Here is a 56592-nt window from a genome sequence, read left to right as displayed (position 1 = left end):
GGCCGAGAAGACGACATGCGGGAACCTCACCCGGACCCTGGCGATCAGGGTGCGGAACAGGTCGCCGATCTCGGTCGGCGTCGCATAGCCGACGGTGTCGGGGATGTTCAGGGTCGTGGCCCCGGCGGCCGCGGCGACTTCGCAGATTTCGGCCAGGAACTCCGGCTCGGTGCGGATCGCGTCCTCGGGGCTGAACTCCACATCGTCGAAGCGGGTGCGGGCATAGCGGACGGCCCGATCGGCGGTCTCCAGCACCTGGTCCGTCGTCATCTTCAGCTTGGCGGCGCGATGGATCGGGCTGGATCCCAGGAAGATATGGACCCGGCGCTCTTGCGTCGCGCGCAGCCCTCGCCAGGCGGCATCGATGTCGGCCTCACTGGCGCGCGCCAGGGAGCAGAAGACCGGCCCTTCGTCACCGCGCCCGACCTCGCCGACCACGCGGCGCACGCCTTCTTCGTCGCCGGGCGAGGCGGCGGCGAAGCCGGCCTCGATGACATCGACGCGCAGATCGGCCAGCACACGGGCCATTCGCACTTTGTCGTCGGGCGACATGGAAAAGCCGGGGGCCTGTTCCCCGTCTCTCAGAGTGGTGTCGAAAACGATGACCCGGTTCGGATCGGCGGCGACGGCTTTCGCGATCCGGCTCATACAACCCTCTCCGGTACAAAGGCTGCTGAATGAGAGGGAACGGGCATGCGGGTGACGCCGAACAGTTTGTCGATCTGGCGGCCCAGGGTCTGGGTGCAGCGGGCGGCGTCGCGGCCACGCACGGCCATCTCGACCCGGCGCCCCGACCCGTCCTCGCTCAGCGACAGGCCGTCGATGTGAAAGCCGCGACGCTCCACCAGGCCGATCAGGCGCTGGAGCGAGCCGTCGGCACGGTCGATATGCAGGTGCAGGGTATCAGCGGTCATGTCAGGCGCCTTCCATCATTTCGGCGTTGTTCTTTCCGGGTGGGACCAGCGGCCACACATTCTCCCGGGGGTCGATGATCACATGCGCGAGGCAGGGGCCGTCGGCGGCCAGCAGGCGGGCGATCCCGGCCTGGACCTCCTCGCGCCGGCTAATTCGGAAGGCCTCGACGCCGAAGGCCTCGGCGACCTTCACGAAGTCCGGATTGTCCGACAGGTCGACCTCGGAATAGTTCTGCTCGAAGAACAGCTCCTGCCACTGGCGGACCAGACCCAGCGAGCTGTTGTCCAGCAGCAGCACCTTCACCGGGATGCCGTAGCGGCGCAGGGTGGCCAGTTCCTGGATGTTCATCATGAAGCCACCGTCGCCGGCGACCACGACCACGGTCGCATTCGGATCGGCCAGCTTGGCTCCGATGCCTGCGGGCAGGCCGAAGCCCATGGCCCCCAGGCCGCCAGACGTCAGATGCGCCTCGGGCTTGGCAAAGCGACAATGCTGGGCGGCCCACATCTGATGCTGGCCCACGTCGCAGGCGGCGACGAAGTCGTCACCGGCGGCCTCGGAAATGGCCTTCAGCAGGGCAGGGGCATAGACGCCGTCGCCCGGAGCATCATAGCGGAAGGCGGTCCGGGCGGCGCGTGCCGTGCACCGCATCATCCACGGGTCAATCTTCAACGGTGTCGGAGTGAGATGGTCCGTCAGGGCGGCGATGCCGGCGGGCAGTTCACCCGCGACGGCGACCTCGGTCCGGCGCAGCTTGCCGATCTCCGAGGGATCGATGTCGAAGTGGACGACGCGAGCATGGGGCGCGAACTCGGCCAGCTTGCCGGTCGCGCGGTCGTCGAACCGTGCGCCGAAGACGATCAGCAGATCAGCCTCCTGCACCGCCTCATTGGCTCCGCGCGTGCCGTGCATGCCCAGCATACCCAGGGCTCCGGGCGCATCGGTCGGGATGGTGCCCAGGGCGTTCAGTGTCGAGACGGACGGAATGCCCGTCGCGTCGGCAAAGGCGCGCAGTTCGTCAACGGCCCGACCGATCTTGACCCCGCCGCCGACGTAGATCAGCGGTCGCTCGGCCTGGCGGATCGCCTCGGCGGCACGGGCGATGGCGTCGTGATCCGTCGCGGCGACCGTATTGGGATAGGGGAAGCCGAAGTCCTGGGTCGTCGTCCCGACCTGAACGTCCTTGGGCAGGTCGACCAGCACGGGGCCCGGGCGGCCCGAGGCGGCGATGTGGAAGGCTTCCTCAATGGCGGCGGGCACGTCGGCCGGGTCGCGGACCAGGATGGAGTGTTTCACGATCGGCAGGGTGACGCCCAGGATGTCGATCTCCTGAAACGCATCCGTGCCCATGACGCCCTGGGGCACATTGCCGGTAATGCAGACGACCGGGATGGAATCCATCATCGCATTGGCGATGCCGGTGATCAGATTGGTCGCCCCGGGGCCGGAGGTCGCCAGACAGACCCCGACCCGTCCGCTGCGCCGCGCATAGGCATCGGCGGCAAAGGCAGCGGCCTGTTCGTGCCGCACCAGGATGTGGCGCAGGGAAGACCCGGTCAGGGCGTCATAGACCGGCATGATCGCTCCGCCTGGATAGCCGAACACGACCTCCACCCCCAGCCGCTCCAGGGTGGAGATCAGCAGGCGGGCACCGCTGCGCGGGGCGGCGGCGTCGGGGGCGATGGTCATGGCGGCAGCAGCGGTCATGGTCTCAGGCGGCCTCGGATTTGGGCGTATGCAGCCAGGCCATCCGCTCGCGCAGCTTGGCCCCGGTGATCTCGATGGCTTGTTCGCCATCGGCCTTGACCCAGGCGTCGTAGCGGGGCTTGCCGGCGTCGTTTTCGGCGATCCATTCGCGGGCGAACTGGCCCGACTGGATCTCGTCCAGCACCGTTTTCATGCGGGCGCGGGTCTCGTCTGTGATGACGCGCGGACCTGACTTGACCGAGCCCCATTTGGCCGTTTCGGAGATGAACTCGTTCATCTTTGTGATGCCGCCCTCGTAGAACAGGTCCACGATCAGCTTCAGCTCGTGCATGCATTCGAAATAGGCGATCTCGGGCTGGTAACCGGCCTCGACCAGGGTGTTGAACCCGCTCATGACCAGCTCTTTCGCGCCACCGCACAGCACCGCCTGTTCGCCGAACAGATCGGTCTCGGTCTCTTCGCGGAAGGTGGTTTCCAGCAGGCCGCCGGTGGCCCCACCGTTCCCTTTTGCGTAGCCCATGGCGCGATCACGGGCCTTGCCGGTCGCGTCCTTCTCGATGGCGAACAGGCTGGGGACGCCGCGTCCGCGCTGATACTCGCGGCGGACCAGATCGCCCGGTCCCTTTGGCGCGACCAGGATGACGTCCATGTCCTCGCGCGGCGTGATCCGGCCATAGATGATCGAAAAGCCGTGGGCGAACAGGATGGCCGCGCCCTGTTTGGCGTTCGGCTCGATGACCTCGCGATAGACCTCGGCCTGGGCCATGTCGGGCGTCAGGATAGCGATGATGTCCGCGCCCCTGACCGCCTCGGCGGGTTCGGCGGTGGCGATGCCGTCGGCGGTGGCGTTCTTCCAGCCCTTGCCGCCATGACGGACGCCCGCGACTACGTCGTGGCCGCTGTCCTTCAGGTTCTGGGCATGGGCACGGCCCTGCGAGCCATAGCCGATGATGGCGATGCGCTGGCCCGCGATGGCTCCGGGGCGAATGTCGTCGTCTGTGTAGATGGTGATGGCCATGTCAGGCGTCCTCGTGAGCTTTGAAGTCGGCCCTGACCTGTCCATCTCTGGACTGAATGGGGGGCGGGGTGGGAATGGTGACGGCCCCCTGAGCGGCGGAGGCCACGCTGGCGCGGTATTTGGCGAAGACACCGCGGGCCGGGCGGAGCGGCGGGGGGGCGAAGTCCGCCCGGCGCGCCACCAGATCGGCGTCGACGTCGATCCGGCGATTGGTGACGTCGATGGCGATACGGTCGCCGTCGCGGATCAGGGCGATGGGGCCACCGACCGCCGCTTCGGGCGACACATGGCCTGCGACGAAGCCATAGCTGGCACCGGAAAAGCGTCCGTCGGTGATCAGGGCGACGTCGTGGATGCCCCGACCCTTCAGCGCCGCCGTGACCTGCAGCATCTCGCGCATGCCGGGTCCGCCGCGCGGGCCTTCGTAACGGATGACGATGACGTCGCCTTCGCCGATCGCGCCGTCCTGGACCGCGTGGAAGGCGTCTTCTTCCGAGTCGAAGACGCAGGCCGGACCTTCGAACCGATCGACCTTGTGGCCGGTCAGCTTGATGACAGCACCTTCGGGGGCGATGTCGCCATAGATGACGGCATAGCTGCCCCGCGCCATGACCGGGGCGTCGAAGGTCGTGACGACCTGCTGGCCGGGCGCTTCCTCGGCCTCGGCGGCTTCGGCGAACAGGCTGCGCCCGCTGACAGTGGGGGTGTTCACGATCTTGCCGGCAGTGGCCATGCGCTGCGTGACCAGGCGCGTGCCGCCCGCCGCAAACAGGTGCGAGGCCAGGAAGCGCCCGCCCGGCTTCAGGTCGCAGATGACCGGGGCCTCGACGCAGGCCTGATGGCAATCCTCGATGCCGAAATCGATCCCCGCCTCGGCGGCGATGGCCGTCAGGTGCATGACCGCATTGGTCGATCCGCCCGAGGCCGAGACCGCGACGGCGGCGTTCTTCAGGCTGGCGCGGGTGATGTATTTGCGGGCCGTGTCCCCGGCAAAGACGCGCTCGACGATCAGGCGACCGCAACGCATCCCTTCGGCACCTTTGGCCGGATCGACGGCGGGCACGTCATTGGCCCCCATGGGCGACAGACCCATGACCGACAGGGCCATGGCCATGGTGTTGGCGGTGAACTGACCGCCACAGGCCCCCGCGCCGGGACAGGCGGCGGTCTCGACCGTCTTCAGTTGATCGTCGTCGATCGTGCCTGCGCCATGGGCTCCGATCGCTTCGAAGACTTGCTGAATCGAGATATCACCGCCGCCCATCCGGCCCGGCAGGATGGTGCCGCCGTAATAGACCAGGCCAGAGATATCCATCCGCGCCAGGGCCATGGCTGCTGCCGGAATGGTCTTGTCGCAGCCGACGATGCAGATGACCCCGTCCAGCTGATGGCCCTCGACGGCCAGTTCGATGCTGTCGGCGACGACCTCTCTGGAGATCAGCGAGGCCTTCATCCCCTCGGTGCCCATGGAGATGCCGTCGGTCACCACGATGGTGTTGAAGTCGACCGGGTAACCACCCGCCGCGATGATCCCCGCGCGCACGTCCTTCGCCAGCCGGTCCAGGTGCATGTTGCAGGGCGTGACCGACGACCAGGTGTTGACGATGGCGATCATCGGCTTGTCGAAATCGGCATCCTGCATCCCAGCCGCACGCAGATAGCTGCGGGCGGCAGCGCGGCTGGGGCCAGCCGTAACCGCGCGACTTCTCGCGTTCGGGGGTCGGCTGTCTGAGGTAAAATCTTGCGTCATGGGCGGGGTCGGTTCCGGAGGTGTCCGGACCGCGCGCAACAAAAAACCCGCTTCCTTTCGGGAGCGGGTGGCTGCGGGCGATCCTGAGTTTGGTTTAAGTCAGGTTGCGTGCATCCACACCGCTCCGAGGAGCAGGACGAGCGATACAATGAAAATAAGGGTGTTCAGGGCCATCTGAGCCTCATGCGCATGCGACAGCGCGACCGCCTTGGCGGCGCTCCTGCGGTCAGCGATGCGAATGGTGTGAGGCACGTGTGAAATCCTGTTCTGCCGCATAGTAATCACGGCTCGCTGCGCCGCACAATCCACAAAAGCAATAATCGTGCAGAAAGTCCGCTGACGACGCCTCGCCGGGCAAATTCTGACCAAGCCGACTGTTTCAGACAGAGCGGTCGAATTTGTCCTTCCGACGGCGACCCATCAGCAGCCCCTGCTCCATCCGGCCGCGCACCGCGTGGTAGTAGGCCCGCAGGAATTCGATGTCGGTGGCGTCGCGTCGGTCATAGACGATCTTGCGCGCGATCCGGTCGGCAACGGCCCGAACGGTGGTGCGGTCGCCGGTGCGCAGCACCTCTTCCAGAACGTGCAACTCCTTGACGCCATAGGCATCCAGCTGGGCCGGCGTGAAGCTGTGGTCCGCCTGATGCCGGGCCCCCGCATCGGCCATGTCGCGCATCAGCTTCTGGCGGGGTGCGCGCAGCACCCAGGTTCCAGCCACCATGTCTCCGGCCCGCAGCTTGTCGGCGTTGAAGAAGGGCAGCAGCACGAAGATCAGGCACCAGATCGTGGCCAGCAGATAGATCCACCCGCCCATGTCGCTCTGCAGCGCCATGATCGGACCGGCGATCATCAGGCTGAGCGGCAGAAAGAGCTCGAGTTCCCGCAGGGCATTACGGGTGAAGATCGCCTCGAATGTCAGCCGACCGCCGTTTCGCGCTGCCACTCGCAGACCCATGACACGCTTGCCCGGCGTCGCCGCCCGGGCCGACATCTCGAAGCCCAGGAAATAGGCATTGCGCAGCAGGAACATGCCCAGCAGCCAGACGATGCCGATGATCTCGGCCGAGCCGCCGCGCGTTCTGGAAAACACGATGGCCAGGGCGATGGTGACGGCGACGACGGTGCCGACGATGATCAGCAGGTCAAGCGCCAGCGCCCCGAACCGCTGGCCCACCGTGGCCAGTTCCAGGTTCAGCGGCACCCCCTCGGGCGTGACCAGGACGCGCATCCGCTTGCGTTCGGCCGGGGTCGGCGCGGCCATCGTCATCGGCCGATCCTCGCCAGGACCCGGTCGGGGCGGGGCGCGTAGAAGTACAGACCCCACAGGATCGCGCTGCCGCCCGCGATGGCGTAGCGCACGGTGTCGCTGGTGATCAGCTGGCGCCCGAACCCTTCCAGCACGCCGGCCAGCATCAACATGATGACCACCCCCATCATCACGGCACCTGCCGCCTTGCCGGCACCGGACATGGCCTCCAGACGGCTCTGGCGACCGGGGAAGGCGACAGCCCACCCGATCCGTAGGCCTGCGGCCCCCGCCAGGACGATGGCGAACAGTTCGGTCACCCCGTGGATCAGCAGCCAGCCCCCAAACTCATAGCCCAGCCCCTTGGACACGAAGACATGAACCATGGCGCCCAGCATGGCTCCATTGCTGAGCAGCACCACGATGGTCGGCACCCCGAAGGCAAAGCCGAGCGCAAAGGCCAGCAGGGCGACCTCGGCATTGTGGGTGAACAGATAGGTGGCGAAGAACGACAGACCGTCTGCATCCGCGCCATCATAAAGCGTGGCTCGTAATGCGGCCTGCGTCGCCGTTGGATCGCGTCCCTGGGCCAGGCCCGGATCGACGAAGGTGAAGAACCAGTCGCTGTCGGCGCCGACCAGCACATAGGCGACCACCGCTCCCAGCGCCGTCACGAACAGGGCGACCAGCGTCTCGCGCCAGATCGACTGAACCCCCCGGGGCCAGTCGCGCGAGAAGAAGGCGTTGAGCTGCTCCAGCGGCGTGGATCGGGCCCCGTAGACGAAGAAATACGCCCGCGCCGACAGATTCTCGAGGTAGCCGATCAACCCTTGGTCCAGCGAGGTCTCGCGCGCCACCGACAGGGCCGACAGGGTGGAGCGGTACAGCACCGGCATGGCCAGGATTTCGGCATTGCTCAGGGCACCGGCCGAGCGTTTCTCGGCCTTGGTGACGAGCGCTTCGAGCTGGCGCCAGTCGCGCTCGCGTTCGGTGCGGAACCGCTGGCTCTTGAGTTGAAGCTCGCTCACAGCAGGTCCCGCCGTTTGAGGTCCAGATAGGCGTTCAGGATGGCGGGGCCGACATGCTGGGCCTCGGCCTCGACGATATGGGCCCCCAGACGACGCAGCCGGGCCAGGACCAGATCGCGCTCGCGCAACAGGCTGGCGGCGACCACGGCACGAGACACGTCCTCCGGCGTTTCCGGGACGGTCGAGACCAGGGTCTCCAGCTCCTCGTCACGCATCACGACGAACAGGACCAGATGCCGTTTGATCAGGCGCGACACCGTCTCGATCATCAGTTCGGCCGCGGTGATGTCGGCGAATTCGGTGAAGACCACGACCATCGACCGACGCTTCAGACTGGCCGACAGGGTGGTCAGACCCAGGGCATAGTTGGTCTCCGTGGTCCCATAGTCGATGGTCGCGGCCTGGCGTACCAGCAGGGGGAAGGAGGCGACGCTGGCGACCGCGCCGGTGGTCAGCTTCGGTCGCTCGGCGAAGGCGAACAGCCCCGCCCGGTCGCCTTCGCGCAGGCAGGCATAGGCCAAGATCAGGGCTCCATGGATGGCCCGGTCGATGCGCGGGGCCCCGCCGACCGGCTCGCTCATCACCCGACCGCAGTCCAGGGCCATGATGATCTGGTGGTTGCGCTCGACCCGGAACTCCTTGGCCAGCAGGTGGTGGTGCCGGGCTGACTGTTTCCAGTCGATGGTGCGCCGGTCCATGCCAGAGTGGAAGTCGCGCAGGGCGTGGAACTCGGCCCCTTCGCCGATGTCGATCTGGGCCTTGGCCCCATGCAGGGCGTCGCGCAAGACAAAGCGCACGGCCTCGTCCTCGATTCGGCGGACATCGGCCCCGATGGGAATGGCCTCGGTCAGCGGTCGCCGGGTCTGACGCCAGATCAGGCCCAGCGGTCCCTGCCAGCGCAGGGTCGCCTGGGTGAAGACGGCCAGCCCTCGACGCACGGGCGTCATGTCGAACAGGACGGCATCGCGCCGGGCCGGGTCGGTCCGTCCGATGGCGCTGTCCAGGCCCGTGCGCGCCTCCGCATCGAGAGCGATCTCGAGACGTCGCCGCGTGCCGCCGCGGCTGAAATCGGCTTGCAGCAGGGCGGTCGCGGGGGCCGCGACGGCCAGATAGCCGGGCGGATCGAAGGTGATGCCGACACTGCGCGGGGCCGCCGCGCACAGCGCGTCGATCAACATCAGCACCCCCAGACCCATCAGCCAGGCGGGTGCCGCCAGCCACAGGCCCGGCTGCACCAGGCCAAGCAGCAGCGCGATGGGCGCTCCCGCCAGGGCCGCCAGGATGCTGAGCCGGGTCGGATAGATCATCGCGGAGCGGGAACCTGATCGATCAGGCTGGCGATCACCTGATCGACGCGGCGACCCTCGATCTCGGCGGCGGCCGACAGGACCACCTTGTGCCTCAGCGCGGGCAGGGCCAGGCCCTTGACGTCGTCGGGGATGACATAGTCGCGCCCATCCAGAACCGCCCGCGCCCGCGCGGCCACGGCCAACGTGGACCCCGCCCGCGGCGAGGCCCCCGTCTGCAGATCGGCATTCTCGCGCGTTGACCGGATCAGGTCGACGACATAGGCCGCGATCTCGTCGCTGAGCCGCACCCGCGACACGGTCTTGACGGCCGCTGCGACCGTTGCCTGATCGGCGATCGGGGTGACGCCCAGGCCTTCGGGATCGGGCATGCCGGCCTGGGAGCCGTGCGCCTTGACCACCATCAGCTCGTCCTCGCGCGACAGATAATCCAGTGTCTGTTTGAACAGGAAGCGGTCCAGCTGCGCCTCGGGCAGGGGATAGACGCCCTGCTGTTCGATCGGGTTCTGGGTGGCGATGACGGTGAAGCGATCGCTCAGCGCATGGGTCTCGCCGTCGATGGTGACCGATCGTTCCTGCATGGCTTCCAGAAGCGCCGCCTGGGTCTTGGGCGGGGTCCGGTTGATCTCGTCGGCCAGCAGCAGGTCGCAAAAGACCGGCCCGCGCGTCAGGCTGAAGGTCGAGGTCTGGAAGTTGAACAGATTGGACCCCAGGATGTCGCCCGGCATCAGGTCCGGCGTGAACTGGATGCGCCCGAACGCCAGAGACAGCGTCCGTGCGAAGCTCTGGGCCAGCAGGGTCTTGGCCGTGCCCGGCGGCCCTTCCAGCAGGATATGCCCGCCACTGAAAAGGGCGGTCAGCATCAGGTCAACGGTGTCGGTCTGGCCGATCACGGCCTTGGCGACCTCGTTGCGGATTCGGGCGGCGATCGCCCCGACTTCAACCACGTCCACGGGTCATCTCCGATTTCCAGTTCAACAGTTTGCGCACGACGACCATCAGGTCACCGGCGTTGCGAGCCTGATCCGCCTCGGTGGACAGGGTCTCGAAATCCGTCTGCACGCCCTGGCGCGTGGCCAGTCGATCCAGCAACTGGGTCAGGCCGTCGCGCGACAGATTGGGCGGTGCGGCCACGGCCTTGGCCGCCTGCTGACGCATCAGGTCGGCATAGGGCCGGGCCATGCTGCGTTCGCGCCGGGCCAGCCGGACCAGGGCGGCGGTATTGTCGGCAAGGGCCTTCTTGCCAAGGGCCACGGCGCGGTCGCCCTTGCGATGGTGCGCGAACCGGTTCGCCGCCTGCCAGAACACCAGTCCCGCCGCGAACAGCAGGCAAAGGGTGAAACCCAGCAATGGCGGCTCCAGCAACAGTCGCAGGATGCTGCGCGGTCGCCCGAAGCCATGCAGGGTCAGGTCGAAGACTACCGCCTGTCCCGGCTCCGCAACGGCATTTATGATGCCGAGCGCCGTCTGCGCCTTGGCCTCGCCATTCATGCCCAGGGTGTTGAGCAGATCAGGGTCGGACACGACCATGACGCCCGTGTCTTCGTGCATCAGGACGACCGCGCCGCCTTGTGCATCGGTCACGAGCGGGTACCAGCCGGGACCGCTCAAGGTACGCAGGCCTTCGATCGCGACCGGCCGACCCAGCGGCTCCTCATCCGGCCCGTAGAGTTGAACCTGGCCTGTCAACGGTCTCGAGCCCATGACCAGATCGGGCCGCAGATCGTCCGGCAGAGCCGACAGGGATTCCGTCGCATCCAGCAGGCCGGCCTTCTCGACCCATCCTTTTTTGAAGGGCTTTCCGATCGTCTGCCATTTCGGCAAAACCAGCAGTGTGGCTTGAGACGACCATCGCAGCTCGTCCAGCGCCTCGGTCTCCTGCCCGACGGACGGCGTGAGGACCAGCAAGTTCTCGTCGCTGATGGCCCCCAGTGCACCGCGGCTGAGCACGACCGGTCGATCGGTTTCACGCATCAGTCTGACGATACCGGCATAGCCCACGGCCGATTTCGAGAGAGCATGCTCGCCGCCGTCGTTGCCGCTGCTCAGCTCAGGCGAAAAGGCGTCCAGTGCCGCCATGGCCGACAGGGCAAAGACCGCCGCCAGGATCAGGGCGATGATGACGATCGGCCGGAACGGGCTGTGGCTCGCGCCCGCGTCGTTGACGGCGGTGGCCTGACCGGGGCTGGCGACGGTGTCGGTCATCGGGCCCAGGTCCCCTGGAAGGCAAAGGCCTCATAGGCAGCGCGGCAGTCGTCCCAAGTGGCGCGATCGACGCTGCCGCCGCCGAAAAGACTGGTTTCCACGGCCCGAGCGATCCGCAAGAAGGTCGGGCGGGCCGCATCGGGCAGCCGCTCCAGCCGGGCGATGTCCCGCGACGTCAGGGCCGGGCGCACCGCATTGGGCAGACGCCCCTCGATGTCATTGATACTGCGCAAAAGCAGCAGGTGCACGGCCTCGGCAAACTGTCCCTGCGCGGCGAGGGCGTCGGCGTCGGACAGCAGGGCCAGTGCCGCCGCCGCCTCCGGACGCCAGGCTTCGGGCGCAGGCTTGGCGGTCTTGCCGCGCTTCTCCGGTGCCCGGATGCGCATCAGTTCGCGGATGATGAACCAGGCTATCCCGGCCACGACAAGGCCGATCAGTATCCAGAAGAGGACCTGGAACAGCGGACCAAGGGCATTCAGAAACTCGAACAGTCCGCGCAGCCAGTTCGGCGGCGGATCGGGCGGCGGCGGAACCTCGCGCGGCTCCATGCTGAACTGCAGCGACCGGTCCTTGGCGATGGCCTCATGCGCGGCGTCAAAGCCCTCGCCGGTGGCGGCGGGGGCCGGGTCAGCTCTGACAGCTGGCTGTATGCCCGCGAAACGCCCCATGCCGCCTCACGTTGCCAAGCCAGATCGGCCCTGTCGAGAGGCTGAACACAATCAGATGTTTAATGACCAACCGGTGACATGTCAGAGTTGGTGCTCAAACGGTCCTTCATGACCGGGCTCCAGGCGCTCGCCATTGAACAACCGCGACACGCGGGCCCCCAGCAGGTCGCCGGGGCCTTGCAGGAAACGGGGGGCACCGAAGCGCTCGATATTGTCCAACTGCTGCGCCAAGGCATGTCGGTCCTGGCGCACGACCGGATCAAGAAACACTCGGATGGCCCGCTCCTTCAACCAGCCGGGGCCGCGCCCCTTCGGCGTGGTGAAACAGGCGAACGGCATCAGGCTGGCTTCGGTCACCGGGGTGAAGAAGACAGTGACGCACAGGGTCAGGCCCTTTGGCCCCTCCCAGCGTGCCTGGACCGTGGTCGGCCCATTGAGCCGGGTGCGACTGCGATCGCGGGGCGGCTCCAGCAGGCGGGACATCCAGCCCAGGTCCGGCTGGGGCTGTTCAATGATGGACTCGATCCAGTCCTCGCCCGAGGCGACGCTGAGCCTGACCGGCACGCGCCGGGTACTGCGCCGGATGATGCCGTCGTGGATGAAGTTGGTGTGGAAGGGGTCCAGCACATTCTCCAGCGCATCCAGCGCCCGCCCGCGCCACACCCCCTGCGACCACCAGAAATGATCGTGCCCCTCCGCACCCCAGTCGGTCAGGTCGGGCAGGGGCGCGGTGGCGTCGCCATCCAGCCGGACCAGCACCGCGCCGTGTCGCTCCATGACCACCACCGGCGTGGCCGCCAGCCGCTGCGACTGGCCGTCGGCCAGAGCGCATCCCGGCACCTCGACGCAGGCTCCGTCGCCCGCGAACCTCCAGCCATGGTAGGGGCATTGCAACGCGCCCTCGACCAGCCGCCCCTCCGACAGCGGATAGTTGCGATGCGGGCAGCGGTCGATCAGGGCGCTGACCCCTCCGACGGTTCTGAACAGGACCAGCGGCACCCCCGCCACGGTCCGGGCGAGCGGCCTGTCGGTCACCTCGCGCGACAGGGCCGCCATCTGCCAGCTGGATTTCAGGCTCGCGGGAAGCGGTGTCATGGTCTCTCCCATAGCGCAGGCGTCAGCGGCTGTCCGTTCCACTCGATATCGGCGGTCATGGCCTCGGCGAGGCCATGTCCTGATGCCAAAGCCCGCAGGCCGAACCCGGCGGCATCCATCAAGGCACCGAGCGGGGGCAGGGGGTCGCCGGGGGCCGACACGATGTCTTTCGAGCGGCCACGGTTCGTGCGCCATTTCGACAGGCGGCGCGTCCGCAAGGCCTCGGCCACACCGAAGCTGTCCAGCATCACGCCATTACGCCAGTCGTCGGACGCAGGGTCCGCGATCCCGCACCCCAGCAGCGCCCGACCGAACTCGGCGCTGCGTCCAAACAGATGCACGCCGCTGGTCGCGCGGGGATTGCACTCGATCAGCCAGGGTTTGCAGGTCGCATCGACGATAGCGTCACAGCCGAACTGTCCCGTGCCGACGAAGCTGGCCAGGGTCGAAGCCATTTCGCGCAGGCGATCCAGCACACCCCCTGTCAGAGGCTCGAACACATAGGCCGCTCCGCCCCGTGTTCGCCAGTCGGAGCGATAGGCGCTGAATGCGGACATTTGGCCTTCATGGGCCATGGCATACAGGCTGACCTCCTCGCCCCGGACGCCGTCCTGGACGATCCACGGCTGGTCGGGTGATGGCGACAGTCGGGCCAGTTGCTGCGGCGTCGGCCCAATCAGGGTGCGGGCCCCAAAGCGGGACCAGGCGGGCTTCACCACGACCTGGCCGCGTGTGGCCTGCATCATCAGCGCGTCTGCATCGGTAGCGGTCGTGCTGTCCGGCACGGGCAGGCCGAGCGTCTGGCACAGGTCCGCAAACTGGCCCTTGTGATGCAGGCGCGTCAGCCGGTCCATCGGCGGGGCGATCACGCGGTCCGACCAGCCGTCGGCTTCGGCCAGGGCCACCAGGTGGAAGACCTCCTCGCAGGTCGGGATGACGGCTGTGGGGGCCAGGCGATCCAGCAGGCAGCGCATGTCCGCCGCAAACCGCGCGGACTCGCGCACCGGCGACGCGTGTCGATGCACCGTTGTCGGCGCGCAGGACCATCGCGCGATCCGGGCCGGGACACAGTCGGCCATGTGGACCTCGAACCCGGCGGCCTTCAGGTTGCGGGCGATGTCCAGCGCAGCGGGCGCACGGGCTCCGGTGACCAGGACCCGCTCAACCATCGGACCACCGGATGCGTCGGCGCTTGACCCCGTGGACGGGCGTCTGCGGTAAGGCCGTTACCGGCAGGTGGAGGCGGTAGGTCGCCAGCAGGCACGTAACGGCTTCGGCAACCCTGCCCGCATGCATGCCCACGGCCTCGACGACGACCCCTTCGGTCGAGGCCGTGGCGCGCCAGTCAACCTCCGCGCCCAGGGCCGCACTGACGGCGGTTTCCACATCGCGCGGCGGGATGGTGACGCCGGGCCAGCGCCACAGGTCTTCCAGCCGTCCCTCGACCGGATGGATGGCGCTCAGGGGTGAACCGCAGGCGCATGGCTTCCCGAGCGGCTGCAACAGGTCGCCCAGCCGGACCCGGATCATCGGCTGGCTGGTCCGGCGCAGATCGGTGATGATGGGCACGAACCTGTCGGAGCCGGGCATCGGCTCGCGCTCGACGATCAGCACATCCTCGTTGAGGTGCAGCGTGCCGTGCCGGCAGGACGCGGCGATGAAACCTTCGGTGGCCTGATACAGCGGGTCCGGACGCGCCTTCAGCACCGACCCGATCCACGCATGCTCGGCCTCTCCCATCGACTCGGCCCCGTAGAAGAGGCGGCGCAGGGACCAGGCCTCGCGGGCCGCCTCCGTTCGATGCACCAGGTCGGCCAGCACATGCGGCGGGGCGATCAGGATGTCGGGACCGAAGGCGTGCAGACGCTGGAACCGTGCCGCAGCATCCTCGCCCAGGCCCACGAACAGAAAACGGATACGGCCCGTCTTGCCCGCGTCCTGATACAGGCGGTTGTCCGCGCGCAGGCACAGGGCGATGCGCAGGGGCCTGATCAGATCACGCACCGGCAGCAGCCGCGCCAGCAGGTGGCCCAAGTATGCGGCACGCTCGGCTTCGCTGTTCAGGAACAGGCCCGGCGTTCCCAATGAGCCGGTGGAGAAACCCGCCGCCACGCCGGGGGCGACCAGGCCATCGCCACCCATTTCAGCATCGCGGGCGCTGGCTTCAGCCTGTTCCCGCGTCAGGCCGAGTGTGTTCCAGTTCTGGAAACCCGTGCGAAGCTCGCGCGGCCCCATGATCGGAAACGCCCTCAGCGGTTGACCCGCCAGATGGGCGACGGCGGGCGTGGCCTCGATCACCGGGGTCATGCGCCGCCACAGACGCGCCTGCCGCGCTTCCACATCGCGTTGTGTCCGCAGGCGCAAGGCCGACCAGCGCGCGTCCAGCCACGCGGCGGCCAGTGCGCTCTGGTCAGGCCGATCCATGGCCACCGCTCTCGTGCGCGACCTCGCCGCAGTGCGAGGGGGTGACGGCGATGTCGGGGTTGCGCTGCCACAGCCGGTGAAGATCATGCAACGTCCGGCGACAGACCTCGGTGTCGCCCAGCAGGCCGGTGGTCAGCCTGGGCGGCGGGGCGTCGTCGCGCACGGCCCCGCTCGACCAGGCCGCATCGCCGATAAGGAACCGAAACTGATCGTCGTGCTGTCGCACTAGCAACCCCCAGTGACCGGGACAGTGGCCGGGCAGGGGGACGGCGATAAGAGAGCCATCACCCAGCAGATCCGCCCCCGTCTCGAAAGGTGCCAGATCGGCGGACAGGGCGGTGCGGGGTCTGTCCTCGAACCAGACGGCGCGGTCTGTAAGATCCGCAGGGGCCAGGGCGCTGAGCACACCCTTGCGGACGCGGGACAGCCGGTTGCCCCGCACCAGAAGTTCCGCTCCCGCTCGGGCGCAGTGGATGGCGGCCTTGGGAAAGCGATGCAGGCCCGCGACATGGTCGCCGTGGAAATGGGAGATGACGATGGCGGTGACGTCTTCGGGCTTGACGCCAAAGCGGGGAAGTTGCTCGGCGACCGCCTCTTCGGGTTTGAAATCGACAGGTGTCGTCCAGCGATAGAGGCGCTCCGGAAAAGGCTGCGTCGCCGCAAAAAAGGCGGGGTCATAGCCGGTATCGAACAGGATCGGCCCGGCGTCAGGATGCAGGATCAGGGCGACCAGGGCCGGAAACTCTACACTGCGCCAGGATGCGCCTTCGCGGGTCATGGCCTCCGGGTGCCGACACGCCCCGGCTCTCAGGATGTGGACGCGGCAGGCCTTCACCGGGACGCCATATCGGGCGCGATGGCCAAGGCCGTCTCGACCGCGTCATGCTCCGGCTCGTAACCCAGCAGGGTGCGCGCCTTGGTCAGGTCGAAGGCCTGCGACCAGGCCAGGGTCGACAGGGTGTAGGGCGTCAGGATCGGCTCTGGTCGGCCTGGCAGGATGCGGCAGACGGCGTCGGAGACGACAGACAGGGCCTGTCCCAGCCAGAGCGGCAGGGGCACGATCTTCACCGGCACGCCCAGCCTGTCGCTCAGCCGCTTAACCAGCGTCGCGATCGGCAGGGGCCGCCCCCCGGAGATGTTGATGGCCTGTCCGCCCGCCGCCTCCCTGTGCTGATCTGCCAGCATCAGGGCGCGAGCTCCATCGCGCACATCGGTCAACTCGACCAGAGCTTCGCCCCGGCGGAACAGCGGGAACCGCCCCTTGCGGACCAGCCGCAGGATGCGCGGCAACAGGACCGTGTCGTCCGGCCCGATGAGCGCGCGCGGACGGATGGCGGCAGTGCGGAAACCGGGCCTGTCGGCGGCCAGAACGATCTTCTCGGCCTCGCCCTTGGTGCGGGCATAGGCGTTCAGGGGGCGCTCGGGCCAGGGCGAGGCTTCTGTGAGGCCCGTCTGATCCCGCCATCGCGCATAAACGGACGGCGAGGATACGAAGACGAAACTGCCGACGCCTGATGCCTGCGCCGCCGCCAGCAGCCGCCGCGTCGCCTCGACATTGGCCAGGTCGAACGCCTGATCCGGTCCCCACGGGCTGGACAATCCTGCGACGTGGAAGACGGCATCCCGGTCAGCGCAAAGGCGGTTCAGATCGGTATCGAGCAGGTCGGCCGCCACGGTCTCGGCCCCCATGGTCGCCAGCCGCGCCAGAGCCGCAGGCTGGCGACCCGTGGCCCGTACGACATAGCCTTCGTCCAGCAGGGCCCGCACCAGAGCAATGCCCAGTCCCCCCGTCGCTCCGGTGACAAGCGCCCGTCTCACGTCCGCAGGACCATGGCCGCAGCACTGATCCCGGCCGCCGTGCCCAGCATCAGCACCGTGCTGCCGGGGCGTACCAAGCCGCGTGCCTTCGCCTCGACCAGGGCGGTCGGCAGGGAAGCCGCGATCTGGTTGCCGTGGGTGGCGAAGATGTCGATGACCCGCGCGGGATCACCCCCCATCAACCGCCGCACGTGTTCCACGCCAGGCGCGCTGGCCTGGTGGCAGATGACTAGATCGACCGTCTCTCGCGTCAGTCCCGCCTCGTCCAGTCCACGATCGATCAGGCGGGGCAGGGACCGCGCGGCGGCCTTGAAGATGCCGAACGCATCCATGTGAAACTTTGCGCCCTCGCTCAGGGCTTCCAGCCCGTGGTCGATGCGGATGCGGGTGCCGCCGGACTTCAGCGTGGCCAGGTCCTTGCCCTCGCCATAGGTCTCGAACCCCCGCGCCAGCAGGGCGGGGCCTGACGGATCGTCCGTCGCCTCGACGCAGATCGCCGCCGCGCCGTCTCCGAAAATGGCCGCCGACGCAGGGGTGTCCCAGTCCAGTCCGGCCGAAGCGATGTCGCTGGCCACGATGACGGCGCGACGGAACCGGCCGGTGGCGAATCCCATGGCGGCGATGTCGAGTGCCGTCACGAACGACAGGCAGGTCTGGTTCACATCGAAGGCCCATATGCCGGATTTGCCCAGACCCAGCGCCTGCTGGATCAGGATGGACGTGCCTGGAATGGGCTGCTCCATGACCGCGCACGCTCCGATCAGGACGTCGAACTCGCCGTCACGCCAGCCCGCATCGACCAGGGCGCGCCGGGCGGCCTCGGCCCCCATCATGGAGGTGGTTTCGTCGGGCGCAGCCACGCCACGGGCCGCTATCCCGAACTGTTCCTGCGTCCAGCCGGAGGGTTGTCCGAAAACGATATCCAGCGCCTCGGACGGGCGTCGCTCGCGCGGGGCATAGACCCCGTATCCCACGATGTTCATCGGCGTCATGACGGCAGGCTTACGCTGAGGCTTGGGCGGCGTCTATCGGTGCCAACCTGTTCAGACCTGACGCCAGGGATGCAGCGGTCGAACCGTCGCGCAGGCCGGGGTTCCATCCCTGCCGCGGCCGGGCAGTACCGCCTCCAGCACCTTTCCCTGCCGCGCGAGGACCAGCAGGTCGGGTGGAATGTCGTGCACATCGATCTTGGCCCTGCGGCTGAACACCCGTTCGTCGCTTCCCGCCTGACCGCCGATGGCGATGTAGACGAAGCGCCGCGTCGGCCCCTCGGTGCGTACGAACGGCCCCAGCATCCGCCCGTCATCCGACAGCCGGACGGGCACGTCGAAAGACAGCGGACCCTCGCCTGCGATCACCGCATCGACCGGCGCATTCGTCCTGTCCTGCAAACTGTAGTGCAGCCCCGCGACCGGATCGGCGATGGTCAGGCGCAGGGTGATGGGCGTGTCGGCCATGGGCTCAGTCCTGATGCTCGACTTTGTGGGCACCGCGAACCATGCGCACGAACGGCAGCGGGCGACGTGGCTGCACGAGCCTCTCGGCCACCTCGCCCAGTACGAAGCGCGTGATCGCCGGCAGGTCCAGCGCCCGCGCTTCCGCCAATGGCATCCAGGCGATCTCGTCCAGTTCGCCAGAGCCCGCCGTCGGCTCGGGGTGCAGCAGAGCCTTTGCGTCTGCCATGAAGAAACGGGCGTCGAAACGGCGCGTCCGTCTCGGCGGCGTGATGGCGCGGGCCACATAGGACAGGGCTGCCAAGTCGGGCAGGGCCCCGACCGCGCGAAACTCCCGCCACGGCCCGGCGACCGAAGCGACCGGCGCGGGCTCGGCCAGCATCAGGCCCGTCTCCTCGAAGGTTTCGCGTACCGCCGTGAGCGCCAGGGCGCGGGCGCGGCGGGCATTGCCCTCGCGGGCCAGGCGGGCGGCGTCCTGATGCGGCAGATCGGTGGCCGACGCCGCGGTGTAATCCGCCCGCTCGATCCGTCCGCCGGGAAACACCCATTTCGACGCCATGAACACGTGCCCCGGCGCACGACGCCCCATCAGCACTTCGGTCGATCCGGATGTGCCTCGGGTGAGGATCAGGGTCGCTGCATCCTTCGGATTCTGGCGCCCACCGATGCGTGGGGCGTCGGCCAGGTCCTGGGCGGCGTCGAAGGGCTGGGTCACTTCCGCTTGCCCTTGCGCACCCCTTTCAGCCCACCGGAGGGCTTGCCGCCGCGACCGCCCTTGGGTGGTTTCGGCCCACCGGGGCGGGTTGCTCCCCGCTTGGGAAAGCCGTTGCCGCCCGGACTGCGCGCCCGGACACCCAGCCGGGGAGCGGGCGCATTGGGATCGCGCGGGGCAGGATCGGACAGCATCTCGAACACCAGGCCGCCGGTGATCGGCGTGGCCTCCTGCAGCTTGACCTCCACATTGCGGCCCAGGGTCCAGCGCTGGCCGCTGCGTTCGCCGACCAACGCGTGAGCCTTGTCGTCGTGATGGAAATACTCGCCGCCCAGCGACGAAACCGGCACCAGTCCGTCGGCTCCTGTCTCGTCCAGACGGATGAACAGGCCGAACCGCGTCACGCCGGTGATCCGTCCGGTGAAGGTCGCGCCCACCCGCTCGGACAGGAAGGCGGCCATGTAGCGGTCCATGGCGGCGCGTTCGGCGGCCATCGACCGGCGCTCGGTCTGGGTCACCTGTTCAGCGATGGCCGGCAGTTCGACGATCTCCCGGTCCGTCAGCCCGTCCTTGCCCAGGTTCAGCGCCCGGATCAGGCCCCGGTGCACGATCAGGTCGGAATAGCGCCGGATCGGCGAGGTGAAGTGGGCATACCTGTCCAGGTTCAGACCGAAGTGACCAATGTTGTCAGGGGAATAGATTGCCTGCATCTGGCTGCGGAGGACGACCTCATTGACGACCTCGGCGTGTGGCCCGTCGCGCGTCTCATCCAGCAGGGCGTTCAGTCGCTTGGTGGTCGGGGCTTGTCCCTTGTCCCACGGCTTGCCGATGGTCTGCAGGAAGTCGGCCAGGTTGAAGGTCTTCTCCTGGCTGGGCGTCTCGTGAATGCGATAGATCAGCGGGGTACGTTTCTGCTCCAGCGTCTGGGCGGCACAGACATTGGCCTGGATCATCATTTCCTCGATCAGCCGGTGCGCTTCCAGGCTGACGCGCGGTTCGATGGAGGCAATCTGGCCGTCGGGCGTCATGCGGATGCGCCGCTCGGGGCTTTCGATGGCCAGCGGGCTGCGTTTCAGACGCCCCTTCAGCATGGTGTGATAGGCCGTCCACAGCGGCGTCAGGATCGCGTCCATGATGGGGCCGGTGGCGTCGTCAGGCTGACCGTCGATCGCCGACTGCGCCTGCTCGTAGGACAGTTTGGCGTGGCTGCGCATCAGGCCGCGCACGAACTTGTGCCCAGTCTTACGCCCGCCCTTGTCGAAGACCATCCTCACGGCCATGCAGGCGCGGTTCTCGCCCTCCTTCAGGCTGCACAGGCCGTTCGACAGCCGTTCGGGCAGCATGGGCTCGACGCGGTCGGGGAAGTAGGTGGAGTTGCCCTTGTCGCGCGCCTCGCGGTCCAGATTTGTGCCGGGCCGGACGTATGCGGCCACGTCGGCGATGGCGACCCATACCACCCAGCCGTCAGGGTTCTTCGGGTCGTCGTCCCGCATGGCATAGACGGCATCGTCGTGATCGCGTGCATCGGCCGGGTCGATAGTGATCAGCGGCAGGTCGCGCAGGTCCTCGCGGCCCTTCAGCGACGGCAGTTCCTGATCCTCGGCCTCCTTCTCCACCGCCTCGGAGAAGCCCATCGGCACCTTGTTGGCAGCGATGGCGATCAGGGAGGCGGCACGGGGATCGTCCTCGCGGCCGATGATCTCCAGGATCTTGCCGCGCTTGGGACCATAGCGGTGGTCGCCTTTCTCAATGGAGGCGAACACCAGATCGCCGTCCTTCAGGCTTTCGGCCTGGGCGGGCGGCACGAACAGCACGTCCTTGGAGCGGCGATCGACGGGCTCGACCCGCACCTCGCGGTTCGACTTGCGGATGACGCCCAGAACGCGGTTGGTGTCAGTGTCCAGAACCTTGATGATCCGGGCTTCCCAGCCATCCGGACCGCGTTCGAACTTGGCCAGGACACGCGCCCCCAGGCCCACGGCGGGTCCGGTCTTGCCAGTCTTGTCCGGTACCAGAACGGCCCGTGGGGCGTCCTCGGACGCCTCGACCAGCCGCACATAAAGGTCGCCGTCCGTATCGCGCTCGCTGACGTCGGCCACACCGACCGGGGGCAGGGCCCCGACCTCGGCAAAGCCCTTGCGGCCGCGCTTGCCCAGTTTGCCAGCGGCTTCCAGTTCGCGGATCATTTCGCGCAGCATGCGCCGCTCGTGGCCCTTCAGGCCGAAGTGTCGGGCAATATCGGTTTTCTCGGCCGTGCCCGCCTCGCGCAGGAAGGCCAGCAGGGTGTCCGGATCGGGGAGGCCGGCGGGTGGCCGGCTGGATGATTTTGTCATTTGGAATCCTTGATACCGCGCTTTGGCTCTCTTCGAGAGGTCAAATTCTCGCGCGGCGTGTTGTGATGAGGGGGAGGCGCGCCTAGCTTCCGGCGCGAACGTCCCTCGGAGTTATGAATGTCTTTGGCCCCCACGCCCGTCCTGTCCGGTCCGACCGGTTCCTTGCTGGACCTGATCGGCAAGACGCCGATGGTGGAGGTGACGAAGATCGATACCGGCCCGTGCCGCCTGTTCCTCAAGCTGGAGGCCCAGAATCCGGGCGGGTCGATCAAGGACCGTATCGCCCTGTCGATGATCGATGCGGCGGAACGGGAGGGATATCTGAAGCCCGGTGGCACCATCGTCGAAGCGACGGCCGGGAACACGGGTCTGGCGCTGACGCTGGTCGGTCAGGCCAAGGGTTATAAGGTGCTTCTGGTCATCCCCGACAAGATGTCCAAGGAAAAAATCCAGCATCTGCGCGCCATGGGGGCTGATGTGCGGCTGACGCGGTCGGACGTCGATCACGGCCATCCCGAATATTACACAGACATGGCCGAGCGTCTGGCCCAGCAGATCCCGGGCGGATTCTTCGTCAACCAGTTCGCCAACACGGCAAACTCAGAGGCGCACGTTCGGACCACAGGCCCTGAAATCTGGGAACAGATGGGGCATGACATCGACGCCTATGTCGCCGGCATCGGCTCGGGCGGCACGATCACCGGGGTGGCGCAGTATCTGAAAAGCCAGGGCTCGAACGCCCAGATCATTCTGGCCGACCCGGTCGGTTCGGTCCTGGCCGGCATCGTCAACGATGGCGTCCCCAGCCCGGAAGGCAGCTACACCGTCGAGGGTATCGGCCAGAATTTCGTGCCCGATACGGCGGACATGAGCCTGATCGACAAGGCCTATTCCATCCCCGACAGCGAGGCGATCTCGACGGTGCGGGACCTGCTGCTGAAGGAAGGCATTCTGGCGGGATCTTCGTCAGGCACCCTGATCGCCGCCGCCCTGCGCTGGTGCCGCGAGCAGACAGAGCCCAGGCGTGTGGTGACCTTCGTCTGCGACACTGGGGCCAAATATCTGTCGAAGGTCTACAATGACGCCTGGCTGGCCGATCAGGGGTTGGGCGAACGCGAGCTCCATGGCGACCTGTCGGACCTGATCACCCGCAAATACGCAAACGGCGACGTGGTCGTGGCCGGGCCGGGCGACACCCTGGACACAGCCTTCAAGCGGATGCGCGGTGCCGACGTGTCTCAGCTTCCGATCATTCAGGATGGCCGGCTCGTCGGCATTCTGGACGAAAGCGACATCGTGCATGTCATGAATACCGACGAAATCACTCGCAAAGCCCGCTTCGCCAAGCCGGTGGGTGAGGTCATGACGCGGGATCTGGACACGGTTCAGGTCGGCGAGCCGCTGGACGCCCTGATCCCCCTGTTCGACCGCGACCGGGTGGCCCTGGTGCTGGACGGCGAGCAGTTCGTCGGGCTGATCGCCCGTGTCGATCTGATCAACCATCTCAGCCTGAACCGGTAGTTATGCGGGTGCCGCTGATCGCAGTGGTCCTGGCGGTGGCGGCCTCAGCCACATCGCCGGGCCACGCGCAGTCTGTTCAGACCCCGCCACAGGTCGGCATCCCCGGCTGTGCGGACGATGTGCAGGTCCGGGCCTCGCGTCAGTCGATCACCTTCGACAGCCGGGGGCGTGCGATCCGCGCCCATCTGTATGCGCCGCGCGGCACGCCCAATGGTCTGGGCATAGTCTTGCTGCATGGCGGTACAGGGTTCGAAATGAACTCCATCCTGTTCGACGCCCACGCCATCCAGCTGGCGTCGCGGGGCTATCATGTTCTTCTGCCGGCCTATTTCGACGCGGCCGCCCCGGACCCCACGCGCCGCACTGTGACGGCGCGGGCGTGGCGACAGGTGGCGCTCGATTCGCTCAGCGAGCTTGAGACGCGCCCCGGCGTTGAGCGGGGCCGTGTGGCGCTTTGGGGCTATTCGCGCGGTGCCGGCGTGGCCGTCAGCGCGGCGACGGTTCCGGACAGTCCCGTCCGGCGCATGATCCTGGCTGCAGGGGGAGGCTCGGCGGACGTCTCGTTCGAGGGTCGGGACGTCGCGGCCCTGGTGCTGCATGCCCGGAGCGATGAAGCCGTTCCGGTACGTGCCAGCCTGGCCATGGCCGACGGCCTCCGACAGCGAGGGGCCAGGGTCGATGTTCAGGCTCTGGACTTTGACGGGCATCAGTACGACTTGCCGACCTGGTGCTCGGTCATGAGCCGGACGCGCACTTTCTTGGAGCAGGATGCCTCCAGTCCAGACGAAAACGAGGATATCCGATGACTACGCTCAAGAACGCCCAGGGCTTCTCCACGCGCGCGATTCACGCCGGCCAGCGTCCTGACCCGACGACAGGCGCGGTCATGACCCCGATCTACGCCACCTCGACCTATGCCCAGGAAAGCCCGGGCGTGAACAAGGGGTATGAATACGCACGGGGCAAGAACCCGACGCGCGAAGCCTTCGAGGCGTGCCTGGCCGACCTGGAAGGCGGAACCCACGGCTTCGGCTTTGCCAGCGGAATGGCGGCGACCTCGACGGCACTGGAACTGCTGGATGCCGGGTCGCACATCGTCACGGGCGACGATCTGTACGGCGGTTCATGGCGTCTGTTCGAGCGCGTTCGCCGCCGCTCGATGGGGCTGGACTTTGCCTATGTCGATCTCAGCGACCTGGCTGCCGTCGAGGCCGCCATCACGTCGAAGACGAAGATGCTGTGGGTCGAGACCCCGACCAATCCGATGATGAAGCTGGCCGACATCGCCGCCCTGTCGGCGATCGCCAGGGCGCATGGCATCCTGCTGGTCGTCGACAACACCTTCGCCACGCCTTTCAGCCAGCAGCCCCTCTCGCTGGGGGCCGACATCGTCATGCATTCGGCGACCAAATATCTGAACGGCCACTCGGACATCATCGGTGGGGCGCTGGTGACGGCAAACCCGGACTTGGCCAAAGAGATCAAGTTCCTGCAGAATTCGATCGGCGGCGTGATGGGACCGTTCGATGCCTTCCTGGCCAATCGCGGCCTGAAGACCTTGGGCCTACGCATGAAGGCCCACAACGAGAACGCCCTGGCCGTCGCCCGCTGGCTGGAAGACCGCAAATCCGGTGTGGCTCAGGTCATCTACCCGGGTCTGATTACCCATCCCCAGCACGACCTCGCCGCGCGTCAGATGAACGGGCGGTTCGGGGGCATGGTGACGGTGATCCTCGACGGCGACCTGGCGAGGACGCGCCAGGTGCTGGAGCGGGTGCAGGTCTTCACCCTGGCGGAATCGTTGGGTGGGGTCGAAAGCCTGGTCAATCACCCGGCCATCATGACCCACGCCTCTGTGCCGAAGGAGGTTCGTGAGGCGGGCGGCGTCACCGATAACCTGATCCGCCTGTCGGTTGGTGTGGAAGAGGTCGAAGACCTGATCGCCGATCTGGATCAGGCCCTCGGCTGAAGGCGCTCTCTGCGAACGTCAGGCGACCTTGGACGGCAGGGCGGTCTGGTGCCCGGACGCGGGCACGACCTTCTTCTTGGCGGGTGCGCGCTTTTTGGGGGCGGCGGCGGGCAGGCCGGCGCGGCGCACAACCTCGTCGTCGATCAGCGGGATGATGTCAGCGGCTGTGGTCGCCTGAACGGGCGATCCGTGACCGACCATGCGGGCGGCATTGGCGCGCAGGGCCTTCAGGTCAGCGTCGCTCATTGTCGGCAGTTTTTCGGCCAGGGGGGTCATGGCGTGATCCTTCTTTGAAGGGCGCTATCGCTCGCCTCGCAGAGGCTCGCTACCTGAGCGCCAGATATGGGCATCCTCGCGCGGCATTCCGGTTCGTCGGGGGGCCGTGGCGCGGAGCTAAATGCAAACGGGCCGGTCCCCTTGCAGAGGCCGGCCCGTCCGCCAGCCAGGATGAGCCTGGCTAAAGGGTATCGAAAACTATTCTGCGGCCTTCAGGCGACCGGCAGATTCCTTGCCCGAACGCGAGTCGCGCTCGATTTCGTAGGAAACCTTCTGGTTTTCGTTGAGCGAACCGAGGTCCGAAACTTCAACAGCCGAAGCGTGGACGAAAACGTCCTTGCCGCCGTCGTCAGGCTGGATGAAGCCGTAGCCCTTGGTGGAGTTATACCATTTTACAGTGCCGGTAGCCATTTTGAGACCTCCGTTAGGCGTTGACCGCCGGAAGAGGTTCCGGGTCGGCCTGTCGGGTCTGGATGGGATCGGCTTTGGACCTCGGTGCGCGATGCAAAGGGGCAGCAGCGTTTCGCAAGTGAGATCGACGAGTACACAGGTGGGCCCTTTCCCCCGGAATAGCAAGGTGCTTGTCCAAAAGGGATGACGGGGTGCCCTTTGGAGCACCCCGCCGAAACGCTCTTAGTTGGGCATGGAGACGGTGTCGGTGACGTGGATGACGCCATTCGACTGGAAGACATCGGCCTGCGTGACGGTCGCCACGCCGCCCATTTCATCGGTCAGGATGACCGAGCCATTGCGGACCGAGGCGGTCAGCAAGCCGCCCTCGACCGTGGTCAGGCGAGCCTGGCCGCCGCCTGCGCGGATCTGTGCCGTCAGGTCAGCGGCGCTGACCCGGCCGGGCACCACATGATAAGTCAGGATCTTGGTCAGGGTCGCGCGGTTGGCAGGCTGGACCAGGGTGTCGACCGTACCGGCAGGCAGTTTGGCAAAGGCGGCGTTGGTCGGAGCAAAGACCGTGAACGGACCCGGCCCTGACAGGGTCGGTGCCAGGCCTGCGGCGGTCACAGCGGCGACCAGGGTCGTGTGATCGGCCGAGTTGACGGCGTTCTCGACGATATTGCGGGTCGGATACATGGCAGCTCCGCCGACCATGACGGTGCCTTGGGCTTCGGCACCGGAGGACATGGGATCCATACTGTCCATCGAGCCACAGGCGGCAGTGGTCAGAGCGCCAGCGGCGAGGGCGGCAACGAGGGCGAGGCGTGTGGGATTGAAGGTCATCGGGGTCTCTCCTGAACAGGCCGTCTGTGCGGCTGCGCGGAAGAGACGATGTCTGGCGGGGGGCGGATGCGCTCGAACCCCGATATGCGACCTCTGGCCACGGGGCGGAACCGGGTGTGCAAATCGGTGTTTCGGCCCTCAAACGAAAACGGCGGCGAAGGCTGAAAGCCCTCGCCGCCGTCTGAAATCACGCGTCGATCAGATCAACGCGAAGGGGTTCAGCCCTCGGTCTTCAGTTGACCAGCCGATTCCTTGCCCGAACGCTTGTCGCGCTCGATTTCGTAGGAAACCTTCTGGTTCTCGTCCAGGCCGCGCAGGCCAGCCTGTTCAACGGCCGAGATGTGCACGAACACGTCCTTGCCGCCGTCATCAGGCTGGATGAAGCCGTAGCCCTTGGTGGAGTTGAACCATTTCACGGTGCCGGTAGCCATAATAGACCTCCTTTTGGCGTTGGCCGCAGGGAACATCCCTGGAGGCCTGTCGGGTCTGTATGGGAGCGGCTGGACCTCGGTGCGAAAGCAGAGGGTGGCGTTACGCAGTAAGATCGACGTTCACGATCATGACGGGTCCGCGTGGCGAAATCAAGCCGGAGCTTCGTCCGGGGTCTCTTCCTCTGGTGCGGCGATGTAGTGTTCCTGGCACAGCTTGCGCAGGGCCGAGGTCAGTGTGGGGCCGTAGAGCGAGTCCTGGATACGCTCGTATCCTTCGGCGGACAGGGCCTGTTTGATCTCGCTTACGGTGCGGCAACTGCCGCTGCGCGCCAGGTCATAGGCGCGTTCGAGGGTGGTCTGACGAAGATTGCTCATGTGACCAATATAGGGCCGCCGACGCTGATTGCGACCCTTAGAAGGCCGCCGATATCCCGAACACCAGACCGTCCTTGTATTGCTCGCCCGGCTCGTTGGCGTCCGTGGCGTGCCAGCGCAGGTCGGCTTCCAGCGTCTGGGTCAGGGCATAGGTAAAGCCCACGTTCCAGCCCGTATAATCGATGCTGTTGTCCTGCTCGCGTCGACCGATGGCGGTCGAGCCGGACAGTTTGTCGGTAAAATCCCAGCTGACGCGCGCCTCGTACCAGGTCCAGGCCTCGGTGGAGCCTGTGCCGTCCGGCGAGTGCTGCAGACGCACGCGGGCCCCGGCCGGGCCTATGGAACGCGACACATCGGCCGTGAACTCCCACGCATCGTCGTCAGCCCCTTGATCGGCGTCGATCTGCCACTTGTGGGTGGCGTTCAGGTCCAGGTCGAAGCCTGCGAACTGAGGCCGGATGCCGACGCCGATGTCGGTTTCCAGGTTCGAGCCGGTCGAGCTGTCGATCGTCTCGAAAGCCGGGCCGGCGTAGAAGAACCCGTCCGAGGTTTCCCAGACGGCTTCGCCCCAGACGAAGGGGTTGCCGTCGGACTTGGAGGCGTCCTTCGAGCGGTTGTCGGTCGCGGCGCCAAAGGCAAAGCTCCAGGGGTCCGAACCATAGTTGGCCAGGACGTCCTGCGGTTCGGCATCCTGGGCCAGGGCCGGTGCGGCGACGGCTGCTATAAGGACGGCGGCGAGGGCGGAACGGATCATGAGGCACCAGACGCAAAAAGAGGCGTCGGGTTCCTAGATGAAAGCGGTCGCTTTGGCGAATTGTGCCGTGGCCTGATGAAATTCCGATGTTAGGCGAGCCACCAGCTCACCCGCTTGAACGACGTCGTGAACCGAGCCGGAGCCTTGTCCAGCCGACCAGACGGTCTTCCAGGCGCGGGCTTCCTCGCCCATGTCCAACTTGTGCTCGGGCAGGGTCTTGGGGTCGATGCCGTTGTCCAGCAGCGACTTGGTCATGAAGTTGGCCGGAATGCCCGAGACCGCAGGTGTATAGGTGATGTCGGTCGCGCCGCTGTCGATCACCATCTGCTTGTACTCGGCCTGGGCAGAGGACTCCGTCGTGGAGATGAAGCGGGTGCCCATATAGGCGAAGTCAGCCCCCAGCATCAGCGCGCCCGCCACGTCCTGACCCGTCGACAGGCAGCCGGACAGCAGGATGGTGCCGTCGAAGAACTCGCGCACCTCGTTGATCAGGGCGAACGGATTGACCACCCCGGCATGCCCGCCCGCGCCATTGGCCACCAGGATCAGGCCGTCGACCCCGGCCTCGGCGGCCTTTCGCGCATGACGCACATTGGCGATGTCGTGGAAGACCACTCCGCCATAGCCATGCACCGCCTCGACCACGTCGCGCACGGCCCCCAGCGAGGTGATGATCAGCGGCACCTTCTCCTCGACCGACACCATCATGTCGGCCATCAGGCGCGGATTGGTCGGGTGGACGATATGGTTGACGCCGTAGGCGGCGGCGTCCGGCGTCAGTCGTGACTTGATCTCCTGCAGCCACTCCCGATAGCCCTCGGTCGTGCGCTGGTTCAGCGAGGGAAAGGTGCCGATCGCTCCGGCATTGCAGGTCTCGACCACCAGATCCGGCCCGGAGACCAGGAACATGGGTGCCGCGATCACCGGCAGCTTCAGACCCTTTTGCAGCGACGCCGGAATGGCCATGACGTTTCCCTCGGTTGTCTTTGAATACGGATAGCGGGCTGTGGCGGGGTAAGGCAAATGCGAAAAAGACGCGAGAACCGCATCTGGAGCGACTGCAGATCGAAGCATCTATGTGTGGTAGAGGTATCGAGAGCTAATCAGCTAATTCAAAGCGGACCGTGAGCTGAAGCTTAGCATCCGGAGCCAGCAGGTCTGGATGCTGGATCTGCAACCGAGCTAGCTCGGTTGCAGAAATCGCAGACTCGCCGAACCCTTGTCCTACTGGAGTTTCTTCCAAGATCGTGCATGCAGAGACAGCGCCACTGTGAGCTACGCTGCACCGCAGGGTTACTCGGCCTCGACCCACGCCATTAGCCGCAGCAATCGCCGGAAACTCAGGCTGTGGTGATCTAGCCCATGATGGCACCGTGATGACTGAAATAGGCCGCGGTCCCGACGGCAAAGGAAGAGCTTGGCCTGCTGGGATGGGTGTTGGCGCTGGGTCTCGTAACTGAACTCCCGGTGCGCTGCCTGCTGCAAAGCCTTGAGGCGGACTGATTGGTGGTTGTTGCTCCGACTGTACGGGAGCCGCCATGACTAGGGTGATGAAACCGATCACTACGGCGATTGGTTTTTGCCCGCTTTGTAAATCCAACCGCATCGCCGTATGTCCTCCCCACGTTCTCTCATGCCCCGAAGCTTCAGGGCCACGCAAGCCGAAACCATGACCACAGACACCTCCTCCCTGTCGCAACTCGGCCAGATGATTGCCGCCCCGGCCAGCCCGGAGACCGCCGTGCTGGAGCGGGTGCCCAATCCGCATCTGGACACCCTGTATCTGGCGCGGTTCACGGTGCCGGAATTCACCAGCCTGTGTCCCGTCACGGCCCAGCCGGACTTTGCCTATATCGTCATCGACTATGCGCCTGGCGACTGGCTGGTCGAAAGCAAGAGCCTGAAGCTGTACCTGACCAGCTTCCGCAACCACGGGGCCTTCCACGAGGACTGCACCGTCGCCATCGGCAAGCGGCTGGCCGACCTGCTACAGCCGACCTGGCTGCGCATCGGCGGCTACTGGTACCCGCGCGGTGGCATTCCCATCGACGTCTTTTGGCAGACAGGCCCGGCTCCAGAGGGTCTATGGCTGCCCGACCAGGGCGTGCCGACCTATCGCGGGCGGGGATAGGGACGACTGCGCGTCAGCCGGTCATAGTGGATGCAAAGCCAGCGGCCAGGGTCAGCCCGCCAAGTCCCAGAGAAAGCGGAACTCTGAGCGATAGCCATCGCGCGGGTGTCAGCCCTGCACGAGACAGGGTGATATCGACGACGATGCTGGACGCGAGCGCAATGCCCAATACGATCAGCGACGGACCAGGCCAGTCGCCACCGACTGCCCAGGGCCAGGCGCAGGCCAGGGCGATCAGCGACGGCAGGATGCTGACACTCCATATCCAGCGGGGCGCTTGGGCAGGCGACCGCGCCGCTAGTCCCCACCAGACCCCGCCCAGAAAGCTGTAGATCAGCGCCGCATAGGCAAAGGCCATGCTCAACGCCGCAAACCGCCACTCTGGTCCGCCGGACATGATCAGAATCAAGGCGGCGACTTGTGGCACTAGGCCCGCATAGCCGAGGCCTACAGCCAGTCTGGGTAGCGCAGACGTGGTCGGGTGTTCAGGATGTGACATGGTGTTTCCCGATGCGCGGCGGCGACGCGGGAGTGGCCGCGTCATTGTGCATCTTGGCCCAGGCCGGGCGGACTGCACACGTTTTTCATCCCTTGGCTATCGCAGCACCCACGCATCGGCCTAGCTTCGGCCGATGACTGCTTCCCGCCGCCTTCCGCTCGAAACCCGGGGCCGCCTCTGGCTGGAGCGCGCCAAGGCGCGGGCCGACCGGGCTGCGTGGAGTCGCTACGGTTTCGAGTTCCTGATGTTCGGCTTCAAACAGGCCTGGGCCTGTCTGTTCGGCGGGCTGATGCTGGTCATGATCGTCGGCACCTTCCTGCTGTGGCCGGATCAGGCCGCGATCAGTCGGTATGATTTTCTGGTCGTCGGGGCGCTGGCCATCCAGGCGGGCATGCTGATCTTCAGGCTGGAGAGCTGGGAGGAGGCGCGGGTCATCTTCCTGTTCCACATCGCCGGCACGATCATGGAGCTGTTCAAGACCTACCATGGTTCCTGGGTCTATCCGGAGGACAGCGTCCTGCGCATCGGCATGGTCCCGCTGTTCTCGGGCTTCATGTATGCGGCGGTGGGCAGTTACATCGCGCGGGTGCAGCGCATCTTTCACATTCGGGTGCGGCGCTATCCGCCGATGTGGACGACTTGGGTGCTGGCGGCGGCGATCTACATCAACTTCTTCGCCCATCACTGGCTGCCGGATGTGCGGATCGCCCTGTTTATCGCCACCGCGCTGCTATTCGGACCGGGCTGGTTCTATTTCACGGCCGACCGGGAACGGCGGAGGATGCCGTTGCTGCTGGGCTATTTCCTGGTCGCCCTGTTCATCTGGTTCGCCGAGAACCTGGCCACCTTCGGTCGCGCCTGGGCCTATCCAGGTCAGGAGGCGGGCTGGGAGATGGTGGGGCTGGAGAAGCTGGGCAGCTGGTTCCTGCTGATGATCATCTCCATCGTGCTGGTGTCGATCGTGCATAGGCCAGAGCCGGAACCCGACCCCCAAGTCTGAGAGCAGGCTCAGCAGATCGTCCGAACCGCCACTTCACCTGAGCGGCGCCGGGGCACCACCACCGTGTGCAGACCCGTCTGCTGGAACGACAGGTCCAGGGTGGCCTCGCCGACTTTCAGGTCCGTGACGTTCAGCCGTTCGATCCCGACGGGCAGGACCGGATTGTCGATCTCCACCGTGCCCGCCACGGCGTCGATCCGAACGCCCAGAGCCGATTGCAGCATCAGAAACACCGATCCGGCGGCCCAGGCCTGGGGCAGGCAGGCGACCGGATAGGCGATGGGTGCCTCGCCCGACCTGCGCTCGAAGCCGCAGAACAGTTCGGGCAGGCGCAGGTTGAAACTGGCGGCCGCCTCATAGATTTCGCTGAGCAGCAGGGCCACCGCCCGTCGCTCGCCATATCTGGCCATGCCGGCCGCCGCCATCGCCGTGTCGTGCGGCCAGACCGAGCCGTTGTGATAGCTCAGAGGATTGAACCGCGCCTGTCCCCGTGCCAGCGTCCGTACGCCCCAGCCGGAGCGGAAGTCGGCACCCAGCATGCGTTTGGCGACCCTCAGCGCCCGCTCGCGCGACGGCAGGCCGGTGAACAGCAGATGCCCGGCATTGGAGCCGATGGAGCGCACGGCCTCACCGTCGCCGTCCAGGGCGATGGCGTAGAAGCCCTGATCTTCCATCCAGAACCGGTCTTCAACCTGGCTGCGGACCCGCTCGGCCCGGTCGGACCACTGTTGGGGGTCCGGCTCGCCCAGCGCCTGGGCCAGTTCGGCCATCGCCTGCCAGGCGGCGAAGGCATAGCCCTGGACCTCCAGCAGGGCGATCGGTCCCTTGGGGAACCGTCCGTCGGTGTGGAAGATGGAGTCCTCGCTGTCCTTCCAGCCCTGGTTGGACAGTCCGGTTTCGGCCCCGCGCTGATAGCTGATCAGGCCATCGCCACGCACGTCGCCTTCCTTGGTCATCCACCCTGTGGCCGCGATCAGATTGGGCCACAGGGTGCGGATGGTCTCGAAATCCCCGGTCCGCTTTGCATAGGCCCCGGCCAGGGCAACGAACAGGCAGGTGGTGTCGACACCGCCGTAATAGAGGCCGAACGGCACCTCCCCCAGCGCGCTCATCTCGCCGCCGCGCGTCTCATGCATGATCTTGCCGGGGGCGGAGTCCTGAAACGCCGAGGTCTCGGTGGCCTGGCGCTTGGCCAGATAGGTCAGCACGCCCTTGGACAGGGACGGGTCCAGCCACAGCATCTGCCAGGCCGTGATGATGCCGTCGCGTCCGAACGGCGTGGAGAACCACGGCACGCCCGCATACGGATACGGCCCTGTCGGCAGGTCGGTGGTCAGCAGGGCCACATCCGCCCGGCTCTGGTCCAGCCAATCGTTGAAGCGCGGACTGCGCGGCCCCCGCACCGAGGCCCCGCGCCTGCGCCGACTGCGCATCGCCAGGCGTGCCTGGACAGCACTCAGTCTGAAGCGGGCTTCATCGGGGGCCTCGCAGGCGTCAGGACCGCATTCGATATAGAGGTCCTGAACCCGGCCCTTGGGCAGGCTGAACATGAACTCGGCGCGTCCGGCACTCAGGCGGGCGGGCGGCTCGGAGAAGGCCAGGCAGCTCATCCGCTCGACATCATCCAGACCGCGATAGCGGAAGGTCACCCGCCGCCCGTCCTGCGTCGGGGGCGACAGCGTCCCATGCTTCAGCCGGGGCGTCCCGCGAACCTGGAAGATGTCCGCGAAATCGGCTCCGAACTCATAGGCCAGCGGCAGGAGCACATCCTCCATGCCGTGATTGGAGATACGCACCCGCTCGAACAGCCGCCGGTCCCAGACGAAGCGCCGCCGCTCGATATGCAGCACCCCTGCCGGGGCCGATCGCCCGCCCATCGGGGGCAGGGGCCGGTTGGTCGAATGACAGGTGAAGAAGACATTGTCCTGGCTGACGCCCGAGCTCAGCCGAGACGGCCGCGCCCCGCCGACCGTCATGACCAGCCGCGACAGCAGGCGGGTGTCGTTGTCGAACAGGCCGTCGGCCCCGCCCGCCATGTCGCCCCAGCCGTCGGCCACCAGAAAGGTGTCGGCATCCTTCAACGCCATCAGCCGCTCCAGGCTGTCGGCCTCGCCGGTGCCGCTTTCGGCGGCGGCCAGTTGGGTCGAATAGGCGTCATCCATGAAGGCTCTCTCGCGTCTCGTCTCAGGTTCGGACCATCATAGGCCCGAATGCGCGAGGAAAATGGCCCGCAGCGGGATTTGATCCGTTTCGGCTCAGGCCTGGTTGGCCGCAAAGCTGCGCGGCTCGGCCAGGGGCCGGATCTGCACCGCACCTTCCGCCAGCGGCAAGCCCGCAAACGGCCGCCTCGCCAGCAGGTCGCCATAGACGTCCAGATACCGCCGCGCCATCGCCGTGGACGAAAAGCGCAGGTCGAACCGTGCCCGGATCGCCTCGCGGTCCAGCAGATGCGCCCGGCCCGCCGCCGCCACAGCCTGCTCCAGCGTATCGACCAGGAAGCCCGTCTCGCCGTCCTCGATCACCTCTGCGGTCGAACCACAGCGGAAGGCCACCACGGGCGTCCCGCAAGCCATGGCTTCGATCATCACCAGGCCGAACGGCTCGGGCCAGTCGATGGGGAACAGCAGGGCGTCGGCACCGCCCAGGAAGGCGGACTTCTGATGGTCGCCAATCTCGCCGATGAATTCGATCAGGGGATTGCCCTCGACCATCGGCTTGATGACCGTCTCCCAATAGACCTTGTCCGCCGCATCCACCTTGGCCGCCATCTTCAGCGGCTTGTTCAGGGCGGTGGCAATCTGGATGGCGCGGTCCGGGCGCTTCTCGGGCGAGATGCGGCCCAGGAAGGCCAGATAACCCTGCGACGTGGACGAGGCCTGATAGACGTCGCCCGGCATGCCGTGATGCACCGTCGCCTTCCAGTTGGCGAAGGGCAGGGGACGACGCTGGTCATCCGAGATCGACACCAGGCCAAACTGCGGCCAGCGTTCGTACACCCCGCCGATGTCCTTCATGTCCAGCCGCCCGTGCAGGGTGGTCAGGGTCTTGTCTGCCAGCGCCTCGAACATCGGGAACTGGATCATGTCGGTGTGGAAATGGATGACGTCAAACTCGTCCGCCCGCTTCAGCACTTCGTGCAGCATGACCATGTGCGAGGCCAGGTCGGACTTCAGCGGTGCGGGGTCCAGGCGGATCGCCTGATCGCGGACGGGCACCAGACGGGCGCGCGTCTCGGCATCGGCACTGGCGAACAGGGTGACGTCGTGGCCCAGATCGACCAGGGCATCCGTCAGATGCGCCACCACCCGTTCGGTCCCGCCATACAGCCTCGGCGGCACGGCTTCGTACAGCGGGGTGACCTGGGCGATCTTCATGGCGATGGGCTCCGGGCGTCATTCGTCCGGACGCCGGATCATCTAACCGTCTCGCAGGTGCGAAGTTCCCGGAACACCGCTTTTTATTCTTTTATCCCGGTAACTTAGCCGTATTCAAATGTCGGGAACCCGTCATTGCATCCCGGCGCGAACCTCGGCCCTCAGGGTGTCGATCGACCTGAGTCCCTGATCCGTCTTGAAACGCCAGTAGGTCCAGCCATTGCAGGCCGGGGCATTCTCGAACAGGGCCCCCAGCTTGTGGATCGACCCCGACAGATCGCCGGACACCAGCGAACCGTCGGCCCGCACCCGCGCCTCGCGGTCGCCCTTGGGGCAGTACAGCCGGTCACCCGGTTGCAGCAGCCCCGCCTCGACCAGCGCCCCGAACGGCACCTTGGGCTCATTACGCTTGGATCCGGTGACGACCAGGTCCTCGGGCCGGGCCGGAATGACGGCGGCGATCCGCTTTTCGGCCACATCGGCATAGGTCGGATCGCGCTCGATCCCGATGAAGTGACGCCCTAGCCGCTTGGCCGCCGCACCCGTCGTGCCCGTGCCGAAGAAGGGGTCCAGCACCACGTCGCCGGGACGGGTCGCGGCCAGCAGCACCCGGTGCAGCAGCCCTTCGGGCTTCTGGGTCGGATGCGCCTTCTTGCCGTCGGCGTCCTTGATCCGCTCCTCGCCCGTGCACAGGGCAAAGGTCCAGTCGGACCGCATCTGGGTGTCCTCGTTGAAGGCCTTCAGCGCATCATAGTTGAAGGTGTAGCGCTTCTGCTCGCGGCTGCGCGCCGCCCAGATCAGGGTCTCGTGCGCATTGGTGAAGCGCGTGCCCTTGAAGTTCGGCATGGGGTTGGACTTGCGCCAGATGATGTCGTTCAGGACCCAGAACCCCAGGTCCTGAATCGCCGTGCCAAGGCGGAAGACGTTGTGGTAGCTGCCGATCACCCAGATCGACCCCTCCGGCTTCAGCACCCGGCGGCATTCCTTCAGCCAGTCGCGCGTGAAGGCGTCATAGGCCGCGAAACTGTCGAACTTGTCCCAGTCGTCATCGACCGCATCGACCAGGCTGTTGTCCGGCCTCAGCAGATCGCCGCCCAGCTGCAGATTATAGGGCGGGTCGGCGAACACCATGTCGACCGACGCCGTGGGCAGCGAGCGCAACACCTCGATACAGTCCCCACGATGGACGATGTCGGTCTTCAGTTCGGACATGGAAACGCGGCCCCGGATAATGAGAGCCCGGATGGTGAATCCTTACGGTTAAGGCCGAGTTAGTTTGCCTTGCGTTCCTGCACCTGCGTCTGCGATTCCGGCTTTGATGTCGCGACGGGCATGTTCGGCGCCAGTATCTGCATCTCGCCGTAGTTCGGCTGCCCTTGCTCGGCATTGGTAATGAATTCCAGCTCGGCCAATGCAATCGCATTGCCCGGTTCCGCCTCAAGAGAAGCCTCGTAAGCTGCTCGCGCCTCATGAAGCCTACCTAGTTCAACCAGCGTATAACCCAGACGGCGCTGAAGCAGCGCAGGATCTGCTTTTAGCAATGGGTCATCTGTGGCGAGCGCATTTTTTACCAATAGGTAGGCCTCTTCCCATCGCCGCTCGGCGTGCAGAACGACCAGTTTTTCATTGAGCAGATGCCTATCAAGAGGTTGAAGCGCCAAGCCTGCATCAAGGACAGCGTGTGCGGTCGCGAAATCGCGCCTTTCCACGGCCGCGCTGGCTAATAGAAAAGCGATGTTGGGGTACACATTGGGGCGCGCAACGACCTTAACCTCGCCTCCGCCTCGCTCACTCTGAACTTCACCAATTCTTTGAGCCAGCGTCATGATTTCATCGCGGGTGTCAGCCCGGATAGACCAGCCACCGGCAACTTCTTGAACGGTCGGATACGTGCCTGGCGCGTGGCTGAAGGCTTCAGTCAACGCTGGTACGTGCCGCTGCAGTGCCGCAAAGCCGCCTCCCGAATTCACCTCTTCCAGCGCGGCTCGGTACGCGCTGTCATGAGACGCTTCCTCGGCAAACGGCCCTTCTGATTGGACGGCGACGTTAACGCGAACTTGCGGTGGTTCCTGTTGCGAGAGCAACAACGCTGACGCAGCCGACGCTGTGGCTGGCGCGACAATCTGGGCCGCAAGCGCCAAAGCGAGCCACCATCGGACTGCAAATGCCATGATGCCGTATCCCCTCTTTAAAGCTGGGCTATCGTTCACTGGAAGGCGGCAGCACGCAACGATTTGTGCGCCCCACACAGTGTTTTTGGTAATTGGAAGCTAGTCGATAAGGACGGCCACTTCGCCATAGGACCAGGCGATCCGATGCGCGCCAGCCTTTGTCAGCGCTTCGGCATGACCGTCCCGCACATGGCCCCCGGCGCAAAGACCGATCACATGCATTCCCGCCGCCACGCCGGCCTGCACGCCCGAGGGACTGTCCTCGATCACCACGGTCCTGTCGGGGCGAGCCCTCATCGCCTCGGCCGCATGCAGGAAGATGTCCGGATGCGGCTTGCCGCGCGACACATGCACAGCGGCGCTGAAGATCGGACCCATCCGGTCGGCCAGCCCGAAACGGGCCAGCCCCAGGGCGATCCAGTCCGGCGGGCTGGACGAGGCGATGCAGCGCGCCTGCTGGCGTCCTTCCACAAACGTCATCAACCCGTCGACGGGGGTCAGCCGGGTCGAGGCCCGCTCATGGCAGAGCCGCGTCCAGTCCACGACGACCTCGTCAGGGCAGTCTCGTCCCAACTCCGCCTCGATCAAGGGTCGGAAATCCAGCCAGCGTCGCCCCATATAGCGCGCGATGGCGTCGTCGGTGGTGGTGGGCAGGCCGATCGCGGTCAGCACTTCAGCCATGGCCGCATTGTTCAGCAACTCGCTGTCGGCCACCACGCCGTCGTAGTCGAAGATGATCAGGTCGGGCTGCCGCATGGCCCGATCTGCCCTGCCTGAGCGCGTTTGACCAGTCTGTGCTCCGCCGGAACCCGACATATAAATTAAGCTACGGCCAAGCTGGGGCTTTGTCGGCTCGGGGGTGTTTCGCTGACACATTCCCTCCAGTCAGGACATCCCCATGGCCGCTTCCAAGACGCGCTCGCCCGGCAACGGCGGCGAGACCCATCAGACCGCATCCACCCCCGACACCCGCTTGACCACCAATCACGGCGTGCCTGTCAGCGACAACCAGAACTCGCTGAAGGCCGGGCCGCGCGGTCCGTCGCTGCTCGAAGACTTCGTCCTGCGCGAGAAGATCCAGCATTTCGACCATGAGCGTATCCCCGAACGGATCGTCCACGCGCGCGGCTCGGCCGCCCACGGCTATTTCGAGCTCACCGACAGCCTGGCCGAGTTCACGACCGCCAAAATCCTGACAGAGGTCGGCAAGAAGACCGAGCTGTTCACCCGCTTTTCGACTGTGGCCGGTGGTGCCGGGTCCGTCGACACGCCCCGCGACGTGCGCGGTTTCGCCGTCAAGATGTACACGACCGAAGGCAACTGGGACCTGGTCGGCAACAACATCCCGGTCTTCTTCATACAGGACGCGATTAAATTCCCCGACCTGATCCATGCCGTGAAGATGGAGGCCGACCGGGGCTATCCCCAGGCGGCCAGCGCCCATGACACCTTCTGGGACTTCATCGGCCTGATGCCTGAAAGCACCCACATGATCATGTGGGCCATGTCGGACCGGGCCATTCCGCGATCCCTGCGCATGATCGAGGGCTTTGGCGTCAACACCTTCCGCCTGATCAATGCGGCGGGAGAGGCGACCTTCGTCAAATTCCACTGGCGGCCCCGATTGGGCACGCAATCGACCTGCTGGGACGAGGCGGTGAAAATCGCAGGGGCCGATCCCGACTTCCACCGTCGCGATCTGTTCGAGGCCATCGACGCCGGCGATTTCCCCGAGTGGGATTTCGGCGTCCAGCTGCTGAGCCAGGCCGAGGCCGACGCCCTGCCGTTCGACATCCTCGACGCGACCAAGCTGATCCCCGAGGAACTCCACCCGATCCGCGTGGTCGGCAAGATGACCCTCAACCGCAACCCCGACAACTTCTTCGCCGAGACCGAACAGGCCGCCTTCCTGCCGACCAACATCGTGCCCGGGATCGACTTCTCCGAGGACCCGCTGCTGCAAGGCCGGCTGTTCTCGTATCAGGACACCCAGCTGTCGCGGCTGGGCACCGTCAACTTCCACCAGCTGCCGATCAATCAGGCCAAGGGCTGCCCGTTCCAGAACCTGCAGCGCGACGGCCAGATGCAGATGGCCGTGCCCAAGGGTCGCGCCAACTATGAGCCCAACAGCCTGGCTGAGGCGGGCGAGGAGGGCGGTCCGCGCGAGGACCCCAAGGGCGGCTTCCGGTCTTTCGCCGCGCCGGTGGAAGACACCAAGGTTCGCCTGCGCGCCGAGACCTTCGCCGACCACTACAGCCAGGCCCGGCTGTTCTTCCGCAGCCAGACCGCGCCCGAACAAGCTCACCTGGCCAGCGCCATCGTGTTCGAACTGTCCAAGCTGAGCCTCGACCATGTCCGCGACCGCGTCCTGGGCAATCTCCAGAACGTCGATACCGACCTGGCCCAGCGGGTAGCCGACGGTCTGGGCGTCGACCTGCCCGCGGCGTCGGAGCCCGCCAGCAAGCCCTACGACATGGACGACAGTCCCGCCCTGCGCATCGTCGGCAAATATCCTGACACCCTGAAGGGCCGTGCCGTCGGCATCCTGGTCAGCGACGGCGCGGACGGGACGGTCATCGACGCCGTCAAGGCCGCCGCCGAAGGGGCAGGGGCCACCGTCAAGATCGTCGCGCCCAGGATCGGCGGCGTGAAGCTGAAGGGTGGCAAACGCCTCAAGGCCGACGGCCAGCTGGCCGGAACGCCGTCCGTCATGTTCGACGCCGTGGCGATCGTCCTGTCCGAGGCCGGATGCGCCGACCTGCTGAAGGAAGGCACCGCCATCGACTTCGCCAAGGACGCCTTCGGCCACCTCAAGGCCATCGGCTTCACGCCGGACGCTCAGCCCTTGCTGGACAAAGCCGGGGTCGAGGCGGACGCGGGCGTGATCGACGTCTCCACCGATGCCAAGCCCTGGCTGAAGCCCGCCGCCACCCGCCAGTGGGACCGCGAACCCAAGGTACGCATGCTGGCCTGATGCAGACCGGGCGCGGGACCAATCCCGCGTCCGGCCTCCACAGTGTATTCTCGACCCGGATAATCCGGCCCTTGCCGTGCCCTGGGTGAAGACACTGGACCTTGTCGGTCACACGACCAGAAGGGTGCGTCCGAAACTGACGCCCAAACGTGCTCTCATGTTCGTGCCACCCTCTGGCGCGGTCTTTGACAGTTGAACGAACACGAACGGCATGAACGGCGCTTCTCAGAGGCCTCACCGGCTTGCAACATCGTCTGCGAAAAAGTCTCAACCGCGTTTTCCGAACAACGATGGAGACACTCGACCCGTGCGAAACCTCTTCTCACGGTTTGTTACAGCGCGGCCCTCGCCTTCGCGGGCGCTGCGCGGTAATCGGGGCGGCACGGACGCGGATGGTTGAGTCCATCCTGCGCGACCACGGCTTCAGGGACTGACTGATGACTCAATGGGTGTACGGCTTCGGTGGCGGATCCGCCGACGGCGATGCGTCGATGAAGAACCTTCTCGGCGGCAAGGGGGCCAATCTGGCCGAGATGTCGTCGCTGGGTCTGCCCGTGCCGCCCGGCTTCACCGTCACGACCGAAGCCTGCGTCCACTACTTCTCCAATGGCCAGGCCTATCCCGCCGACCTGACCGAACAGGTCGCCGCCGGTCTGAAGACCGTCGAAGGCATCGTCGGCAAAACCTTCGGCGATGCGGCCAACCCCCTGCTGGTCTCGGTCCGCTCGGGTGCCCGCGCCTCCATGCCCGGCATGATGGACACCGTCCTGAACCTGGGCCTGAACGATGAAACGGTGGAGGGGCTAGCCACCCTGTCCGGTGACCGCCGCTTCGCCCTGGACAGCTACCGCCGCTTCATCACCATGTACTCCAACGTGGTGCTGGGCCTCAGCCACGACGATTTCGAAGAGGTGCTGGATCACCACAAGGATCGTCTGGGCATCACCATCGATACCGACCTGCGCGCCCAGGACTGGGAAAAGGTCGTGGCCGACTACAAGGATGTGGTCGAGCGTCACCTGGGCCGCCCCTTCCCGCAGGACCCGCACGACCAGTTGTGGGGCGCGATCGGCGCGGTCTTCGACAGCTGGATGAACGACCGGGCGAAATTCTATCGCCGCATGCACGACATCCCCGAAAGCTGGGGCACGGCCGTCAACATCCAGTCGATGGTCTTCGGCAATATGGGCCAGACCTCGGCCACCGGCGTGGCCTTCACCCGCAACCCTTCGACCGGCGAGGCGCGCCTGTACGGCGAGTTCCTGATCAATGCCCAGGGCGAGGACGTCGTCGCCGGCATCCGCACACCGCAATCCTTGACCAAGGCGGGCCGCGAGGAGATGGGCGAGACGGCCCCCTCGATGGAAGAGGCCATGCCCGAGGTCTTCGGCCAGTTCGTGGACGTCGTCGGACGGCTGGAAACCCACTACCGCGACATGCAGGACATCGAGTTCACGGTCGAACAGGGCCGCCTGTGGATGCTGCAGACCCGCAACGGCAAACGCACGGCCAAGTCGGCGCTGAAGATCGCGGTCGATCTGGCCGCCGAGGGTGTGATCTCTCAGGAAGAGGCGGTCAGCCGCGTCGAGCCCGCCGCCCTGGACCAGCTGCTGCATCCCACGCTCGACCCCAATGCCACCCGCAACGTCGTGGCCTCGGGCCTGCCGGCCTCGCCCGGTGCCGCGACCGGCAAGATCGTCTTCGACGCCGACGAGGCCGAGCGCCTGGCGCAACTGGGCGACGCGGTCATCCTGGTGCGTGAGGAAACCTCGCCCGAGGACATCCATGGCATGCACGCCGCACGCGGCATCGTCACGGCCCGGGGCGGCATGACCAGCCACGCGGCGGTCGTGGCTCGCGGCATGGGCCGCCCCTGCGTCTGCGGCATCAACGCCCTGTCGATCGACGAAAAGGCCGGGACCTTCACCGCGCACGGCCGCACCTTCAAGGCGGGCCAGATCATCACCATCGACGGCTCCAAGGGCGAGGTCCTCGAGGGGGCTGTGGCCATGATCGAGCCGGAGCTGACGGGCGACTTCCAGACCCTGATGGCCTGGGCCGACAGCGTTCGCAGGCTGAAGGTCCGCGCCAATGCCGAGACGCCGCTGGACGCCCGCACCGCGCGTGGCTTCGGCGCCGAGGGCATCGGTCTGTGCAGGACGGAGCACATGTTCTTCGACGAGGCCCGTATCGCCGCCGTGCGCGAAATGATCCTGGCCGACGACGAGCAGGGGCGCCGCGCGGCCCTGGCCAAGATTGCGCCGTTCCAGAAGTCGGACTTTGTGGAGCTGTTCACCATCATGGCCGGCCTGCCGGTGACGGTGCGCCTGCTGGACCCGCCGCTGCACGAGTTCATTCCCCACAGTGACGCCGACATCGACGCCCTGGCCGCCAGTTCCGGCCTCGACGCCGCCAAGTTGAAGCGCCGGGCGAAGGAACTGCACGAGACCAACCCCATGCTGGGCCATCGCGGCTGCCGCCTGGGCGTCGCCTATCCAGAAATCTACGAGATGCAGGTCCGCGCCATCATCGAGGCGGCGCTGGAGGTTCAGGCCACGTCCGGCCAGGCTCCTCTGCCGGAGATCATGCACCCGCTGGTCGCCCTGGGCCTGGAGATGAAATATCTGCGCGAGCTGACGGACCGTACGGCTCAGGCCGTCTTCGCCGAAACCGGTCAGTCCATCGCCTATCTGGTCGGCACCATGATCGAGCTGCCTCGCGCGGCCCTGCGGGCCGGGGATCTGGCCGAGCATGCCGAGTTCTTCAGCTTCGGCACCAACGACCTGACCCAGACCACGTTCGGTATCAGCCGCGACGATTCAGGCCGCTTCCTTCAGGCCTATATGGACAAGGGCATCTTCGAGACTGACCCCTTCGTCCGCCTGGACCAGGAAGGCGTCGGCGACCTGATCCGCATCGCTGCCGAGCGGGGCGGGGCCGTGCGACCCGACATCAAGATGGGCATCTGCGGCGAACACGGCGGCGATCCCTCGTCGATTGCCTTCTGCGAAGAGGTGGGCCTGAACTATGTGAGCTGCTCGCCCTATCGTGTGCCCATCGCCCGGCTGGCCGCCGCCCAGGCGGCCCTGCATGCGCGCGCAGGCACGGAGCGCGAAAAGGATCGCTGATCGGCGCTGAGGCGCCGCCACAAAACTGTCATGGTTGAAGTAACGCGGTCTGTGTTTCGTGACACACAGTCCTTGTTATGTATTCACCTGCCTCTGGAACGCCGCTTTCGGTTGCCCATTTGTGTCTTCGCTGGATGGGGCTGGTTGCCGATCGGTGACCACATCTAGAGGATACAAGAAACAATGCGTAACATTCTTCTCGCCACCGCCGCCCTTACTGTGATCGCGGCCCCCGCTATGGCGCAGAGTATTCCGAACCCGCAATGGCAGGGTTCGATCGGCTACACTCAACTGGACGGAAGCGACGGTGACCTGGGTGCCATCACTGGCCGCGTCGGGGCCAAGTTCAACCGCTACATCGGAGCCGAGGGCGAAGCCTCGTTTGGCGTCCGTGACGATGACTTCGCCGTGGCCGGCGTCGAGGGCAAGCTGAAGCACGAGTATGACGCCGCCATCTATGGCGTCGGCACCCTGCCCATCAACGACAACTTCGAACTGTTCGGCCGCGTCGGCTATGGCACGACCAAGATCAAGGCCGAGATCCCGGGCGTCACCGCCACCAATGACGGCGAGAGCGTCAACTATGGTGCCGGTGCCAACTACTTCTTCGACGGCCAGAACGGCGTGCGCGGCGACTGGACCCGTCGTGACTTCCGCGATGACGGCGGCGAAGTCGACACCTATGGCGTCAGCTACATCCGCCGCTTCTAGGATCTAGCGTCTGCCGAAATTGACGAGGCCCGCGATTTCGATCGCGGGCCTTTGTCGTAGTCGGAAAGATCAGAAGCTCAGGCGACGCCGGGTTGCAGGGCCCAGCGCATGGAGCCTTCGCCATAGGGACGGAAGAACAGGTCGCGGTAACGTTCGAACACCTCGACGATCTTGTTGGCCAGATCCTGAGCCACCGTTTCGCCGCGCTGGCGTTTGATCGCGGCGACGCACTGGACCACGTCGCGCTGATGCGCGGAGCCGCCCATGCGTTTCAGCACGGCCGCGATGTCCTGGGCCAGAGGATCGACCTGGGTCGCCCATGGATTGGTGTTCTGAGTCATTCGGGCGCCCCCTGTTCTCGACACTTCGCTAACCGGTCGCAAATACGCGCGACAGATGCAAGCGTTACCGCTCAATTGTGATCAGCAAGTTTGTGATCGAGGTAAACGGCCTGATCTTGCAAACCAACGTCAGTTGAACAGGAAGTTCATCACGTCGCCGTCCTTGACGACATAGGACTTGCCTTCGGCGCGCAGCTTGCCGGCCTCGCGGGCCTTGGCCTCGCCGCGCAGGGCCACGAAGTCGTCATAGGCGATGGTCTCGGCGCGGATGAAGCCCTTTTCGAAGTCGGTGTGGATCACGCCCGCCGCTTGCGGGGCCGTGTCACCGACGTGGATGGTCCAGGCGCGGGCCTCCTTGGGACCGACCGTGAAATAGGACTGCAGGCCCAGCAGGGCATAGGCCTCGCGGATCAGGCGGTTCAGGCCCGGCTCGGCCAGGCCCAGGCTTTCCAGGAACTCGGCCTGTTCCTCGGCGTCCAGCACGGCCAGTTCGGAATCGATCTTGGCCGAGATGACGACCGAATTGGCATTGTCCTCGGCGGCGCGCTTGGCGACCAGGTCGGACAGTTCATTACCCTTGTCGGCCGATGCCTCATCGACGTTGGCGACATAGAGGGCGGGCAGGGAGGTCAGTAACTGCAGCATGTGCCAGGCCTTCTCGTCCTCCTTGGATACCTCGACGACACGGGCGGGCTTGCCGGCGCGCAGCGGCGTCAGGGCCATATTGATCAGGCGCAGGGTGGTCTGGGCCTCCTTGTCGCCGCCCTTGGCCTTCTTCTCGACGTTGACGACCCGCTTCTCCAGGCTTTCCAGGTCGGCCAGCATCAGTTCGGTCTCGATGATGTCCAGGTCAGAGATCGGGTCGATGCGGTTCTCGACATGGGTGATGTCGTCATCGACGAAGCAGCGTGCGACGAAAGCCACGGCGTCGCAGTCACGGATGTTGGCCAGGAACTGGTTGCCCAGACCCTCGCCCTTGGACGCGCCGCGCACCAGACCGGCGATGTCCACGAAGGTGATCCGTGACGGGATGATTTCCTTGGAGCCCGCGATCTCGGCCAGCACGTCCAGGCGGGGTTCGGGCACGGCCACGTCGCCGGTGTTCGGCTCGATGGTGCAGAACGGATAGTTGGCGGCCTGCGCCGCCGCCGTCTTGGTCAGGGCGTTGAACAGGGTGGACTTGCCGACGTTGGGCAGGCCGACGATCGCGACTTTCAGGGCCATGACGTTCCGATGGTTTGCAATGAGCGCGAGCCTTTAGACGGTTCGATCCCGTTTGTCAGGCTCGCGCGTGATTGCAGTGTCAGTGGCGGGTGTGTGTGGGCCCCGGCTGACCCACAACAGCGCGGACCCCCAGCGGAGCCGCCTTCTCGAACGTCAGCGTCAGGGAGACGGTGTCCCCCGTCGCCAGAGGGGTCTTCACCTGCATCAGCATGATGTGGTTGCCGCCCGGCTTCAGACTGATCGCCTCGCCCGCAGGCAGGGCCAGGCCATCCGGCAGCTCGGCCATTTTCATGATGCCGCCCTCGGTCTTCATCTCGTGGATTTCAGCCACGCCAGCCGACGGTGAGGCGACGGAGATCAGACGGTCGGCCTGGCTGGCGGTCAGGGTCACGTAGCAGCCCGTGACGTCGCGCCCGTTGGGGGTGGGTCGGCACAGGGCGTCTGCGGCCTCCACGACCGCCAGGGTCGAGCTCTCGGGCTGGGCCGAACAGGCGGTCAGGGTGGCCGAGGCGGCGGCGAGGATCAGGAGACGTTTCATGATCTAGGGTCCTTTCAGGACGCGACCGGACGGGGCCGCACCAACCGCGCGACGAGGCGGTCGAGGGCCAGCGCAGCCAGCAGGCTGAGACCGGTCAAGGGATAGAGGAGGCAGAGGGGAATGACGATGCCCAGCACTGCGGCACGCGCCCGCAGGCCGCCGGGCGCGGGCGGTGCGCCCAGCGACAGGCCGCGTCTGGCCGGGCGACGCTTCCACCACATGATCAGGCCGCTGATCGCCAGCACCCAGACCGCGATACAGCCCAGCAGCATGATGATGCGATTGATCTGGCCATACTGGGTGCCTTGATGGGTGAAGATGCCCCATTCGAAGGCCTTGGCCCCCCAGCCATACTGTTCGTAGCGGATGTCGCCCCTCAGCGTCCCGGTCGTGCCGTCGACATACAGGGTGCGACTGTCCTGAACCCGCTCGTTCTGTCGAGCGACGGCAAACGTTCGGTCCGCCGACGCCGGGATGGAGACGGTATAGGGTCGTGGCAACTGCATGGCCTCAGCCCGATCGATCACCAGCGACAGGCGGGGCGGGGCCATCTGGTGATCGGTGGTGACGCCTGAATGCTCCAGCGCCCAGCCCGCGCCCTTTGGCTTGTCGTCATGCTCGGCATGGGCCCAGGATGAGGCGGCGGACGGAGCCTGGGGCCGACCCAGGCCCGCCTCGTTCATGGCCTTCAGCACCTGACCGCCCCAGACGGACGACCACGGCATGCCGGTCACCGCCAGGAACAGGATGATCCCCCCGGCATAAAGACCCGTCAGGGCGTGCAGGTCGCGCCAGAAAGGGCGGCGCTTCGGATCGGTGGCCTTCAGCGTGGTGACGCCGACCGCTCGCTTGCGCGGCCACCACAGGAACAGGCCGGTGGCTAACAGGATGATGGCCCAGCCCGCCACGATCTCGACCACCAGGTTCATGACAGGTCCGAACTGCTCCAGGCTGTGCAGGCGTTTGATGGTCTCGGTCAGCCCGACATAGGCGGTGACGCCCTTCAGTTCGGCGCTATAGGGATCGACGAAGGCGATGCGGCGGCTGTCGTCGGGCAGGCGCACCGTCATCTGCACCGCACGATCGGGTCTGTCCGGCACCATCACATTGGTCACCTCGCCGCCTGTGCCGACCCGGGCGGCGGCGACCCAGCGGTCGGGAGACGCGGGCGTGCCCCGCGCCTCGACCGCCGCCATGGGCCGATAAACGGCGTCGTCGATCTCGGCCTTGAACAGATACAGCCCCCCGGTCAGGGCCATCAGCATCAGAAACGGCAGGACCAGAAACCCGGCATAGAAATGCCAGCGCCAGACCGCGCGGTAGTTCCCGGACGGGGCGGTGTTGGACATAGAATTATCAGGCACGCTCATGGCAATCTCTTTCGAAAGCGGGGGCGGTCCGTCTCCGGTCCGCCCCACAGGCCCCTAGTAGGTCAGACGCAGGCCAATGAAGGCCGAACGGCCTTCGCCCGGGAAGAAGACGGCTTGGGCGTCTCGTGGATCGCGCGGATTGGTCGGCGTGGGACTTGCATTTGGAACCGCCGTAAACTCCCCGACATACCGCTCATCCGTGAGATTGCGCAGGTCCGCATAAACCGTCACGCGATCACCGAGGTCGAACGACGCGTTCAGGCCCATCAAGGCATACCCCGGGGCCTTGAACGTGTTCTCATAGTCGACCCACACATCCCTGGGCCGCCATTCGACGGACGGGGTCAGGCTGACGCCCGACGGATGTCGCCAGGTCAGTTCGGCGCGATACTGATGCTCCGGCACCACCGGCAGGGTGTTGTCGCCCCACCGTACATCGCCATCGAACCGGAAGTCCGAGAAGGCATAGGTCTGGCGTAGCATCAGGCTGCCGTCGGCCAACTGGAAAGGCAGGGTCCAGTCCAGCCCCGCCTCGAGCCCTTGGTGGATGGTCTTGTCGGCGTTAAACGTCGCCGCCGGGGCATTGACCAGGACGATGAAATTCAGGATCTCGCCCTCGATATCCGAGCGATAGGCCACGACGTCCCAGGCAAACGCTCCGCGACGACCTCGAGCGCCCACCTCGCCGGTCCAGGCGTCCTGAATGTCGATCGTGGTGAAGCCGGGCGAGGTGGCCTGAACCAGCGCTCCATAGGTCGGCGGCTCGACCGACCGGGTGATGTTGGCAAAGATCTGAAGACCCGTATCGTCCTGCCAGAGCAGACCCAGTCGCGGCGAGAACCAGTCGTAGTCCACACTGGCGTTGTTGATCGGGTTGAGGCGGTCGGCATAGTCGCGCGTCGCCTTGCCGTAGGAGCCGCCAGCGACCAGAGCGATCTGGTCGGTGACGAACAGGCGACCCTCGGCAAAGACGTCCAGCCCCGTGGCCTGCTGGACGCCGCTGGCCCGAACGGCCCCACGCTGGCCGGCGATATTCAGGAAGCGTTTGGCGTCGTTGTCACCGTCGCGATAGCTGAAGCCGTAGAAGGCGTCGGCCTTCATGCCGCCAAGTGAGCCTGTCCAGTCGATGCGGGCATAGGCTCCGGCGGTGTCGGTCTGATTGTCCACCACCTGAAAGATCGGGTGGAACAGGTCCTTGCTCCAGCCCCAGACGGCCCCTTCGAACAGGGTGCTGTCATCGAAGCGCCAGCGGCCCTGAAGCGTCAGGCGTTTCAGCGTCAGGTCGCGGGCATAGTCATTGGCGATGGTCACCGGTGTCGTGGCGCGCGGATTGGTCAGGGCGGCGTTCAGGCTGACGGCGGCGGGGATCGACTGCTGGATGTCGGCGGCCTGGGCGATCAGGCGGATTTCGCGGTCCTCGCCGAAGCTGCGGCCGACGCTGGCGGTGACGCGGCCCTGGCTCTGGTCGCTGTGCTGGCGATAGCCGTCGGCCTCCAGGGCGGTGACCCCGACGAAGGCATCCCAGTCGCCGCGTTCACCGGCCACCTGGGCATGCAGGCGGCGGAAGCCCCAGGAGCCGGCCTCGGCCTGAAGCATCAGGTCTTGCGTCGCTGTACGGCCGTTCGGCGTGACCAGATTGATCGCCCCGCCCAGCTGGGCCCCGCCGAAGCGCAGGGTGTTGGAGCCCTTGTAGACCTCGATGTAGCGGGCGCTCAGTGGGTCGATGCCCTGAAAATCGGAAAAGCCATCGGCATCCGCAAAGGGCACGCCGTCCTGGGCGAACAGAACGCCGCGCTGGTGAAAGCCCTGGGCGATGCCCGAACCGCGGATGGAGAGGCGGCTTTCCTCGCCATAGCGCTTCTGGGCCAGGACGCCTGGGACGTTGCGCAGGGTGTCGGAGAAACCCTGGGCGAAGCGGTTTTCATAGCTTTCGGACGACACCACCGCCACCGCACCCGGCGTCCGCGACAGCAGGGCGCCGGCCTCTGCCACGACGGCGGGGTCTTCCGGATTGCGACGACCGGTGACGATGACGCTGTCCAGCGTCGTGACGGGGTCTTCGGTCGGCGGTGTGATGGGTTCGGCCAAAGCCAGCGACGGGCTGGCGACGAGTGCGGCGAGCAGCAGCGCGCAGGGCGCGGCGGTGGTCTTGAGAGACATGGATCGTTCCTGAATACAGAGAAAGACCGCGCGGCCGGGCGGCGGCGCGGAGTCTGACGCGATGGCGTCAGCTTGTCTGGTTCAGGCGATGGGTGGGGCGGTCGAGGGCGGGCGCGGCGGGGCGCGTGCCGGGGGCGGCGGGCTGACCGAGGCCGGTGCATAGACGACGGCTTGGGCCGGACGCAGCGGGGCCGAGGGCTCGGGGATCGGCGGGTCGGGCAGGACCGCCGGCAAGGGCATGACGCAGGCGGCGCATTTGGCCGGATGGGTCTTGCCGCCGGGCCCGTCCATGTCGCCGCCGACCTGGATGGTCATAGGCCCTTGCGCCGAGCAGATGACGATGGGCTGACCCGGCGTCGCCGCCGCCATGGCCCCGAACGGCAGCAGGGTGCCGAGCGTGATCGCAAAGACCGCAGCCAGGAAGGCCAGCGATCGGGCGATCGACCAAGTTTCGACGCGGGAACGGCTCACGGACCGGGCTTTAGCGGGGCCGTATCGATTTGCAAACCGTGGCGAAGGGCCGCGCGGGATTCAGTCGGCCCTGCCGCCCTGCGCAGCCTGTCGCGGACTGAATTTGGGGGCGGGGGCCAAGCGCATGACCTCGCCCTGAAAGCGTTCGTCCTCACCGGCCACGGCAAAGGGCAGGGCGTCCGCGACGGCACTCAGCATGGGGTCCAGCCAGGGCAGGTCGGCTTTGTGGAAGTCACCCAGCACGTGCGGCATGACCAGATGGCTTTCGCCGGGATGGCCCACCCCCATCCGCCCGCGCCGGAAGTCGGCCCCCAGGTGGCTGATCAGGGAGCGGATGCCGTTTTGACCGGCCGCCCCGCCGCCGGTCTTCATGCGAAAACGGCCGGGGGCCAGGTCGATCTCGTCGTGGAAGACGATCACCTCGGAAGGCTTGATCTTGTAGAAGCGGGCCGCCTCGCCGACCGCCCGGCCGCTCTCGTTCATGAAGGTCTGGGGCTTCATCAGCAGCACCTTGGTGCCATCGATCTCGCCGTCGCGCACCACCGACTGAAACTTGGCCCGTTCGGGTCCGAAGCGCCAGCGGCGCGCGATCTCGTCCACGGCCATGAAGCCGATGTTGTGGCGGTTCTTCTCGTACTTCGGGCCGGGGTTGCCCAGGCCGGCGATGATGATCATGGCGCGCTCCGGATAAGGAAACGGCCCACTCCGTTGCCGGAATGGGCCGTTGCCGCAACAGTCGTGTCGAAGAGATTAGTCTTCGGTCTTGTCTTCGGCGTTTTCTTCGTCCGATTGCTCGGTCGCGGGCACGTCGCCGGCCTCGATGGCGGCGGCTTCAACCTCGGCCTGCTCTTCGGCGATGGCTTCCTCGATCTCGTCGGCGGCCTTGGCAGCCGAAGACGTCTTGATGGAGGCGATCACGAAGTCGCGGTCGGTGATGGTCGGCTCGACGTCGCCGGTATTCTTCAGGTCGGACCAGCGGATGGTGTCACCCAGCTTGTGACCGGCCAGGTCGACGATCAGGTCTTCGGGGATGTGGTCGGCGCGGACCTTGACCTCGACCGAGTGACGGACGACTTCCAGCGAGCCGCCCTGACGGAAGGCACCGCACTGGTCTTCGTTGATGAAGTGGACGGGCACATCGATCGTGATCGTCTGCTTCTCGTCGACGCGCATCAGGTCGAAGTGCAGGGGACGGTCCGAAACTGGGTCGAACTGGACCTCGCGGGCGATGACCGACTGGGTCTCCTTGCCGTACTTCAGCTTGACCAGATGGCCCAGCAGCTTGCCGGTGTAGAGCGACTTGCGGAAGTCGCGCTCGTTCACCGAGATGGCGACGGGGGCCTTGTCGCCGCCGTACAGCACGCCGGGGACCAGGCCCGCACGACGCGCAGCGCGGGCGCCACCGGTGCCGACGCCTTCACGGACGTCTACGTTCAGAATGATGTCGGCCATGCCTCGCCTCAACAACGAAAAGCGGCGCGTGGCTGTTTCTCGGCCGCGCGCCGGGGTCTGTAGACCCTGAATTCAAGAGCGCGGGTCATTACACGCAAGCGTCGGAGGACGCAACCGTCCCGGCAAGGACTCCTTGCCGATTGACCCGCAGGGTTTACCGGCCGCTGTTCAGAGCTGCCGTCGCGGAGGCCGAAGCCGCTGCTGCTTCGGCTGCGATCGGCGTCTGGGCAGGGGTTGCTGCACCATCAGCGACCGTGCTGGCCGGCACTGTGATGCCGACAGGATTCATCGTCTGGGCCGTGCAGGTGGCCAGGTCGCGGGCGACGTGGCGGCCGACGCAGAAGATGTCCTCATAGCTGGGGCGCGAGGCCGCCAGGCACTGGAACAGCATCAGCTTGGACATGTTCAGGCAGAACTCGCTGTTCTGCTCGACCGTCAGGGCCTCGGTGCTGGCGCGAGCCTCTTCACCACCGGCACCCAATGCGGCCAATGCGGCGAGAGCCAGCGAGCGAACCACGGCAGGCGTATACGGAGGTCCCGAGCGGGTCGGGCTGACCGACAGGCCTGTGCCTGCGTTGGCCGCAGCGAACAGACGCGCTGATTCCTCGGCCGAGGGCAGCATCTGAATGGCGGACAGGGCCTTGGCCCCTTCCAGGCGGACTTCACGGTTGGGAATGTGCACCGTGGCCCAGCGGCGACGCGGGTCACCACGGCCCTGGATGGTATAGGCGTCTTCCTCGACGGCATTGGCGATCAGCATCATCGCGGCTGAATCGCGCCCGATGGTGTCGACGATCAGGCCAGCCGCCGCATCGGCTCCCGGCAGGGTGGCGGCATAGGCCGGGTCGGTCAGGATGCTGTTGATCACGGTCTGTCGCGTCGTCGGGTCACCCGCATAGGTGCGCACGCCCTGAACGAACTCCGGCGACTGAAGGGCCAGGATGGAGCCGTAGGCGATCATCCCGCGCGACAGCTGAGCCGGTTCATAGGACGCGCCCTTGCGGATGGCGGCCTGGATGGATTCGGCGTCCTGGAAGCCCGGCTGGATGGTGCCGACGTCACGCATGAAGGTGACATAGATCGAGGCAGCCTGGGCCACACCTTCGTTCAGCGTGACGGGAGGAGGCGGAGGCGGAGGAGGTGCGACAGGCTCGGGCGCTGGCTCCGGTGTCGAGCAGCTGGCGATAAGGGTGGCGGCGGCGAGGGCGGCGATCGTCAGACCACTGCGCATTGAAACCCGGAACATTCAGACATCCCCACGTGGACGCGCGGCGCGAACGGCACCGATACTATGTGAAGTCCCTATAACGCGGGCCGAAGTGTTTTCCGATGGTTAATCAAAAAGTTTCGAGACCGATTCTTCGTTGGCGATCCGGCGGATAGCCTCTCCGATCAGTGGTGCAGCCGATACGGCGCGGATTTTGGCGCAGTTCAAAACTTCGTCAGGCTGTTCGATCGAGTCGGTGATGACCAGGGTCTTCAGCGGGCCGTCCGTGATACGCTGGACCGCCGGACCCGACAGAACGCCGTGGCTTATGTAGGCCGAGACCTCTGTCGCGCCCTGGTCGATCAGGGCCTTGGCCGCGTTCACCAGGGTGCCGCCCGAATCGACGATGTCGTCGAAAAGGATGCAGCGGCGTCCTGAGACGTCACCGATAATGTTCATCACTTCGCTTTCGCCCGCCTTGGGCCGGCGTTTGTCGACGATGGCCAGGTCAGCGTTCAGACGGCTGGCCAGGGCACGGGCCCGTACGACGCCTCCGACGTCGGGCGAGACGATCATCAGCTCTTCGGGATTGGGATAGTGACGGCGGATGTCGTCGGTCAGAACCGGCGTGGCGACCAGATTGTCGGTCGGGATGTCGAAGAAGCCCTGAATCTGACCGGCATGCAGATCCATCGTCAGCACGCGGTGCGCTCCTGCGCGCGTAATCATATTGGCGACCAGCTTGGCCGAGATGGGCGTCCGGCCACCGGTCTTCCGGTCCTGACGCGCATAGCCGAAATAGGGCATGACCGCCGTGATCCGCTTGGCCGAGGCGCGCACCAGCGCATCGGTCATGATCAGCAACTCCATCAGATTGTCGTTGGCCGGATAGCTGGTCGACTGGATGATGAAGACATCCTCGCCGCGCACGTTTTCCTCGATGACGGCGAAGACTTCATTGTCGGCGAATCGCTTCACCTGGGCCCGCGTCAGGGGCATGTCCAGGTGGGTGGCAATGGCCTGGGCCAGGGTCCGGTTCGAATTGCCTGCCAGCAGCTTCATGTCCGGTCATCCTTTCGCCGTCATCGGCGGGCTGTGTTTGGTGTGGTCGCGCTGGCGCGCTTCTTATCAGGGGACAGCCCGGCGACAAGGCCAAACGCCATGTGCATGACGCATTGGCGATAGGTTGTGGCCTAGTGTAGAGATCGCGTCCTGTTTTCGGATGTCGCGGGTTTTGGCCTGTGCCGTCCAGTTGAAGGCCCACTGGGGCTGCACGGTCCCCGGACCAAAGTGATTGAGGTCGTCCTTGCCTGCTCCCAAGTTTCGTACCGGCCTGGTTTTGGCACTCGTGCTCGGTTCGACCGTCGTCGTCGCCGGCTGTTCCGGTCGGGATCGGCCGCGCCTGGCCTACGAGGAGCGTCCTGTCGAGGCGCTGTACAACACGGGTTACCAACGGCTGGAGAGCAAGCGCTGGGCCGACGCCGTCGACTATTTCCAGGAAGTGGAGCGTCAGCACCCGTATTCGGAGTGGTCGCGCCGGGCGATCCTGATGCAGATCTACGCCTACTATCAAAACAACAACTATCCCGAAGCCCAGGCGGCGGCTGACCGGTTCATCCAGCTGTTCCCCGGCAACTCCGGCGCAGCCTATGCCTATTACATGAAGGCGCTGTGCAATTTCGAGCGCATCACCGATGTGGGGCGTGACCAGGGCTATGCCGAAGGGGCCCTTCAGGGTCTAAACGACGTGGCCCGCCGCTACCCGGGCACCAGCTATGCCATCGACGCCACGGTCAAGATCGACATGGTCAACGACCAGCTGGCCGGCAAGGAAATGAACATTGGCCGCTATTATCAGCGCGCGGGACAGCCGCTGGCGGCGCTGAACCGCTACAAGGCCGTCATCGCCAACGAGGCGTTCCAGCGCACGTCTCATACGCCCGAGGCCCTTTACCGTCTGGTCGAGGTCAATCTGATCCTGGGCCTGAAGGAAGAGGCGATGCGCAACGGCGCGGTCCTGGGCTTCAACTATCCGGGCAGCCCTTGGTATGCCGAGGCCTATGCCCTGCTGACCGAAGAGGGAGCCCGCCCGGAAACCGCCCCGACCGGTCAGCGCGAAAGCTGGCTGCGCCGGATCATTCCGGGCTGAGCCGACGGTCGCTGAACAAAGGCCCTGCGTCAGGCGGCAGGATTCACAGACTGACTGTTCTTGCCCCGTTCCGGTCTAGACTGACGCCCATGCCGAATCGCGCGCCCTCATGCTGACCGCCCTTTCCATCCGCGATATCGTGCTGGTGGACGTGCTGGACCTGGAGGTTCGGGACGGGCTGACCGTGCTGACCGGCGAGACGGGGGCGGGCAAGTCGATCATTCTGGATGCCCTCGGCCTGGCGCTCGGCGCGCGAGGCGATGCCGGTCTGGTCCGTCATGGCGCGAAACAGGCCACGGCCACGGCGGTCTTCACTGCTCCCGACGACCCCGCCCTGATCGAGCTGCTGGCCGAGCGGGGGTTCGAGGTGGCGGCGGGCGAGGAGTTGATCCTGCGCCGCGTCGTCACCGCCGATGGCCGCAGCCGCGCCTTCGTCAACGATCAGCCTGCGGGGGTCACGGCCTTGCGCGAAATCGGCCAGGCGCTGGTCGAGGTGCATGGCCAGCACGAGACCGTCGGCCTGCTGGACTGGAAGACCCACCGCGCCCTGCTGGACATCTATGGCGGGGTCCAGCCGCAGCTCAGCGCCGTGGCCACCGCCTCCGAGACCCTGAAGGCCGCCGATCGCGCGGTCGCGGAGCTGAAGGCCGCCGCCGCCGATGCCGCCTCGCGTGCCGAGGAACTGACCGACGCCCTGGCCGATCTGGATGCGCTGGATCCCCGCGCCGAGGAAGAGACCGAGCTGGCCGGCGAGCGCGCCATTCTGGGCGCGGCGGAAAAGGCCCTGGCCGATCTGGCCGACGCCCGGACCCTTCTGGGCGGGGACAAGCTGTCGCAGAAACTGGCCTCGGCTCTGCGCGCCGTCGAGCATGCGCGCCAGCGTGCGGGGCAGGCGGGCGCGGCCGCCGACCACCCCGTCATCGTGCAACTGGGCGCAGCGGCCGAGGCCATCGACCGCACCCTGGTCGAGGCGACAGAGGCCATCGCCACCGTCGACGCCGCCGCCAACGCCTTCGACTTCGAGCCGGGCCGGCTGGACAAGGCCGAGGAACGGCTGTTCGCCCTGCGCGCCGCGGCCCGCAAGCTGAACACCTCGGTCGAGAACCTGCCCGTGTTGCGCGTGCGGTTCCGCGAGCAGCTGCGCCTGATCGAGGACGGCGCCGACGCCATCGTGGCGGCGGAGCGCCAGGCCAGCGCCGCGCGCGAACACTACGATCTGGCCGCGACCTTCCTGACCTCGGCGCGAGAGGCAGCGGCGCTGCGGCTGACGACGGCGCTAATGCAGGAGCTGGGCCCGCTGAAACTGGACCGCGCCCGCTTCCGCGTGGCGTTCGAGCCGGTGGCCGACGGGCGGCGCGGCCCCCTGGGCGTGGAGACGACCCGGTTCGAGATCGCCACCAATGCCGGTACCGACTTCGGCCCCCTGGACGCCATCGCCTCGGGCGGCGAA

General features: G+C 66.3%; 55 protein-coding genes (2 of these 55 cut by a window edge). 10 read left to right on the top strand and 45 right to left on the bottom strand.

The window, feature by feature from the left end:
- From WC585_RS10315 to rnr, 21 genes are all read right to left on the bottom strand, one after another.
- Positions 1–648, bottom strand: partial view of a 2-isopropylmalate synthase gene (locus WC585_RS10315; protein WP_373257882.1) — the 5' portion only. The gene continues 585 nt to the left of window position 1, outside the view; 648 of the gene's 1233 nt are visible here — the first part of the coding sequence; its start codon is at positions 646–648; its stop codon lies beyond the left edge, outside the window.
- A complete protein-coding gene (locus tag WC585_RS10310; RefSeq protein ID WP_373257880.1) occupies positions 645–914 on the bottom strand; it encodes an ACT domain-containing protein in 270 nt (89 codons plus the stop codon). The genes WC585_RS10315 and WC585_RS10310 overlap by 4 nt, the downstream gene beginning before the upstream one ends.
- Position 915: 1 nt before the next feature.
- Positions 916–2622 carry an acetolactate synthase 2 catalytic subunit gene (gene ilvG, locus WC585_RS10305; RefSeq protein ID WP_373257878.1) on the bottom strand — a complete coding sequence of 569 codons (1707 nt, stop codon included), beginning with the start codon at positions 2620–2622 and terminating at the stop codon, positions 916–918.
- 4 nt (positions 2623–2626) lie between these two features.
- Entirely contained in the window at positions 2627–3640 is a 1014-nt protein-coding gene (ilvC, locus tag WC585_RS10300; RefSeq protein ID WP_373257876.1) for a ketol-acid reductoisomerase, read from the bottom strand.
- A gap of 1 nt (position 3641) precedes the next feature.
- Positions 3642–5390, bottom strand: coding sequence for a dihydroxy-acid dehydratase (locus WC585_RS10295; RefSeq protein WP_373257874.1), 1749 nt, complete (start codon positions 5388–5390; stop codon positions 3642–3644).
- A 99-nt stretch (positions 5391–5489) separates the two neighbouring features.
- Positions 5490–5642, bottom strand: coding sequence for a hypothetical protein (locus WC585_RS10290; RefSeq protein ID WP_373257873.1), 153 nt, complete (start codon positions 5640–5642; stop codon positions 5490–5492).
- A gap of 127 nt (positions 5643–5769) precedes the next feature.
- Positions 5770–6657, bottom strand: a complete 888-nt coding sequence (locus tag WC585_RS10285; RefSeq protein WP_373257871.1) for an RDD family protein — start codon at positions 6655–6657, stop codon at positions 5770–5772.
- On the bottom strand, positions 6654–7664 hold the full coding sequence (locus tag WC585_RS10280) for a stage II sporulation protein M (protein ID WP_373257870.1): 1011 nt from the start codon (positions 7662–7664) through the stop codon (positions 6654–6656). Before WC585_RS10280 ends, WC585_RS10285 begins: the two co-directional genes overlap by 4 nt.
- On the bottom strand, positions 7661–8971 hold the full coding sequence (locus tag WC585_RS10275) for a DUF58 domain-containing protein (protein WP_373257869.1): 1311 nt from the start codon (positions 8969–8971) through the stop codon (positions 7661–7663). Before WC585_RS10275 ends, WC585_RS10280 begins: the two co-directional genes overlap by 4 nt.
- Entirely contained in the window at positions 8968–9924 is a 957-nt protein-coding gene (locus WC585_RS10270) for an AAA family ATPase (RefSeq protein ID WP_373257867.1), read from the bottom strand. The genes WC585_RS10275 and WC585_RS10270 overlap by 4 nt, the downstream gene beginning before the upstream one ends.
- On the bottom strand, positions 9911–11176 hold the full coding sequence (locus WC585_RS10265; protein ID WP_373257866.1) for a DUF4350 domain-containing protein: 1266 nt from the start codon (positions 11174–11176) through the stop codon (positions 9911–9913). The genes WC585_RS10270 and WC585_RS10265 overlap by 14 nt, the downstream gene beginning before the upstream one ends.
- Positions 11173–11844 (bottom strand): DUF4129 domain-containing protein, encoded by a 672-nt coding sequence (locus tag WC585_RS10260; protein WP_373257865.1) that lies wholly within the window; start codon positions 11842–11844, stop codon positions 11173–11175. Before WC585_RS10260 ends, WC585_RS10265 begins: the two co-directional genes overlap by 4 nt.
- Before the next feature lie 81 nt (positions 11845–11925).
- Positions 11926–12939 (bottom strand): Rieske 2Fe-2S domain-containing protein, encoded by a 1014-nt coding sequence (locus WC585_RS10255; RefSeq protein WP_373257863.1) that lies wholly within the window; start codon positions 12937–12939, stop codon positions 11926–11928.
- Positions 12936–14108, bottom strand: coding sequence for an ATP-grasp domain-containing protein (locus WC585_RS10250; protein ID WP_373257861.1), 1173 nt, complete (start codon positions 14106–14108; stop codon positions 12936–12938). Before WC585_RS10250 ends, WC585_RS10255 begins: the two co-directional genes overlap by 4 nt.
- Complete coding sequence (locus tag WC585_RS10245) at positions 14101–15363, bottom strand: cell division protein FtsA (RefSeq protein ID WP_373257860.1); 1263 nt, start codon at positions 15361–15363, stop codon at positions 14101–14103. Before WC585_RS10245 ends, WC585_RS10250 begins: the two co-directional genes overlap by 8 nt.
- A complete protein-coding gene (locus tag WC585_RS10240; protein ID WP_373257859.1) occupies positions 15350–16141 on the bottom strand; it encodes an MBL fold metallo-hydrolase in 792 nt (263 codons plus the stop codon). The genes WC585_RS10245 and WC585_RS10240 overlap by 14 nt, the downstream gene beginning before the upstream one ends.
- 53 nt (positions 16142–16194) lie before the next feature.
- Positions 16195–17181, bottom strand: a complete 987-nt coding sequence (locus WC585_RS10235) for an NAD-dependent epimerase/dehydratase family protein (RefSeq protein ID WP_373257857.1) — start codon at positions 17179–17181, stop codon at positions 16195–16197.
- Positions 17178–18164, bottom strand: coding sequence for a 3-oxoacyl-[acyl-carrier-protein] synthase III C-terminal domain-containing protein (locus WC585_RS10230; RefSeq protein WP_373257855.1), 987 nt, complete (start codon positions 18162–18164; stop codon positions 17178–17180). The genes WC585_RS10235 and WC585_RS10230 overlap by 4 nt, the downstream gene beginning before the upstream one ends.
- A 60-nt stretch (positions 18165–18224) precedes the next feature.
- Positions 18225–18638 (bottom strand): DUF5990 family protein, encoded by a 414-nt coding sequence (locus tag WC585_RS10225; RefSeq protein WP_373257853.1) that lies wholly within the window; start codon positions 18636–18638, stop codon positions 18225–18227.
- 4 nt (positions 18639–18642) lie between these two features.
- Positions 18643–19350 (bottom strand): NUDIX domain-containing protein, encoded by a 708-nt coding sequence (locus WC585_RS10220; protein WP_373257851.1) that lies wholly within the window; start codon positions 19348–19350, stop codon positions 18643–18645.
- Positions 19347–21680: a ribonuclease R gene (gene rnr, locus WC585_RS10215; protein WP_373257849.1), complete on the bottom strand. Its 2334-nt coding sequence runs from the start codon at positions 21678–21680 to the stop codon at positions 19347–19349. The genes WC585_RS10220 and rnr overlap by 4 nt, the downstream gene beginning before the upstream one ends.
- A 117-nt stretch (positions 21681–21797) precedes the next feature.
- On the opposite strand from rnr, the gene WC585_RS10210 reads away from it, so the two are divergent.
- From WC585_RS10210 to WC585_RS10200, 3 genes are read left to right on the top strand one after another with little or no spacing between them, the layout of a single operon-like run.
- Positions 21798–23201, top strand: a complete 1404-nt coding sequence (locus tag WC585_RS10210) for a pyridoxal-phosphate dependent enzyme (RefSeq protein WP_373257847.1) — start codon at positions 21798–21800, stop codon at positions 23199–23201.
- Positions 23202–23203: 2 nt separating this feature from the next.
- A complete protein-coding gene (locus WC585_RS10205; RefSeq protein WP_373257845.1) occupies positions 23204–24007 on the top strand; it encodes an alpha/beta hydrolase family protein in 804 nt (267 codons plus the stop codon).
- Entirely contained in the window at positions 24004–25170 is a 1167-nt protein-coding gene (locus tag WC585_RS10200; RefSeq protein WP_373257843.1) for a cystathionine gamma-synthase, read from the top strand. The genes WC585_RS10205 and WC585_RS10200 overlap by 4 nt, the downstream gene beginning before the upstream one ends.
- Before the next feature lie 18 nt (positions 25171–25188).
- On the opposite strand, the gene WC585_RS10195 is transcribed toward WC585_RS10200, so the two are convergent.
- The 8 genes from WC585_RS10195 to WC585_RS10160 form a co-directional block, all read right to left on the bottom strand.
- Positions 25189–25446 carry a hypothetical protein gene (locus tag WC585_RS10195; protein WP_292174513.1) on the bottom strand — a complete coding sequence of 86 codons (258 nt, stop codon included), beginning with the start codon at positions 25444–25446 and terminating at the stop codon, positions 25189–25191.
- Positions 25447–25644: 198 nt separating this feature from the next.
- Positions 25645–25857: a cold-shock protein gene (locus WC585_RS10190; protein WP_292174515.1), complete on the bottom strand. Its 213-nt coding sequence runs from the start codon at positions 25855–25857 to the stop codon at positions 25645–25647.
- Between the two features lie 222 nt (positions 25858–26079).
- Positions 26080–26682 (bottom strand): fasciclin domain-containing protein, encoded by a 603-nt coding sequence (locus tag WC585_RS10185; protein WP_373257841.1) that lies wholly within the window; start codon positions 26680–26682, stop codon positions 26080–26082.
- Between the two features lie 218 nt (positions 26683–26900).
- Positions 26901–27113 (bottom strand): cold-shock protein, encoded by a 213-nt coding sequence (locus tag WC585_RS10180; RefSeq protein ID WP_055828888.1) that lies wholly within the window; start codon positions 27111–27113, stop codon positions 26901–26903.
- A gap of 150 nt (positions 27114–27263) precedes the next feature.
- Entirely contained in the window at positions 27264–27488 is a 225-nt protein-coding gene (locus WC585_RS10175) for a hypothetical protein (RefSeq protein ID WP_373257839.1), read from the bottom strand.
- A 37-nt stretch (positions 27489–27525) separates the two neighbouring features.
- Positions 27526–28242 carry a TorF family putative porin gene (locus WC585_RS10170; protein WP_373257837.1) on the bottom strand — a complete coding sequence of 239 codons (717 nt, stop codon included), beginning with the start codon at positions 28240–28242 and terminating at the stop codon, positions 27526–27528.
- Between the two features lie 33 nt (positions 28243–28275).
- Positions 28276–29208: an NAD(P)H-dependent flavin oxidoreductase gene (locus tag WC585_RS10165; protein ID WP_373257836.1), complete on the bottom strand. Its 933-nt coding sequence runs from the start codon at positions 29206–29208 to the stop codon at positions 28276–28278.
- Positions 29209–29341: 133 nt separating this feature from the next.
- Complete coding sequence (locus WC585_RS10160; RefSeq protein ID WP_373258019.1) at positions 29342–29782, bottom strand: TonB family protein; 441 nt, start codon at positions 29780–29782, stop codon at positions 29342–29344.
- 129 nt (positions 29783–29911) lie between these two features.
- On the opposite strand from WC585_RS10160, the gene queF reads away from it, so the two are divergent.
- Positions 29912–30373 carry a preQ(1) synthase gene (gene queF / locus WC585_RS10155; protein ID WP_373257834.1) on the top strand — a complete coding sequence of 154 codons (462 nt, stop codon included), beginning with the start codon at positions 29912–29914 and terminating at the stop codon, positions 30371–30373.
- Positions 30374–30386: 13 nt separating this feature from the next.
- Here the strand turns inward: queF and WC585_RS10150 are convergent, their stop codons facing one another.
- Positions 30387–30872: a DUF3429 domain-containing protein gene (locus WC585_RS10150; RefSeq protein WP_373257832.1), complete on the bottom strand. Its 486-nt coding sequence runs from the start codon at positions 30870–30872 to the stop codon at positions 30387–30389.
- Between the two features lie 133 nt (positions 30873–31005).
- Here WC585_RS10150 and WC585_RS10145 point away from each other — a divergent pair, with 133 nt between their 5' ends.
- Complete coding sequence (locus WC585_RS10145) at positions 31006–31872, top strand: DUF817 domain-containing protein (RefSeq protein WP_373257831.1); 867 nt, start codon at positions 31006–31008, stop codon at positions 31870–31872.
- Positions 31873–31880: 8 nt separating this feature from the next.
- Here WC585_RS10145 and WC585_RS10140 read toward each other — a convergent pair whose 3' ends face one another.
- From WC585_RS10140 to WC585_RS10120, 5 genes are all read right to left on the bottom strand, one after another.
- The gene (locus WC585_RS10140; RefSeq protein ID WP_373257829.1) at positions 31881–34034 is read right to left on the bottom strand and encodes a glycogen debranching N-terminal domain-containing protein; all 2154 of its coding nucleotides are present in this window, start codon (positions 34032–34034) and stop codon (positions 31881–31883) included.
- A gap of 93 nt (positions 34035–34127) precedes the next feature.
- A complete protein-coding gene (locus WC585_RS10135) occupies positions 34128–35246 on the bottom strand; it encodes a glycosyltransferase family 4 protein (protein ID WP_373257828.1) in 1119 nt (372 codons plus the stop codon).
- 132 nt (positions 35247–35378) lie between these two features.
- Positions 35379–36458, bottom strand: a complete 1080-nt coding sequence (locus WC585_RS10130; RefSeq protein ID WP_373257827.1) for a site-specific DNA-methyltransferase — start codon at positions 36456–36458, stop codon at positions 35379–35381.
- A 59-nt stretch (positions 36459–36517) separates the two neighbouring features.
- Positions 36518–37417 (bottom strand): hypothetical protein, encoded by a 900-nt coding sequence (locus WC585_RS10125; protein WP_373257826.1) that lies wholly within the window; start codon positions 37415–37417, stop codon positions 36518–36520.
- Positions 37418–37516: 99 nt separating this feature from the next.
- The gene (locus WC585_RS10120) at positions 37517–38173 is read right to left on the bottom strand and encodes an HAD family hydrolase (RefSeq protein WP_373257824.1); all 657 of its coding nucleotides are present in this window, start codon (positions 38171–38173) and stop codon (positions 37517–37519) included.
- A gap of 142 nt (positions 38174–38315) precedes the next feature.
- Between WC585_RS10120 and WC585_RS10115 the strand changes: the two genes are divergently transcribed.
- From WC585_RS10115 to WC585_RS10105, 3 genes are all read left to right on the top strand, one after another.
- Positions 38316–40391 (top strand): catalase, encoded by a 2076-nt coding sequence (locus WC585_RS10115; protein WP_373257823.1) that lies wholly within the window; start codon positions 38316–38318, stop codon positions 40389–40391.
- A gap of 437 nt (positions 40392–40828) precedes the next feature.
- Positions 40829–43519: a pyruvate, phosphate dikinase gene (ppdK, locus tag WC585_RS10110; RefSeq protein ID WP_373257822.1), complete on the top strand. Its 2691-nt coding sequence runs from the start codon at positions 40829–40831 to the stop codon at positions 43517–43519.
- A 183-nt stretch (positions 43520–43702) separates the two neighbouring features.
- Positions 43703–44230: a porin family protein gene (locus WC585_RS10105; RefSeq protein ID WP_373257821.1), complete on the top strand. Its 528-nt coding sequence runs from the start codon at positions 43703–43705 to the stop codon at positions 44228–44230.
- A gap of 77 nt (positions 44231–44307) precedes the next feature.
- On the opposite strand, the gene WC585_RS10100 is transcribed toward WC585_RS10105, so the two are convergent.
- The 10 genes from WC585_RS10100 to WC585_RS10055 form a co-directional block, all read right to left on the bottom strand.
- A complete protein-coding gene (locus WC585_RS10100; protein ID WP_292173794.1) occupies positions 44308–44571 on the bottom strand; it encodes a hypothetical protein in 264 nt (87 codons plus the stop codon).
- A gap of 129 nt (positions 44572–44700) precedes the next feature.
- On the bottom strand, positions 44701–45795 hold the full coding sequence (gene ychF, locus WC585_RS10095) for a redox-regulated ATPase YchF (protein ID WP_373257819.1): 1095 nt from the start codon (positions 45793–45795) through the stop codon (positions 44701–44703).
- A gap of 79 nt (positions 45796–45874) precedes the next feature.
- Positions 45875–46333: a copper chaperone PCu(A)C gene (locus WC585_RS10090; RefSeq protein ID WP_373257817.1), complete on the bottom strand. Its 459-nt coding sequence runs from the start codon at positions 46331–46333 to the stop codon at positions 45875–45877.
- 14 nt (positions 46334–46347) lie between these two features.
- Complete coding sequence (locus WC585_RS10085; RefSeq protein ID WP_373257815.1) at positions 46348–47703, bottom strand: PepSY-associated TM helix domain-containing protein; 1356 nt, start codon at positions 47701–47703, stop codon at positions 46348–46350.
- A gap of 54 nt (positions 47704–47757) precedes the next feature.
- Positions 47758–49863, bottom strand: coding sequence for a TonB-dependent receptor family protein (locus WC585_RS10080; RefSeq protein ID WP_373257814.1), 2106 nt, complete (start codon positions 49861–49863; stop codon positions 47758–47760).
- 81 nt (positions 49864–49944) lie between these two features.
- Positions 49945–50334: a DUF2946 family protein gene (locus tag WC585_RS10075; RefSeq protein WP_373257812.1), complete on the bottom strand. Its 390-nt coding sequence runs from the start codon at positions 50332–50334 to the stop codon at positions 49945–49947.
- Between the two features lie 60 nt (positions 50335–50394).
- Positions 50395–51009, bottom strand: coding sequence for an aminoacyl-tRNA hydrolase (gene pth, locus WC585_RS10070; RefSeq protein ID WP_373257810.1), 615 nt, complete (start codon positions 51007–51009; stop codon positions 50395–50397).
- A gap of 75 nt (positions 51010–51084) precedes the next feature.
- A complete protein-coding gene (locus WC585_RS10065) occupies positions 51085–51786 on the bottom strand; it encodes a 50S ribosomal protein L25/general stress protein Ctc (RefSeq protein ID WP_373257809.1) in 702 nt (233 codons plus the stop codon).
- Positions 51787–51940: 154 nt separating this feature from the next.
- On the bottom strand, positions 51941–53032 hold the full coding sequence (locus WC585_RS10060; protein ID WP_373257807.1) for a hypothetical protein: 1092 nt from the start codon (positions 53030–53032) through the stop codon (positions 51941–51943).
- Between the two features lie 87 nt (positions 53033–53119).
- A complete protein-coding gene (locus WC585_RS10055) occupies positions 53120–54055 on the bottom strand; it encodes a ribose-phosphate pyrophosphokinase (protein ID WP_373257805.1) in 936 nt (311 codons plus the stop codon).
- Positions 54056–54287: 232 nt separating this feature from the next.
- Here WC585_RS10055 and WC585_RS10050 point away from each other — a divergent pair, with 232 nt between their 5' ends.
- Both WC585_RS10050 and recN read left to right on the top strand, forming a co-directional pair.
- On the top strand, positions 54288–55142 hold the full coding sequence (locus tag WC585_RS10050) for an outer membrane protein assembly factor BamD (RefSeq protein WP_373257804.1): 855 nt from the start codon (positions 54288–54290) through the stop codon (positions 55140–55142).
- A 109-nt stretch (positions 55143–55251) separates the two neighbouring features.
- Positions 55252–56592: the 5' portion of a DNA repair protein RecN gene (gene recN / locus WC585_RS10045; RefSeq protein WP_373257803.1), read on the top strand. The gene runs 360 nt beyond the window's last position; the window shows 1341 of its 1701 coding nt (coding positions 1–1341); the start codon lies at positions 55252–55254; its stop codon lies beyond the right edge, outside the window.

The sequence above is a fragment of the Brevundimonas sp. genome, assembly GCF_041648055.1.
Lineage (GTDB): Bacteria > Pseudomonadota > Alphaproteobacteria > Caulobacterales > Caulobacteraceae > Brevundimonas.
This window is presented reverse-complemented; position numbering and strand designations above follow the sequence as displayed.

Excerpts from the sequence above, each read along its gene's own strand:
- WC585_RS10185 (WP_373257841.1), bottom strand. The coding sequence starts at position 26,682 with ATGACCTTCAATCCCACACGCCTCGCCCTCGTTGCCGCCCTCGCCGCT.
- WC585_RS10130 (WP_373257827.1), bottom strand. The coding sequence starts at position 36,458 with ATGTCCGAACTGAAGACCGACATCGTCCATCGTGGGGACTGTATCGAG.
- WC585_RS10250 (WP_373257861.1), bottom strand. The coding sequence starts at position 14,108 with ATGGTTGAGCGGGTCCTGGTCACCGGAGCCCGTGCGCCCGCTGCGCTG.
- WC585_RS10085 (WP_373257815.1), bottom strand. The coding sequence starts at position 47,703 with ATGAGCGTGCCTGATAATTCTATGTCCAACACCGCCCCGTCCGGGAAC.
- ppdK (WP_373257822.1), top strand. The coding sequence starts at position 40,829 with ATGACTCAATGGGTGTACGGCTTCGGTGGCGGATCCGCCGACGGCGAT.
- ilvC (WP_373257876.1), bottom strand. The coding sequence starts at position 3,640 with ATGGCCATCACCATCTACACAGACGACGACATTCGCCCCGGAGCCATC.
- WC585_RS10170 (WP_373257837.1), bottom strand. The coding sequence starts at position 28,242 with ATGATCCGTTCCGCCCTCGCCGCCGTCCTTATAGCAGCCGTCGCCGCA.
- WC585_RS10090 (WP_373257817.1), bottom strand. The coding sequence starts at position 46,333 with ATGAAACGTCTCCTGATCCTCGCCGCCGCCTCGGCCACCCTGACCGCC.
- WC585_RS10060 (WP_373257807.1), bottom strand. The coding sequence starts at position 53,032 with ATGTTCCGGGTTTCAATGCGCAGTGGTCTGACGATCGCCGCCCTCGCC.
- rnr (WP_373257849.1), bottom strand. The coding sequence starts at position 21,680 with ATGACAAAATCATCCAGCCGGCCACCCGCCGGCCTCCCCGATCCGGAC.
- WC585_RS10080 (WP_373257814.1), bottom strand. The coding sequence starts at position 49,863 with ATGTCTCTCAAGACCACCGCCGCGCCCTGCGCGCTGCTGCTCGCCGCA.
- WC585_RS10265 (WP_373257866.1), bottom strand. The coding sequence starts at position 11,176 with ATGACCGACACCGTCGCCAGCCCCGGTCAGGCCACCGCCGTCAACGAC.
- WC585_RS10200 (WP_373257843.1), top strand. The coding sequence starts at position 24,004 with ATGACTACGCTCAAGAACGCCCAGGGCTTCTCCACGCGCGCGATTCAC.
- WC585_RS10295 (WP_373257874.1), bottom strand. The coding sequence starts at position 5,390 with ATGACGCAAGATTTTACCTCAGACAGCCGACCCCCGAACGCGAGAAGT.
- WC585_RS10260 (WP_373257865.1), bottom strand. The coding sequence starts at position 11,844 with ATGGGGCGTTTCGCGGGCATACAGCCAGCTGTCAGAGCTGACCCGGCC.
- WC585_RS10165 (WP_373257836.1), bottom strand. The coding sequence starts at position 29,208 with ATGGCCATTCCGGCGTCGCTGCAAAAGGGTCTGAAGCTGCCGGTGATC.
- ilvG (WP_373257878.1), bottom strand. The coding sequence starts at position 2,622 with ATGACCGCTGCTGCCGCCATGACCATCGCCCCCGACGCCGCCGCCCCG.
- WC585_RS10140 (WP_373257829.1), bottom strand. The coding sequence starts at position 34,034 with ATGGATGACGCCTATTCGACCCAACTGGCCGCCGCCGAAAGCGGCACC.
- WC585_RS10145 (WP_373257831.1), top strand. The coding sequence starts at position 31,006 with ATGACTGCTTCCCGCCGCCTTCCGCTCGAAACCCGGGGCCGCCTCTGG.
- WC585_RS10205 (WP_373257845.1), top strand. The coding sequence starts at position 23,204 with ATGCGGGTGCCGCTGATCGCAGTGGTCCTGGCGGTGGCGGCCTCAGCC.
- WC585_RS10190 (WP_292174515.1), bottom strand. The coding sequence starts at position 25,857 with ATGGCTACCGGCACTGTAAAATGGTATAACTCCACCAAGGGCTACGGC.
- WC585_RS10180 (WP_055828888.1), bottom strand. The coding sequence starts at position 27,113 with ATGGCTACCGGCACCGTGAAATGGTTCAACTCCACCAAGGGCTACGGC.
- WC585_RS10125 (WP_373257826.1), bottom strand. The coding sequence starts at position 37,417 with ATGGCATTTGCAGTCCGATGGTGGCTCGCTTTGGCGCTTGCGGCCCAG.
- WC585_RS10150 (WP_373257832.1), bottom strand. The coding sequence starts at position 30,872 with ATGTCACATCCTGAACACCCGACCACGTCTGCGCTACCCAGACTGGCT.
- WC585_RS10115 (WP_373257823.1), top strand. The coding sequence starts at position 38,316 with ATGGCCGCTTCCAAGACGCGCTCGCCCGGCAACGGCGGCGAGACCCAT.
- WC585_RS10240 (WP_373257859.1), bottom strand. The coding sequence starts at position 16,141 with ATGACCCGCGAAGGCGCATCCTGGCGCAGTGTAGAGTTTCCGGCCCTG.
- WC585_RS10100 (WP_292173794.1), bottom strand. The coding sequence starts at position 44,571 with ATGACTCAGAACACCAATCCATGGGCGACCCAGGTCGATCCTCTGGCC.
- queF (WP_373257834.1), top strand. The coding sequence starts at position 29,912 with ATGACCACAGACACCTCCTCCCTGTCGCAACTCGGCCAGATGATTGCC.
- WC585_RS10055 (WP_373257805.1), bottom strand. The coding sequence starts at position 54,055 with ATGAAGCTGCTGGCAGGCAATTCGAACCGGACCCTGGCCCAGGCCATT.
- WC585_RS10160 (WP_373258019.1), bottom strand. The coding sequence starts at position 29,782 with ATGGCGGCTCCCGTACAGTCGGAGCAACAACCACCAATCAGTCCGCCT.
- WC585_RS10245 (WP_373257860.1), bottom strand. The coding sequence starts at position 15,363 with ATGGATCGGCCTGACCAGAGCGCACTGGCCGCCGCGTGGCTGGACGCG.
- ychF (WP_373257819.1), bottom strand. The coding sequence starts at position 45,795 with ATGGCCCTGAAAGTCGCGATCGTCGGCCTGCCCAACGTCGGCAAGTCC.
- WC585_RS10210 (WP_373257847.1), top strand. The coding sequence starts at position 21,798 with ATGTCTTTGGCCCCCACGCCCGTCCTGTCCGGTCCGACCGGTTCCTTG.
- WC585_RS10230 (WP_373257855.1), bottom strand. The coding sequence starts at position 18,164 with ATGAACATCGTGGGATACGGGGTCTATGCCCCGCGCGAGCGACGCCCG.
- pth (WP_373257810.1), bottom strand. The coding sequence starts at position 51,009 with ATGATCATCATCGCCGGCCTGGGCAACCCCGGCCCGAAGTACGAGAAG.
- WC585_RS10225 (WP_373257853.1), bottom strand. The coding sequence starts at position 18,638 with ATGGCCGACACGCCCATCACCCTGCGCCTGACCATCGCCGATCCGGTC.
- WC585_RS10105 (WP_373257821.1), top strand. The coding sequence starts at position 43,703 with ATGCGTAACATTCTTCTCGCCACCGCCGCCCTTACTGTGATCGCGGCC.
- WC585_RS10255 (WP_373257863.1), bottom strand. The coding sequence starts at position 12,939 with ATGACACCGCTTCCCGCGAGCCTGAAATCCAGCTGGCAGATGGCGGCC.
- WC585_RS10275 (WP_373257869.1), bottom strand. The coding sequence starts at position 8,971 with ATGATCTATCCGACCCGGCTCAGCATCCTGGCGGCCCTGGCGGGAGCG.
- WC585_RS10285 (WP_373257871.1), bottom strand. The coding sequence starts at position 6,657 with ATGACGATGGCCGCGCCGACCCCGGCCGAACGCAAGCGGATGCGCGTC.
- WC585_RS10065 (WP_373257809.1), bottom strand. The coding sequence starts at position 51,786 with ATGGCCGACATCATTCTGAACGTAGACGTCCGTGAAGGCGTCGGCACC.
- WC585_RS10175 (WP_373257839.1), bottom strand. The coding sequence starts at position 27,488 with ATGAGCAATCTTCGTCAGACCACCCTCGAACGCGCCTATGACCTGGCG.
- WC585_RS10135 (WP_373257828.1), bottom strand. The coding sequence starts at position 35,246 with ATGAAGATCGCCCAGGTCACCCCGCTGTACGAAGCCGTGCCGCCGAGG.
- WC585_RS10195 (WP_292174513.1), bottom strand. The coding sequence starts at position 25,446 with ATGACCCCCCTGGCCGAAAAACTGCCGACAATGAGCGACGCTGACCTG.
- WC585_RS10120 (WP_373257824.1), bottom strand. The coding sequence starts at position 38,173 with ATGCGGCAGCCCGACCTGATCATCTTCGACTACGACGGCGTGGTGGCC.
- WC585_RS10310 (WP_373257880.1), bottom strand. The coding sequence starts at position 914 with ATGACCGCTGATACCCTGCACCTGCATATCGACCGTGCCGACGGCTCG.